Raw genomic sequence first — 56,438 nt, 5'->3', positions numbered from 1 at the left:
GCAGGAAGCAGTTGCCCTCGCCCAGCTGCAGGTACTTGTAGCCGCCGCCGAGCACCCAGGCGTTGGTCAGGCCCAGGTCGTGCAGCGGGAACGGCACCACGCCGAGCGCGTGGTAGGCGTCCACGACCAGCTCGATCGACCGGTCGCGGCAGGCGTCGGCCAGGTGCGCGAGGCCCGGGACCAGCCGGGACGTCTCGAACAGCACGGCCGACACGAGCACCGCGGCCGTGTGGTCGTCGACCTCGGCGGCGACCCGCTCGGCCAGCGTCGTCACCGGCTCGACCGGCACCCGCACGACCTCGACGCCCTCCTCTTCGAGGCGCGCGAGCTGCCGCCGCAGCGTGTGGAACTCGCCTTCGGTGGTGACGAGCCGTGGTCTTCGCGGCAGCTCCATCGCGGACAGGAAGCGCAGCACGAGGTCGTGCGTGCTCGCGCCGAGCGCGTACTCGCCGTGCGGGTCGCCGAGCAGCAGGCGGAAGCCCGCGCGCAGCTCGTCGGCCTTCGCGAAGGCGCGCTCCCACTTCAGGTCGACGTCCCGGGCGGCGTCCGCGAAGGACTCGAGGAGCCCTTCCTCGGCGACGTCGGGCCAGGCCTGGTGCGAATGCCCGGAGAGCAGGAGGCGTTCCCGCACCGAGAACCGCGTGTAGTGCGGCGCGAGGGCGTTGTCGTCCGCGCGCAGATCGTCCAAGGTGGTCACAATCGGCTCCGTACTGCCCAGAGATCCGGGAACATCGGCTGGAAAAGCGTGGTACGCAGGTAAGTCGCGCCGGACGATCCTCCTGTCCCGGTCTTGTCGCCGATGGTGCGTTCGACCATCTTCACGTGCCGGTAGCGCCACTCCTGCATCCCTTCGTCGAGATCCACCAGACATTCGGCGACGACCGACGGGCCGCCGTCGTCGCGGTACATGTCCAGCAATATCGCCTGCAGGGCCGGGGAGGGCTCCACCGGTCGAGTGACGTCTCGATCACACTCGACCGGGTAGCCAGAAGCCTTGAGGTACGCGAGAAAAGAGTCGAACAACGACGGCCGCGCCATCGCCTCGGAGATCCGTTTCCGCTGCTCGCCGCCTTCGGGGTAGTGCGCGAACACCCGCTCGTCACGGCGGCCGAGCACCGCTTCCAGCTCGCGGAACTGGGCCGATTGGAAGCCGCTGGACGCGTCCAGGCGGGTGCGGAAGCTGGTGAACTGGCTGGGCGTCATGGTCTCCAGCACGTCGATCTGCGCGACGGCGACCTTGAGGATCGACAGGATCCGCCGCACGGTCCGGATCGCGTGCGCGGTCGTGCCCGCTTCGAGGCACTCCTGCAGGTACGTCGCTTCGTGCAGCATCTGCTTGAACCACAGCTCGTACACCTGGTGGATCACGATGAACAGCAGCTCGTCGTGCTCCTCCGAACGCGGGCGCTGGGCACCCAGCACCTCGTCCAGCGCCAGGTACGAGGTGTAGCTCAGGGCTTCCTGCGTGGCGGAGTCGATGTCGGTCATCCTCGGGTCACCTCGTCGAAATGGCGCTGGGCAGCGGGAGCCAGCTCGGTGTACAGATCGTGGAACAGCTCGACCGCGGCCGCCCGGCGATCCGGTGCGGGCACCAGGTCGGCGGGCAGCTCGGGGTCGAGCGACGGGAACGCGCGGAAGGTGTGCACCAGCCGCGTCCGGACGTCGAACGCGGTCTTGTCGGTCAGGTCCTCGCCGCGGTGGCCGCCGAACTGCTCGACGAACGCCGTGTAGCGCGCGGCCAGCTCGTCGAGGTCCCAGGCCCGGCCGGCGAACCGGCGGACGTCGAGCGCGGCCGAAGGACGGCCCAGCAGCAGCCCGGCGTGCTCGGTGACGTCCAGCTCGCCGAGCAGCGCGAGCACCTCGGCTTCACGGTCGTGCGGGGCGATCCAGGTGCCGTCCTGGTACGGCCCGAACCCGAGGAACCGCAGCCGCCGGACCAGGCGTTCGCGGGCCTGGCGGCGGGTCTCGGGGATGCTCTGCCACAGCACGGTCCACTCGCCGGCGGCGCGCTCGCGGCGGCCGAGGGAGAAGATCCGGTGGTCACCGTCGGCGAGCAGGGCGACCGTGCGGCGGGTCAGCGAGTAGTGCACCGTGCGGCCCTCGCGGTGGCGCGTGAGCAGGCCGCGCCGCACCAGGCGGGTGAGCGCGATCCGGGCCGCGCCGTCGGAGAAGCCCAGCTCGGCGAGCACCGCGACCAGGCCGCCCGACCACACCCGGCGCGTCTCGCGCGGGTGCACGTAGCTGCCCAGCAGCGTCACGACCAGCTCCTGGGGGCTGGCTTCGAAGGCGTCGGCGGGCACGGGTGCAACTCTATACACCTCAGGCCGCTGCGGTGTAGCTTGATTTGCGTGACGTACTTCGCGGACCTCAGCTCGCGGCAGGTCGGCGCCCTTCCGGACGGCCCGCGTGTCCCGGTGCTGCTGCTCCCGCTGGGCGCGGTCGAGCCGCACGGCCCGCACGCGCCGCTGGCGACCGACCCGCTGATCTCGCGCGGGATGTGCGAGCGCGCGGCGTCCCGGCTGGCCGCCGACGACGACGTCCGGGTGCTGATCCTCCCCGAGATCCCGTACGGCGTGACGCGGTTCGCGGCCGGGTTCGCCGGCGGCATCCACATCGGCGAGGAGACGCTGCACGCACTGCTCGTGGACGTCGGCTCCGCGCTGATCGGCCAGCGACTACCCCGGATCCTGCTGGTGAACAACCACTTCGAGCCCGCGCACCTGGTCACGCTGCGGCGCGCGGTCGAGACGCTCAACTTCGCCTACGACGGGCACGTCGCGCTGCTGGACCTGGTCCGGCGGCGGCACGCCCAGCGACTCACCGAGGAGTTCCGGTCGGGCGAGTGTCACGCCGGGCGGTACGAGACGTCGCTGGTGCTGGCCGACCGGCCGGAGCTTGTCGACCAGGTCGTCATGCGGGAGCTGCCGCACGTGCCGGTCAGCCTGGCGTCGGCCCCCGAGGACGGCGGCTTCCTCGAGATGGGGATGTCCGACGCGTACTGCGGCAAGCCCGCCGAAGCGACGGCCGCGGAAGGCGAGGAGACGTTCTCGGTCCTGACCGACCTGCTGGTGGAAGCGATCCGGGAGCTGGCCCGTGCCTGAGCCGTTCAACCTCGCGTCCTACTTCGTCGACCGGCACGCCGCCACGGACCGGACCGCGTTGGTCGTCGGCTCGCGGGAAGTGAGCTATGCGTCGCTGGCGAAGCTGGTCAACCAGGTCGGGCACGTGCTGCGCGACGCCGGTGTCCGAAGTGGACAGCGGGTGCTGCTCGCGCTGAGCGACGGCGAGGAGTTCGTCGCCACCTGGTACGGCGCGCAGAAGATCGGCGCGGTCACCGCCGAGGTCTACCCGTTCCTGCAGCCCAAGGACTACGCGTACTACCTCGGCTACACCGAGGCCGTCGCGGTGGTCGCGGACGCCGTCACGCTGCCCGCCCTTCGCGAGGCGGGGGCCCGGAACCTGCTCGTCACCGGGGTGCCGGAGAGCGAGCTGCTCCCGGGTGAGCGTCCCTTTCGGACACTTGTCGACGCCGCGCCCGATGAGCTGGAAGCCGCGCCGACCACCCTGGACGACGTCGGGATCTGGAAGTTCACCACCGGCAGCACCGGCGCACCCAAGGCGTGCGTGCACACCCTGCGCAGCCCGTTCGAGAGCTTCGAGCGGTACGCCGTCCAGGTGCTCGGGCTGCGTGAGGACGACCGGATTCTCGCCGTGCCCAAGCTGTTCTTCGGGTACGCGCGTGACCTGGTGGCGCTGTTCCCGTTCGGCGTCGGCGCGGCCGGGATCGCGTTCCCCGAGCGCAGCACGGCCGACCTGATCTTCGAGCTGATCGCCCGCCACCGGCCGACGGTGCTGGTGAACGTGCCGACCATGATGAGCGCGATGATCGCGCACCCGGCCGCGGCGGAGCAGGACCTGAGCTGCCTGCGGATGACGACGTCGGCGGGTGAGGCGCTGCCCGCGGAGCTGCACCGCAGGTGGGACGCGGCGTTCGGGGTGCCGGTGGTCGACGGCATCGGGTCGTCCGAGGCGTACCACATCTACCTGTCGAACCGGCCGGGCGCGGCTCAGGTCGGGACGCTCGGCACCGAGGTGCCCGGCTACACCGCGCAGGTCGTCGACGAACTCGGGAATCCGTTGCCCGACGGCGAAATCGGGCCGCTGCGGGTGACCGGGCCGACGATCGCGCTGGAGTACCACGGCGACGCCGAGAAGTCCGCGAAGACGTTCGACGGCGACACGCTGACGTCCGGTGACCTGTTCAGCCGGTCCGAAGGGTTCTTCAGGCACCACGGGCGGGCCGACGCGCTGCTCAAGGTCGGCGGCGTGTTCGTCGCGCCCGGCGAGATCGAGGACTGCCTGCTCGTCCACGTAGCCGTGCTGGACTGCGCGGTCGTCGGCCACGAGGTCGACGGATTGGTGCTGCCGCGCGCGTACGTCGTGCTGCGGCCCGGCGCGTCGGTGGGCGCGGATGAGCTGAAGGACCACGCGAAAGCCCACCTGGCCAAGCACAAATACCCCCGTGAGGTGGTCTTCGTGACCGAACTCCCCCGCACCGCCAACGGCAAGCTCGACCGGCGCGCGCTGGCGGCCCGCCCGTGAGCCGCCTGGTCGTGGTCACCGGCGGCACGCGCGGCATCGGCGCGGCGATCGCCGCGCGGTTCCGCGACGCGGGTGACGAGGTGCTCGCGCCGGGGCGCGCCGAATGCGACGTCACCGACGAGAACGCCGTCTCGGAGTACTTCGCGGCGGCGGGACCGGTGGACGTGCTGGTCAACAACGCCGGGATCTCGTCCAGCGCACCGGTTTCCCGGACCACTTTGGACGAGTGGCGACAGCAGATCGACGTCAACGCGACCGGGGCTTTCCTGTGCACCCGCGCTGTGCTGCCGGGGATGCGCTCGCGGGACAGCGGCCGGATCGTCACGGTGGCGTCGACCGCCTCGCACGTCGGCTACCGCTACACCGCCGGCTACACGGCGTCGAAGCACGCGGCGGCCGGGCTGATGCGGGCGGTCGCGGCGGAGCTGGCCGGCACCGGCGTCACGGCGAACGCGGTGTGCCCGGCGTTCGTCCGCACCGACATGACCGCGACGTCAGTCGCGCGGATCCAGGAGCGCACCGGACGTGCCTCTTCGGAGGCAGAAGCCGCTTTGGCGTCGGCGTCCCCGCTCGGCAGACTGCTGGAACCGGGCGAAGTGGCGTTCGCGGTGTCCTTCCTGGCGGCCCCCGAGGCCGCCGCGATCAACGGCCAGACCCTCGTACTCGACGGCGGAGGAATCCAGCTATGAGCCCGTTCCGCGCGACCGCACCGCTCACGAAGGAGTGGGAGCACTTCGAGTTCACCGTGGACGACGGCGTCGCCACCGTGACCCTCGACCGGCCCGAGAAGCTGAACGCGCTGACGTTCGACGTCTACGCCGACCTGCGCGACCTGATCACCGAGCTGCCGCAGCACGAGGACGTGCGGGTGCTGGTGATCACCGGGCGCGGGCGCGGGTTCTGCTCCGGCGGCGACGTCGAGGAGATCATCGGCGAGCTGCAGAAGTTCGAGACGGCGGAGCTGCTGGAGTTCACCCGCATGACGGGCGCGGTGGTGAAGGCGCTGCGCGAGTGCCCGCTGCCGGTGATCGCGGCGGTCAACGGCGTCGCGGCGGGCGCGGGTTCGGTGATCGCCCTGGCGAGCGACTTCCGGCTGCTGGCGGAGTCGGCGAAGTTCGCGTTCCTGTTCACGAAGGTGGGCTTGGCGGGCGCGGACATGGGCTCGGCGTACCTCCTGCCGCGCCTGGTCGGCCTGGGCCGCGCGACGGAGCTGCTGATCCTGGGCGACAAGGTGTCCTCGGCACGGGCGTCGGAAATCGGCCTGGCCACGCAGGTGGTTCCCGACTCCGAACTCCCCGCCGCGGCCACCGCCTTGGCCCGCCGCCTGGCGGACGGACCGGCCCTGGCGTACGCGACGACCAAGGTGCTGCTGACCCGCGAACTGGACATGGACCTGGGCAGCGCGATCGAGCTGGAAGCGATGACCCAGGCGTTGCTGATGACGGCGAAGGACCACAAGGAGTTCTACGCGGCCTGGTCCGCCGGGCGCGAACCCCGGTGGACCGGCCGCTGACGGTGACTCAGGTCCAGTCGGGACCCCGGGCGCCGTCGATGGTGCCTTGCGAAGCCCAGCCGATCATCGCCGCGCTGAAGCGGTACCGGTTGGCGAAGGTGTCCCAGTTCACGATGTGCCGGAACCCTTCGTTGCCGTCCCAGATGAAGACGGCTTCGGTGCCGATGACCCGGGTGAGGTACGCGCCGGACAACGAATAGCTGCGGCTCCAGCAGTTCAGCACGTTCGGCAGGGTCACGATCCCCTCCCATCCGTCGCCCCACAGCGCGCGGTAGGTGGCCGGGTCCGGGATCACGTACAGGCGGGAGACGGACGGATCATGGCTCGGGCCGACCAGGTAGACCGTGGGTCCGGTGCCCGTCACGAACCGGGTCCCCTTCGCCGGGCAGGCGGCGGCCGAAGCCGGGCCGGCGTCGGCCACGGGAACGGCGACGGCGGCGGTGGTCAGGGCCAGGCCCAGTACGAGACAAACGCGGCTGAACAGACGCTTCATGAGAGTTCCCCTCGGGTCGGTTTTCGACTACCCGAGTGACTCTGCTCGCGCGTTCCGGTGCTGTCGTTGCGCGTGCATGCACAGCCCTTCAGCCAGAGCGCACTAAACCCGGGTCACCGCGACCTTCGACCCCTCCAGCGAGCCGAAGTACAGCTGACCGCGCCACTCGCGGACGCCCACCAGCATGTGGAAGCCGTCGATCGTGCCGCGCAGCTCGCGCTCCACCTTGCCGTCCGCCGCGACGCCCAGCACGCCCACCTCGCGGCCCGGGCGGGGCTGCAGCCACGTCGGCAGCGCGCGGACGCCCGCGCGCGCGAAAGCCGGGAGGCGGCGCACCACGTCCAACGCCGCCACGCGCGGGGACGCCTGCGTGATCCAGATCAGGCCGTCCGTGCCGGTCGAGATGTTGTCCGGGAAGCCCGGCAGGGCGTCGACCAGGACGTCGGAGCGGCCGTCTCCCAGCCAGACGCGCGTCACCCGGCAGGCGCCCGTCTCCGCGACCGCCACGAACGACTCGTCCGGGGCCAGCGCGACGCCGTTGGCGAACTGGAGGCCGTCGAGGACCAGGTCGATCGCGCCGTCCGGGGTGCGGCGCAGCAGGCGGCCGCCCGCGGTCTGCTCGATCAGGTCGTCACGCCAGTTGTCGATGCCGAAGCGGCGTGACGAGTCCGTGAAGTAGACCGTCCCGTCCGCGGCCACCGCGGCGTTGTTGCAGAACACGAAGTCCAGGCCCAGCGCCGACGTCGCCAGGGTCTTCGGCGTGCCGCCGGCCAGCGGCACCACCAGCAGCCCGGTCTTCGCGTCGCAGATCAGCAGCTCGTCGTCGCCGTACAGCTCCAGGCCCAGCGGACGGCCGCCCGTGTCGGCGATGGTCTCGGCGCCGCGGCCGTCCGCGGTGTGCCGCAGGATGCGGCCGTCGTCAACGCCGGTGTAGATCCGGCCCTCGCCGTCGAGGACGACGTCCTCCGGGCCGTGGCCGCCGATCTCGATGAGCGTGACTGGACCGAACCGCATCGGACGTCTCCTACCGGTAGGTGAGCAGCGGGGCCGCGTCGGCCTCGAAGTGCGGGTGCTCGTTGAACGACAGCATCGTGACACCACCGCGCCCGGACACCAGCTTGGTGATCCCGCCGTTGACCGTGACGCGGTTGAGCTTGAGCAGGCCGGCTTCCGGCGTCCCCAGCAACGCACCGCAGACGGTGGCGATGACACCGCCGGAGGTGAACACGACCGCGTGCTCCCCCTTGCCCAGCGCCGCCACCAGGTCCGCCAGCGCGCCGCGGCAGCGCGCGAGGAACGCCGGCCACGTCTCGGCGCACGGCCCCGCGGAGCCGGCCTCGATCCACGACGTCAGCGCGCGGTCCAGCACCCCCTGGTAGGCGCGCGAATCCTCCTGCGGCGCGCCGCCCGCGTGGTGCAGGCCGATGTCGACGTGGTCGTACTCGTTCCAGCGCGGGTCCTCGACCACCGGGACGTCGGTGCCGAGCGCCTTCAACGCCGTCGCCGCGGTGTCCCGCTGCCGGGCGAGCGTGCCCGACCGGACCTGGCTGAAGGAGACGTTGCGCCGCAGCAGTTCCGCACCGACCACAGTGGACTGTTCGAAGCCACGCGGGGACAGGGCGTCGTAGTCCGCCGCGCCGAACGACGCCTGCCCGTGCCGGACCAGGTAGATCGCGCCCACCTACACCCTCCCCTTCGCGATGATCTCGCGGCAGCGCCAGTCGAGGTAGCCGACGAACTGCCAGAAGTCCTTGAACGCCGGGTTGCGCGTGGCGCCGTCGTGGTAGCGCCGGTAGAGCTGCTGCAGCACCGCGGCGAGCCGGAACAGGCCGTAGACCTCGTAGAACCGCCAGTCGCCGATCGCGAGCCCGGTCTTCTCGGCGTAGCGCGCGACGAACTCCTCGCGGGTGAAGACGCCCGGCAGGTGCGTCGGCTGGCGGCGGCTGGCCTGCATGACGTCGTCGTCGCCGGCCTCCACCCAGTAGGCCAGCATGCTGCCCAGCTCCATCAGCGGGTCGCCGAGCGTCGCCATCTCCCAGTCGAGGACACCGATGATGTTCAACGTCGACGGCCCGTCGAGCACCAGGTTGTCGAGCCGGTAGTCGTTGTGGATCAGGCAGATCTTGACCTCGGGAGGCTGGTTCGCAGCGAGCCATTCGCGCACCTCGGCGAAGTCGCCGACGTTGTCCGTGCGCGCCGCGGTGAACCGGTCCGACCAGCCGCGGATCTGCCGCTCGACGTACCCCGCGCCCTTGCCGAGGTCGCTCAGCCCGGCGCGTTCGACGTCGACGGCGTGCAGGTCGACCAGCCGGTCGACGACCTTGCCGGACAGCTCGCGCGCCTGCTCCGGCGCCAGCGTCATGCCGTCGGGGAGGTTGCCGCGCAGGATCAGGCCGTCGAGCTTCTCCATGACGTAGAAGTCGCCGCCGAGCACCGCCGGGTCGTCGCCGAAGGCGAGCATCTTCGGCACGTACGGGAACACCGGCCTGAGGGCGTGCTGCACGCGGTACTCGCGCCGCATGTCGTGCGCCGACGCGGCTTTGTGCCCGGCCGGCGGGCGGCGCAGGATCAGCTCGCGGTCGGGGTAGGTCAGCAGGTACGTCAGGTTCGACGCGCCACCGGGGAACTGCCGGACCCGCGGCGGCTCGGTGCCGAGGCCTTCGACGCGGGCCGCCAGCCACTCGTGCACCGCGGCGGCGTCGAAGGCGTCCTCGGCGCGGACGTCGACCGTGCCGTCGGCGTTGTTGATGCTCATGCGAACTTCCGCAGGATCCAGACCGGCACCACGCGCATGGCGAGGCTCAGGGGCACCCACGGCCACGCCGGGACGTAGGCCCGCGCGCCTTCCTTCTCGACCGCCTTGACCAGTGCGCGGGCCCCGCTCTCGGCCTTGGCCAGCAACGGGTTCCGGCCGATCCGGTCGTTCATCTCGGACTCGATGTAGCCCGGCCGGATGTCGGTGACCTTGATGCCCTTGCGGCTCAGCTCGGCGCGGGTGCCGTCGACGAACGCCGAGATGCCCGCCTTCGAGGCGGCGTACGCGGTGAGGTTGCCCGGCAGGCCGCGGATCGCGCTGAACGACGAGACGACGGCGATGTGCCCGGAGCCCTGCTCGCGGAAGATCCCGGCGGCCGCCTCGATCTGCGCGGCGGCCGCGACGAAGTTGACTTCGAGGGTCTGGCGGTTGGCGTCGAACCGGCCCTTGCCGACCGGCTGCCCCTTCCCGAGCCCGGCGTTCACAATCACCCGGTCGAGGGACCCCAGCTCGGCGCGGAACTCCTCGAAGACGGTGAACACGCTGTCGTGGTCGGTGACGTCGAGCTTGCGGGTGACGACCTTGATCCCGGGGTGGGCCGCGGTGAGCTCGGCGGCCAGCGTCTCGAGCCGCTCCGTGCGCCGGGCGCACAGCGCCAGGTTGCGTCCCTTCGCCGCGAACTGCCTGGCCATGCCTTCGCCCAAGCCGCTGCTCGCGCCCGTGATCAGGATGTTCTTGCGGAGCGTCATGACGGGGATGCTACCCGTAGGTAATAAGACCGGTGGCCCGGCGCTGGGGGCGTCGCCGGGCCACCGGTCATCGCGCGGCCATCCCGGCCGGTCGCACAACGCGGCCGGGCAGACCGGAGCCGGAACCGCTCTCGCGGCCGGTTTCCCGCACCCGGACGGCCCGTGAGGGGGAGGCCGGACCGTCGGCGCAGGCAAGGTCATACAAGCGCGTCCGTCCAGGCCGGGGCAATGGTTCACAGTTGCCAGTACTAGCCCGTTCGCCCGAGTGGACGCGCGTGCGGAGAGATCGGCACCCTCGGTGAAGAGGGGCACGACGAGAGGGCGGAGCGGGCCGGGAATCCTGCTAACGTGCTCCGTGTCGGGGAGCGTCGGGAGACGGCGGGGGCGGGTCGGATCGGCAATGGCGGGCAGTACGGCGGACCACGTGGTGAGTGGCGACCAGGAGGGTGAACGCACCGCGTTCGCCACCCAGCTGCGCGCCGCCATCGCCACCAGCGGGCTGTCGCTCGACCGGATCCAGGCCCGGCTGCGGGCCCGCGGCGTCGTCGTCAGCGTCACCGCCCTGAGTTATTGGCAGTCCGGCAAGCGGCAGCCGGAGCGGCAGAGCTCCCTGTCGGCCGTCCGCACCCTCGAAGAGATCCTCGACGTCCCCGCCGGGTCCCTGCTCGGCCTCCTGCCCCCGCCCCGCCCCCGTGGTGGCGCCGGGAAGCGACAGGCCGGCGGCGAGCCGATGTCGTTCCCCCGCGAGGTGCTGCAGCCGCTGCTCGACAAGGTGGGCGCGCCGAACGCCCTCGAGCGCCAGCACCCGCTGAAGCTGGTGGGGCTGCACGACCTGTGCGAGATCGCCGAGGACGGCGGCCAGCGCTCGGTGACCGCCCGCGCGGTGTTCCAGGCCGGTTCCGACGGCCAGGACCGGTGGCTGCTCGTCTACACCCAGGACGACCCCGCCGCCGGCCCGCCGGAGCTGCACGCGGTGCGCAACTGCCGGATCGGCCGGGCCGAGGTCGACGAGGCGCACGGCCTCGTCGTCGCCGAACTCGTCTTCGACCAGCCGATCAACCGCGGTGAGACGCACCTGATCGAGTACACGCTGACCAACAGCGGGCCGCCGTACCCGGAGTGCCGCAACACCCACTACCGCGAGTTCCGCCGCCCGGTGCGCGAATACCTGCTGGAGGTCCGGTTCGCGCCGGGCACCGCGCCGGACCGCTGCTGGCAGTACGCGCACCACGGCAGCGGCGGCACGCTCACCCGCCGCCGTCTCAAGCTCGACGGCGGCGACGGCGTCCACGCCGTGGCCCTGGACTTCGGGCCCGGCGTCTTCGGGATCGACTGGGACTGAGCCTCAGGACAGCTTGGTGCGCAACACCTTCCCGGTCGCGTTGCGGGGCAGCTCGTCCAGGAACTCGACGTCGCGGGGCACCTTGTAGCGCGCCAGGTTCGCCTTGACGTAGTCGCGGACGGCGTCGACGTCGAGGTCCGCGCCGTCGGCCAGGACGACGAACGCCTTGAGCCGCTGGCCGAACTCCGGGTCCTCGACGCCGATCACCGCGGCCTCCAGGACGTCCTCGCGCTCGACCAGGAGGTTCTCCACCTCGATCGGGAACACGTTCTCGCCGCCGGAGACGATCATCTCGTCGTCGCGGCCGTCGATGAACAGCAGGCCGTCCTCGTCGAAGTGGCCGACGTCGCCGCTGGAGAGCAGGCCGTCGATGATCTCCTTGTGGCGGCCGTCGGTGTAGCCGCCGAAGCTGAGCCCGCTGCCGACGAACACCCGGCCGGTCACGTGCGGCTCGGTGATCCGGCCGCCCTTTGCGTCGTACAGCGCGACTTTGCAGCCGACCGGCGCGCGGCCGACCGTGCCGGGCGCCCGCACCCAGTCCTCGGGCGTCGCGACGGTGGCCACGGCGACCTCGGTCGAGCCGTACAGGTTGTGCACGACCGGCCCGAACGCCTCGTTGGCGCGGTTGCCGAGGTCCGGCGACAGCGCCGAGCCGGCGACGAAGATGATCCGCAGCGACGACGTGTCGTACTTGCCGAGGACGTCCTTCGGCAGGTCGACGATGCGCTGCAGCATGGTCGGCACGAGCACCAGCGCGGTGCACTTGTGCTCGGCCACCCCGCGCAGCGTCTCCTCGGGGCTGAACTTGCGGCGCATCACGACCGTCGAGCCGAGCGCGAAGGACAGGATGAACTGCGACAGCCCGGTGCCGTGGAACAGCGGCGCGCCCATGTACGTGGCTTCGTTGGCGCGCAACGGGATCCGGTCGAGGAACTGCGCGGACGCCAGCGCGGAGGTGTGCGGCCGCGGCGCGCCCTTCGGCGTGCCGGTGGTGCCGCTGGTCAGCAGTACGAACCCGCCCGGCTTGGCCGGCGCGGGCCACGGCCGGTCGTCGGTGCTGGCGATGATCTCGGCGAGCACCGGGACGTCCCGGTCGGACAGGTCGCTGTCGTCGTCGACCCAGGCGAGGTAGCGGTCGACGTTTTCGGGGATGGCGTCGAGCAGGCCGGTGAACTCCTGGTCGTACACGAGCGCGGTGACGTTCTCGCGCTTCGCGACGTCGGCCAGCTGCGGCTTCGCGAAGCCGGTGTTCATCAGCAGCAGGCGGACGCCGAGCTTGCCGGCCGCGGCCATCGTCAGCACCAGGCCGCGGTGGTCGCGGCACAGCGCGGCGACGACCTGGCCGGGCTTGACCCCGCGCTCCGACCAGGCCCGGGCCAGCGCGTTCGACTGGTCGTCGAGCTGCTTGTAGGTGAGCGGGCCGACCTCGTCGACGATGCCGACGGCGGTCGGGTCGCGGCGCGCGGAGATGTGGTTGGCGCCGGCGAACGGCCCGTACTTGCGGATCGCGACCAGCGACCGGAGGCCTTCGTCGACGCGGGGGAAGGGCACCAGCCCGGCCCGCCTCATCACGTCGACACTGCGCGCCGTCTCGGCCACCTTGTCCGCCACTTGCGTGGCGAGCGCGACCAGGCTCATCCAGGCACCTCCGTTGCTGCGGGAAGAGCGCCCCCTCCGTACCGGCGGTATGGGGGCTACTCGACAGTAAACCAAGCCCGCCGCCGCCGCACCAGACGTGCTCCCGCGGAAACTGTCGGTGGTGGACGGCACACTGTGTTCGTGCAGGTGATCGCCGGGCGGGAGGAGGACGGGAGCTTCACCGTGCGTGCGCCGTCCTCGACCGTGACCGGTCTCGACGAGGCGGGATTCGCGAAGCTGGCCCGGGAGCTGGAGGGCTCGCTCGGGCCGCGGTGGGTGTTCCCGTCGGTCGAGGGCACCTACCCGGTGCTGGTGGCGGCCGGGGTGCGGGTGCGGCGCTGTCACGACCTCGCGCTGGCGGAGGGGCTGCTGCTGGCGCACGCGGGGCAGGAGGGGCAGTCGCGGAGCCTGCGCGCGGCCTGGGCCAGGGCGAACGGGGAGGAACCGCCGTCGGATTCGGCGGACGTCGAGCTGGCGCAGCCGACGCTGTTCGACACGCGGACGCCGACGTTGCCCGACGGAGTGACGGTCGTCACGGCGGTGCAGCGCGTGCTCGCCGAGCAGGAGCGGCGGACCGCGGCGACCGAGTACCCGGACCGGTTCCGGCTGCTGCTGGCCGCGGAGTCGGCGAGCGCGCTGGCCGCCGCGGAGATGTCGGCCGACGGCTTGCCCTGGCGTGCGGACCTGCACGAGGAGCTGCTGACCGCGCGGCTCGGGCCGCGGGTGCGGGCCGGCGAGCGGCCGAAGGTGCTGGTGGAGCTGGCGGCGAAGATCACCGAGGCGTTCGGCGGGCGGGCGGTGAACCCGGACTCGCCGCCGAGCGTCGTCCGGGCGCTGGCCCGTGTGGGGATCGAGGTGCCGTCGGCGCGGAAGTACTTCCTCAAGGGCATCGACCACCCGGCGGTCGGACCGCTGCTGGAGTACAAGGAGCTGTCGCGGCTGTACACGGCGAACGGCTGGACGTGGCTCGACGAGTGGGTCGCCGACGGCCGGTTCCGCCCGCACTACGTCGTCGGCGGCGTCGTGTCCGGGCGGTGGGCCAGCCGCGGCGGCGGAGCGTTGCAGATTCCGAAGGTGCTGCGCACGTGCGTGCGCGCGGACCCGGGCTGGAAGCTGGTGGTGGCCGACGCCGCCCAGCTGGAGCCCCGGGTGCTGACGGCGTTGTCGGGCGACCGCCGGCTGGCCGACGTCGCGGCGGCGACGGACCTGTACGCGCGTCTCGGCGAAGCGCTGTTCTCGGGCGCCCGCTGGGTCCCGTTGTCCCCGGACGACGACCGTGACGACCGGGCGCGCGCGAAGATCGCGATGCTGTCGGCGATGTACGGCGGCACGTCCGGCGAAGCGGGGCCGCTGCTGGCGTTGCTGCGCCAGCGGTTCCCGGACGCGGTGTCCTATGTGGAGCACGCGGCCCAGGCGGGCGAGCGCGGCGAGCGCGTCCGGTCCCGTCTCGGCCGCACGTCCCCCGCCCCTTCCGCGGCCTGGCGGGCCCTGACGGGTGGCTTGGCGTCGGACGAGGCGGCGGAGCTGAAGGCCCGCCGCGCGTCACGCGGCTGGGGCCGTTTCACGCGCAACTTCGTCGTCCAGGCGAGCGCGGCGGACATGACGGCGGTGATGCTCGCGACGCTGCGCCGCCGCCTGCCGTCCCCCGCCCACCTGGTCTTCTTCCAGCACGACGAGGTGATCGTCCACACGCCGGCCGAGCTGGCCTCGGTGGTCTCGTCGGCGATCATGGACAGCATCACGGAGGCGGCAACAATGCTGTTCGGCGAGGCTTGCCCAGTCCGCTTCCCGATGCACATCGCCCCGGTCGACAACTACGCCGACGCCAAGTAACGCACCTTCAGCCACACGAGATGCCTCAGAAATCAGAGACCACAAGGAGTACGGCGAAACCCTCCGGTCGGCGCAGCGAAATGCGCAGCCAGTGAACGCGCGACTCCCACCGGGTGGTCATACATCAACCAGCCAGCCCTATCGCGCACCGAACTCCCCTGACTACGTTCGGTGCATATGGCGAAGAAATCAACCAGAAGGCTGCTGGGAAGTTTGTGGGGGTATCTGCTCCTGGCCGCGGTGATCTGGCTGTGGTTCCTGCCGTCGATCGGCCCCGGCGTGATCGCCGCACTTTCCGGTTTCGTGGTGCTCTACAGCCTGTTTCAGGCGCCGATGTGGTGTTGCGCCGAAAACCGCGACGGTGGACTGTGCCGCAACAACGCCTACGGCCTCCTCCTCGGCTGCCACTTCCGGCAACACAAGTGGCAGAAACTCAAGATGGCTGTCCGGCAGCAGTATTGGGGCAAGCTGGGACGACGGGTGTTCAGCGGTGTCGGCGGGCAGGCGGCAACCTTCTCCGCCTTCGCCGGAATGCTTTCCGCCTGTGTGGCCACGGCGACCTTGATCGCCAAATGACGTAGCCAGAGACCGATCTCGCGCGGCTGGAGGCGCATCCCGCGTGATCAGAAACGTATCTCGCGTGATTGAAGGGGCATCACGTGTGATTGGGGAGGCATCACTCGTGATTGGAGGGACGACACGCGTACCCGAGTGGACGACACGCATACCTGGGTGGACGACACGGGGTTAGGCGAGGGCGTCGTCCAGGGCTTTGGTTATGCGTTTCAGCGAGACTGGGTGGGCTGTGCCCAGGGTCTGGGCGAAGAACGAAACCCGTAGCTCCTCGATCATCCAGCGGACCTCGTCCAACGCCGGGGACGACGTGCCGGGTGGGAGCGAAGCGACGGCCTCGCGGTACTCGCCCGTGATCCAGGCGATGTCCGCTGTGCGCTGGAGGTCGCGGGTCGGCTCGGTGGTCAGCTTCTCCAGGCGACGCGAGATGCCCTGCAGGTAGCGGACGACGTTGCGGAGGCGGGAAGCGCCCGTCGCTGTGACGAAGCCTGGGTAGACCAGGCCGGACAGCTGGGACCGCATGTCCGCGAGGGACTCTGCTGGGCCGCGCGTCGCTGGCAAGGCCACCTCGACGTCGTTGGCCGCGCGGAGGATCTTTTCCACGTCGGTCAGGACGTCCAGCACCGCCGGGTGCAGGCCTGCCCGGACCTTCTCCAGCAGCACCTTGAAGCCCGTCTCGTCGAACGCCGGGCCGCCGCCCGCGGCCATCAGGGAGTCCACCGCGCAGTCGACGCAGTCCTCCAGCAGCGCCGCGACACTTCCGTGCGGGTTGCGGTTCAGCACCAGCTTCGACGAGTTGGTCAGCGACCGCGTGATGAACTTCATCGGCGAACTCAGGTTCAGCCGCAGCATCCGCCGCGTGCCCGCCCACATCGCGTGCTCCTGCTGGGCCGGCGTGTCCAGCATCCGCACCGCCACCGACGCGCCCTCGTCGACCAGCGCCGGGTACGCCTTGACGTCGTGGCCGCGCTGCGTCGAAGCGAAAACCTTGGGCAGGGAACCGAACGACGGCTTCGTCAGGCCCGCCTTCTCCAGGCTGTTGGCCGCCTTCGAGATGGTCTCGCGGACCTTCGGCGCCAGCTTGAGCTGCAGCAGCGAGATGTCCTTGCCCTCGGCCACGCGCTTACCGCGCTCGTCGACGACCCGGAACGTCACCTTCAGGTGCTCCGGAATCGACGCGAGATCCCAGTCGGAGAACGGAATCGTGATACCGCGCAACGCCCGCAGCTCGCGGCCGAGCACCTCCAGCAGCGGACCGTCCGAAGGCGACACTCGCGAAAGGACATACTTCGCGGTGTCCGGCGCCGGGACGAAGTTGCGGCGCAACGCCTTCGGCAGCGACTTGATCAGCTGCGTCACCAGCTCCGACCGCAAGCCGGGCACCTGCCAGTCGAAACCGTCCTCGGTGACCTGGTTCAGCACCGGCAGCGGGATGTGCACGGTGACGCCGTCCGCGTCCGCGCCCGGCTCGAACTGGTAGGTCAGCTTGAAGACCTGCGTGCCCTGCGTCCACGAGTCGGGGTAGTCGCCCTCGCGGACGCCACCCACGGACTCGTTGATGAGCATGGACTTCTCGAACGACAGCAGATCGGGGTCGGAGTGGCGCGTCTTCTTCCACCACGTGTCGAAGTGCCGCACCGACACCACGTCCGCCGGGACCCGCGCGTCGTAGAACTCGTACAGCGTCTGGTCGTCGACCAGGATGTCGCGGCGCCGCGCGCGGTTCTCGAGGTCTTCGACCTCCTCCAGCAGCGCCCGGTTCTCGGCGAAGAAGTGGTGCCGCGTCTGCCAGTCGCCCTCGACCAGCGCGTGCCGGATGAACAGCGCCCGCGACATTTCGGGGTCGATCCGGCCGTAGTTGACGCGGCGGTCGGCGATCAGCGGGACGCCGTAGAGCGTCACCTTCTCGATCGCGATCACCGCGCCCTGCTTGCGTTCCCAGTGCGGCTCGGAGTAGTTGCGCTTGACGACGTGCTGCGCCAGCGGCTCGACCCACTCCGGCTCGATGCGCGCGTTGACCCGCGCCCACAGCCGGGACGTCTCGACCAGCTCGGCCGACATCACCCAGCGCGGCTGCTTCTTGAACAACGCCGAACCCGGGAAGACGCCGAACCGCGCCCCGCGCGCGCCGAGGTAGTCGCCCTTCGCCGGGTCCTTGAGCCCGATGTGCGAGAGCAGCCCGGCGATCAGCGACGTGTGCACCTTCTGCGGGTCGACGGCGTCCGTGTTCGTGTTCAGCGAGATGCCGAGCGGCTTGGCCAGCTGGCGCAGCTGGCTGAAGATGTCCTGCCACTCGCGCACGCGCAGGTGGTTGAGGTACTCGTTGCGGCAGAGACGGCGGAACTGGTTGCTGGACAACGCCTTCTGCTGCTCGGAGACGTACTCCCACAGGTTCAGGTAGGCCAGGAAGTCCGACGTCGGGTCCGCGAACCGCGCGTGCTGCTGGTCGGCCTGCTGCTGCTTCTCCGACGGCCGCTCGCGCGGGTCCTGGATGGACAGTGCGGCCGCGATGATCATCACCTCGCGGACGCACCCGTTCTGCGCGGCCTCCAGCACCATCCGGCCCATCCGCGGGTCGACCGGCAGCTGCGCGAGCTTGCGGCCGATGTCGGTGAGCCGGCGGTCGCTGTTGCCGGCGGCCGCGCTGTCGAACGCGCCCAGCTCCTGCAGCAGGCCGACGCCGTCGGTGACCTGGCGGCGGTCCGGCGGCTCGACGAACGGGAACGCCGCGATGTCGCCCAGTCCCAGCGACGTCATCTGCAGGATGACCGAGGCCAGGTTGGTCCGCAGGATCTCCGGGTCGGTGAACTCGGGCCGCGCCTCGAAGTCCTCTTCGGAGTAGAGCCGGATGCAGATGCCGTCGGACGTCCGGCCGCAGCGGCCCTTGCGCTGGTTCGCCGACGCCTGCGAGACCGGCTCGATCGGCAGCCGCTGCACCTTCGTGCGGTGGCTGTAGCGCGAGATGCGCGCGGTGCCCGGGTCGACGACGTACTTGATGCCCGGCACGGTCAGCGACGTCTCGGCGACGTTGGTCGCGAGCACGACGCGGCGTCCGGTGTGCTGCTGGAACACCCGGTGCTGGTCGGCCGCCGACAGCCGCGCGTACAGCGGCAGGACCTCGGTGTTGCGCAGGTCGGCACGGTTGAGCACGTCGGCGGTGTCGCGGATCTCGCGCTCGCCGGAGAGGAACACGAGGACGTCGCCCGGGCCCTCGGCGCACAGCTCTTCGACGGCTTCGAGGATGCCTTGGGTCTGGTCGCGCTCGTCGTCGCCTTCGGGGTCCTCCGGGTCGACCAGCGGCCGGTAGCGCACCTCGACCGGGTACGTCCGGCCGGAGACCTCGACGATCGGCGCGTTGTCGAAGTGCTTCGAGAAGCGCTCCGGGTCGATGGTCGCCGAGGTGATGATCACCTTGAGGTCGGGACGCCGCGGGAGCAGCTGCTTGAGGTAGCCGAGGATGAAGTCGATGTTGAGGCTGCGCTCGTGGGCCTCGTCGATGATCAGCGTGTCGTACTGGCGCAGCGAGCGGTCAGTCTGGATCTCGGCCAGCAGGATGCCGTCGGTCATCAGCTTGACCAGGGTGTCCTGCCCGGACTGGTCGGTGAACCGCACCTTGTAGCCGACGGTGTCGCCCAGCTCGGTCTTCAGCTCGCTCGCGATCCGGTCGGCGACCGTGCGCGCGGCCAGCCGCCGCGGCTGCGTGTGCCCGATCTGCCCGCGGACGCCGCGGCCCAGCTCGAGGCAGATCTTCGGCAGCTGCGTGGTCTTGCCGGAGCCGGTCTCCCCCGCGACGATCACGACCTGGTGCGCGGCGATGGCCGCGCCGATCTCGTCCTTGAGCCTGCTGACCGGCAGCTCTTCGGGGTATTCGATCTTGGGCACGCACTCGCGGCGCGACAGCAGCCGCAGCTCGGCGGCGTCGACGTCGGCGGCGATCCGGGCGAGGGCGGAGTCACGGTCGCGGGCCTTGCGGGCACCGTCGAGCCGCCTGCGCAGCCGGTGCTCGTCGCGCGGCATCAGCTCGGGCAGGCGCGCACGCAGCGCTTCGAAAGGGGATGGTGTGGACATACTCTGCCCAAGAATAGCCGTGCGTGACGAGCCGGGCTCCCGAATATCCCCGCCACGTGACCGGCGGCACCCCGAAACGCCGTGAAGGCCACCTTGAGGGACTCAGAGTCCCTCAAGGTGGCCTTCACGGACCAGGAGCGTCAGCGGGGCTGGCCGGGCTGGCCGGGCTGCTGCGGGTACTGCTGCTGGGCGTACGGCTGCTGCTGCGGGGCCTGGCCCGGGTACTGCTGCTGCGGCTGGCCGGGGTAGCCCGGCGCCGGCGGCTGCTGCGCGAACTGCTGCTGCGGCTGCGGCGTGGCCTTGGACCGGCCGAGCACCAGCGCGCCGATGATCAGCGCGACGCCGACCAGGCCCAGCACGATCCCGAACGTCGGCTGCATGTCGTCGGCCCACGAAAGCAGGCGGAACTCCATGTCGAACTGCTCGAGGACGAAGGTGCCGAAGCCGAGGACGGCAAAGAGGATGCCGATCCGCATCATGATGGAAGACATGGAAAACCCCAACGGGCAAGGAAAACGGGAGCCGGCCGCCCCCGACGGCCCGCAATGGGACTCGAACGATAACGACCGGTCCGAGCCCTGTCCCCGGAATTCCCGATTTGTTATCTCACGTCCGCTGGAGCGAGTCCGGGCCCAGGTCGGCCAGCGTGCGGTGGCCGGAAAGTCCCATCGTCAGGTCGAAGTCGGCCAACAGGCTCCGCAGTACGTGGCGCACGCCGTCCTCGCCCGCGTGCGCCAGTCCGTAGACCCACGGGCGGCCCAGCAGCACCGCGCGGGCGCCCAGCGCGAGCGCCTTGAGGACGTCGGCGCCGGTGCGGACGCCCGAGTCGAACAGCACCTCCAGCCGGTCGCCGACCGCCGCGACGATGCCCGGCAACGCCTCCAGCGCGCCGATCGCGCCGTCGACCTGGCGGCCGCCGTGGTTGGACACGACGATGCCGTCCATCCCGGCCTCGGCCGCGCGGCGCGCGTCGCCGACGTGCTGGATGCCCTTGAGCACGATCGGGCCGTCCCAGTGCTCGCGCAGGAACGGCAGCTGGTCCCAGGTCCGGTCGGAGCCGGTGATCAGGCCGATCCAGCGCAGGATCGCGGCGGGCGGGTCCTCTTCCGGTGTCTTCTCCAGCAGGCCGCGGAACACCGGGTCGGTGAACCCGACGGCCAGCCCCTCGCCCTTGAGGAACGGCAGGTACGCCTGGTCCAGATCGGACGGCCGCCAGGCCAGCGTCCACGTGTCGAGCGTGACGACCAGCGCCGTGTAACCGGCCGCCTTCGCCCGGGCCAGCAGGCTCGCGCAGACGTCCGGGTCGCCCGGCCAGTACAGCTGGAACCAGCGCGGGCCGTCGCCGCTGGCCTCGGCGACGTCCTCGATGCCGGTCGACGACGCCGTGGACAGGATGAACGGCAGGCCGACCGAGGCGGCGGCGCGGGCCGTGGCCGACTCGGCGTCCGGGTGCACGATCGACTGGACACCCACCGGGGCGACGGCCACCGGCGCGGGCAGCCGCGTGCCGAGCACCGTGGTCGAGAGGTCGCGGTCGGTGGCGCCGGTCAGCATCCGCGGCACGACGCGCCAGCGGTCGAACGCCTCGCGGTTGGCCAGCGCGGTCGCGCCGGAGCCGGCCGCGCCCGCGACGTAGGAGAACGGGCCGGGCGCCATGACCTCGCGGGCCGACGCTTCGAGCTTCGTCGCGTCGGTCGAGCACGGCGGCAGCTGACCACCGAGTCCCTGCAGGTAGAGCTCGTTCTGGTAGCTGCCGAAGCGTTCGGTCACGGTCTGCCTCCTCGCGTTCGAACGCGCACTGTACTCGCCGGTACGGCTCAGCCGGGGAGACGCCGCATCGGCTGCATCGGCGGTCCGCCGGGCGGGGCGAACGCGGGCCCGTGGTCGGTGAACCCGAGGCGCCGGTAGAGCCGCGCGCTGTCCGGCGAGCTGGCTTCGAGGTAGGTCCACGCGCCCTCGGCGTCGTAGCGGTCGAGGCCGTGCCGGAGCAGCCGCTCGCCGAGGCCTTCCCGTTGCCGGCCGGGCAGGACGCCGATGAACTGCGCGTGCCAGTGCGGTTCGCGCGGCTCGCGCGCGGCCATCAGGCCGAGCAGGGCACCCAGCCGGTGCAGCTCGTCGTCGTCGAGGCCCGGGATCAGGAAGTCGCCCTCGGCGTCACCGCCGGCGGGGGTCCAGATCACCGCGGCCGCGTGGTCGGCGGTCACGTCGACGCTCCCGGTCGCGATGCCGAGCTCGGCGAGCGCGCGGAAGAACGCCGGGTGGGCGCGGGTGCGGCGGCGGTCGTCGCCCGGGAAGATCCAGCGGCTCATCGGGTCGTCCTGGAACGCCGCGACGAGGACGCCGACGACGGCGTCCACTTCGGACGGACCAACGGACCGGACGTCGCTCATCGGCTCACCAGCTCCTCGGCTTCGCGGACCGGACCGCCGATCCCGGCGTAGACGTCCGGGCGCCGGGTGCGCAGGGACTCGGCGCGCAGGAAGCCGACCAGCCCCGCCAGCACCAGCAGCCCCGGCAGGCCCCAGCGCAGCAGCGGGTTCGCGCCCTCCGGGCCGAGCAGGACGTCGAAGTGGGCGACGACGAGCACCAGGACCACGCTCAGCGCCAGCGCGGCCAGCAGCGGCGCGAACCGGCTCCGCCAGGGCGTTTCCGCGCCCGGGTGCCGCCGGAAGAAGCCGACCACGGACAGCGAAACCGCGATCATGATGATCGTGACGCCGGTCGAGGCGGTGACGCCGGTCCAGGTGAACAGGTCCGTGAACGGGTCGCGGCCGGCCAGCGCGAACACCGCCACGACGACGAACGCGATCGTGGTCTGGACCAGGGAGCCGCCGATCGGCGCGCCGGTGCGCTTGCTCGTGCGGCTGAACCCGACGGGCAGCAGCCCTTCCCGGCCGAGCGCGAAGAAGTAGCGGGAGACCGCGTTGTGGAAACTCAGCATCGCGGCGCACTGGCTGGTCAGGAACAACGCGTAGGCCACGTGGGAAAACACCGGACCGAGCTGTTCCGCGGCGAGACCGAATAACAGTGACGGCCCTTCGGCGGCGGCCCGTTCCACGATGTGGTCCGGGCCGGTCGCGACCGCCATCCCGAGTGCGGAAACGACGAACAGCACCGCGGTCAGGCCGATCGCGGTGTACGTCGCGCGGCCGACCGTCCGGCTCGGGTCGCGGCATTCCTCGCCGTAGGTCGCGGCGCCTTCGAAACCGAGGAAAACCGCGATGGAAAAGGCGAAGACGGCGCCGACACCGGTGGTGAACAGGCTCGACGGCGAAAGCGGGGTCAGCGAAACGTGGCCGCCCGCCGGGTGCGTGAACATCCCGGCGTCGGCCACCACCAGCACCCCGACTTCCAAGGCCAGCGCGACACCGAGCACCTTCGCGTTGAGGTCGATGCGCAGCACTCCGGCCGCGCCGGCGACCAGCACCGTGACCAGCGCGATCAGCCACCACGGCACGCTCACGCCGAACAGCATGCCGAGCCACGTGGATACGGAAAGGCCGAAGATGCCGTAGATCCCGAGCTGGATCGAGCTGTAGGCGACCACCGTGACGTACGCGACGCCGGTGCCCGCCGATTTCCCGATCCCGTGCGCGACGTACGGGTAGAACGCGCCGGCGTTCGTGATGTAGCGGCTCATCGCGGCGTAACCGACGGCGAACAACGCGAGCACCGGAGCCAGCACCACGAACGAAAGTGGCACGCCGATGCTGCCTGTCACAGCGTAAGTCGCCGAAACCCCGCCGGCGACCGCGTACAGCGGACCCGCCGCCGCGACGATGAAGAACACGATCTGGGCGGCACCGAGCCGCCGGGTGCCGAGGCCGCGCCGTTCCGGCGTGTGCGTGCGCATGAACCTTTCCCCGCATCGAAAAACCGCTGGCCGCCGGGCGGTCGCATTCCCCACGCCCGTTGGTGATCTTGGCGGCGGTCCACAGCGTAGGGGCAGTGGGCCCGGCGGCGGTACGGCCGATCGGGGTAAAACACCGATGGCGCCGGAAACCGCTTCAGGACGTACCGCTATCTTCGGCATCCTTCCCGCCGACAGCCCAGGGGGCCCATTTCCGTCATGCGCCGGCTCACCTTGGTCGATTCGTTCTTCTTCCTCGGGCACGACGAGTTCACCGGGCGCGCGGTGCTCGGCCGGACGTCGCTCGGCATCGGGCTGGCCGGCGCGGTGTTGTGCGACCTGCTGTTCACCGACCGGATCACCGTCGAAGACCGGAAGGTCCGCCCGATCACCCGGCGGTTACCGGGAATTCCGACCATGGACCGGGCCTTTTCCGAAATCCTTTCCGAAACGGCGGCCCACGGCGTCCGCGACTGGATCGACCACCTGCGCGCGACGCTGCCGTCGATCACCGCCGACAACCTGATCTCGCTCGGGCTCGTGCGCCGGGCACCCGATCGGGTGCTGTTGCGCCGCACGCACCGCTACCCGCCCGCGGACCTGCTCGTCTCGACGGCCGCGCGGAGCAGGGCCCGCTCGGCGGTGTTCGGCGTCGACCGGCCCGACCCGCATTCGGCGTGCCTGGCGCTGCTCGCGTGGACCGCGGGCGTCTCCGACCTGTGCGAACCGGAGCTCGGCCGGGCGCAGGTGCGGGCGTGGATGGCCGACACGCACGAGGCGCTCCCGCGCCGCATCGCCGACGTGATCACCGGGGTGGAGGCCGTCGCGGCGGCCGTCGTCTACACCGGCGACCGGAAGTGACCGGCGGGTAACCTGGGCGCGTCCGCCGACGACGTCCCCTGGAGGAGACATGCGCGCGCACGACGTGGTCCTGTTCGGCGCCACCGGCTTCACCGGCGGCTTGACCGCCGAGTACCTGGCCCGGCACGCGCCCGCGGACCTGCGCTGGGCGCTGGCCGGGCGCAACCGCGGCAAGCTCGAGGCCGTGCGGGCGAAGCTCGCGGAGATCGACGACCGGTTCGCGACGCTCGACCTGCTCGTCGCGGACTCCGGCGACCCGGCGTCCTTGCGCGCGGTCGCCGAGGCGACGAAGGTCGTGATCACGACGGTCGGGCCGTACCTGGACCACGGTGAGCCGCTGGTGGCGGCGTGCGCCGAGGCGGGCACCGACTACGTCGACCTGACCGGCGAGCCCGAGTTCGTCGACCTGATGTACCTCAAGCACGACCACCGCGCCCGCGAGACCGGCGCGCGGCTGGTGCACTCGTGCGGGTTCGACTCGATCCCGCACGACCTCGGCGCGTGGTTCACCGTGCGGCAGCTGCCCGAAGGCGTGCCGCTGCGGGTCGACGGTTACGTCCGGGCGAGCGGGATGCCGTCGGGTGGCACGTTCCTCAGCGCACTGACCGTCATGGGACGGCTGCCGGCCGGGGCCCGCGTCGCTCGCGAACGCGCCGCCGCCGAGCCGCGACCGGCGGGCCGGTTCTCCCGCGCCCCGCTCGGCCGCCCGCACCGGCTGGCCGGCCCCGGCTGGTGGGCGGTGCCGCTGCCGACGATCGACCCCGAGGTCGTCCGCCGGTCGGCGACGGCCGTCGAGCGCTACGGCCCGGACTTCACCTACCGGCACTTCGCCGCGGTCAAGCACCTGCCGGTGCTGGCGGGCGGCGCCGTCGGCGTCGGCGCGCTGTTCGCGGCCGCGCAGGTCCCGCCGGCCCGGCGAGCGCTTTCCCGGCTGCTGGCGCCGGGCAACGGGCCGAGCCCGCAGCGCCGGGCCCGGTCGTGGTTCTCGGTGCGGTTCGTCGGCGAGGGTGGCGGCAAGCGCGTGGTGACCGAGGTGTCCGGCGGCGACCCCGGGTACGACGAGACGGCGAAGATGCTGGCGGAGTCGGCGTTGTGCCTGGCGACCGACGACCTTCCGGAGACGGCCGGCCAGGTGACCACCGCGGCCGCGATGGGCGACGCGCTGCTCGACCGGCTCACCAAGGCGGGGATCCGCTTCGAGACGCTCTGACCATCCTCAGTGGACTGCCGGGGCGGGCAGTCCACTGAGGACACGGTCAGCCCACCAGCAGGTGGACCAGGTGGCCGACGTTGTGGATCGCGAAGTAGGCGATGTCGGCGGCCGCGTAGACGATGTCCGAGATACCCATGGTGAATCCTTTCGCCAGTGTGCTCAACGGAGAGTTACTGCGCGGTAACACCTTGAGCATTGGTCCGAATGGCCCAATTGACCAGGCTTGAAGATCGTTTTGCCCCGTGCGGGGGATGAATGAGACAAATCACCTCGCACCGGGGATGAACTGGGTCACACGAGGGGTGCGACCGGCCGCGATCTGTGCCGCGGCCGGAGTTTTCACGCGGTTTCACACGCCTGTGGCGTGAAATTCCGGCGGTGTGATGGAGCTTCTGCCGCTCCCGGCCCGCGATTAGCGTCGAGCGGGTTCTGCGCGGAACCTCCCTTTTCCCCAGTTTTCCCCAGTTTCCCAAGGAGCGTCATGAGACTGCCCCAACGGTTCGCCGCGCTCGGCGGGGCGACGGCGGCGGGCATGGTCGTGGTCGGCATCGCCGTCGCCGCGCCCGCGCAGCCCGTCCCCACGCCACCGCCCGCCGTGTCCGCCGCGCAGGCCCAGGCCAACGCCACCAACGCGGCGGCGGGCCTGGTCGCGGCCCGCCCGGCCGCGCTGTTCGCCGGGTCGCACGACAAGTTCGTCCAGCGGGACGTGCGGTCCGCGTCCGGCCTGTCCTACGTCGTCTACGACCGGACCTACGACGGCCTGCCCGTGATCGGCGGCGACCTGGTCATCGCCACCGACTCGGCGGGCACGGTGAAGACCACGTCCGTCGCCCAGCAGCAGGCCCTCGGCGACCTCGACGTCCACGGCGCCAAGCTGTCGGCCCGGCAGGCGGACGCCGTCGCGGCCCAGCAGGTCCGCGGGCCGAAGGGCCTGCCCGGCGGGAAGCTGGTCGTCGTCGCCGACGGCAGTGGCCGGCTCGCCTACGAGAGCAACGTCGAAGGCACCGACGAGCACGGTGAGCCGAGCAGCCTGAGCGTCTACGTCGACGCGGTGGACGGCCGGGTGCTGCGGACCGTGCAGCACGTCGCCGCGGGCACCGGCACCGGCAAGTGGAACGGGCCGTCCCCGCTGCCGCTGAACACGACGAAGTCCGGCAGCACGTACTCGATGGCCGACCCGGACACGGCCAACCTGGACTGCCGCAACTACAGCAGCGACACCGTCCTCACCGGACCGGACGACAGCTGGGGCAACGGCACCGGCACGAACATCGAGACCGGCTGCGCGGACGCGCTGTTCGTCGCGCAGACCGAGAAGAAGATGCTCTCGGCGTGGGTGGGCCGCAACGGCTTCACCGGCAACGGCGGCGCGTGGAAGATCCGCGTCGGCCTCGACGACGAAAACGCTTACTACTACAACTCGCGCCCGGCCTACGTGAACCTCGGGCACAACCCGAGCGGCGAATGGGTCGGCTCGCTCGACATCCTGGGCCACGAGATGGGCCACGGCGTCGACGACTACTCCGGCTCCGGCGGCTTCTCCGGCGGCGGCACGCAGGAGTTCATCGCCGACACCTTCGGCACCGCGACGGAGTTCTACGCGAACGAGCCGTCGCAGTACGACCCGCCGGACTACGCGATCGGCGAAGAGGTCAACCTGGTCGGCACCGGCGCGATCCGCTACATGTACGACCCGTCGAAGGTCGGCGACCCGAACTGCTACTCCAGCTCCACCCCGAACGCGGAGGTGCACAAGGCGGCCGGGCCCGGCGACCACTGGTTCTACCTGCTGGCCGAGGGCACCAACCCGACCGACGGGCAGCCGAGCAGCCCCACCTGCAACAGCAGCACCGTGACCGGGCTGGGCATCCAGAAGGCGATCAACATCATGCACGGCGCCGTCCAGCTCAAGACGTCCGGCAGCAGCTACCTGCGCTACCGGACGTGGACGCTGCAGGCCGCGAAGAACCTGTACCCCAACAGCTGCACCGAGTTCAACACCGTGAAGGCGGCGTGGAACGCGGTGAGCGTGCCGGCGCAGTCGGGCGACCCGACGTGCACCGACACGCCGCCGACGACCACGACCACCCCGCCGACGACGACCACCACCCCGCCCACGGGTGACTGCACCGGCCAGAAGCTGCTGAACCCGGGCTTCGAGTCGGGCAAGACGTCGTGGACCGACCCGAACACCACCATCGGCCGATGGGGCACCCAGGCGCCGGCGCGCTCGGGCACCTACGCGTCGTGGCTCGGCGGCCAGGGCGTGACGCACACCGACACGCTGTCGCAGTCGGTGGCGATTCCCGCGGGCTGCCACGCGAGCCTGACCTTCTGGCTGCGCGTGACGACCGCCGAGACCGAGAACGTCGTCTACGACAAGCTCGTCGTGTCCGCCGGCTCGACGGCGGTGGCGACGTACTCGAACCTCGACCGCAACGCGGCCTACGCGCAGAAGACGATCGACCTGTCGTCCTACGCCGGCCAGACGGTGACGCTCAAGTTCGCCGGGATCGAGGACCAGTCGCTGCAGACGTCGTTCGTCGTGGACGACACCGCTGTCACGCTCAGCTGATCCCGCCGGGGCCTGCCACCTACTTTGGTGGCAGGCCTCGTTGCGCCGGCTGCGCCGAGTACTCATGCTTACCCGATCGGAGGTGAGCATGGAGGCGAGTGCGCTCGAGCCGGCCGACGCGGACCTGCCCGCCGAGGTGGCCGCGGCCGTCCGGGAAGGACCGTTCGACATGGCCTTCGACCTGGTGATCCGCCACCGCGGGCTGAGCTTGGAGGGCCTGCAGCGGCGGATGGCGATCCGCGGCGCCCAGGTCAGCCTGGCGACGCTGAGCTACTGGCGGCGCGGCCGACGTCACCCCGAAGGGGGACGTTCGCTGCACGCCGTGCGGGTCGCGGAAGGCTGCCTCGGCCTGCCCGCCGACGCTCTCACCACGCTGGTGGCACCGGCCCGGCCGCGCGCCCGCCGGACCGAGCCGTGGCCGAGCGGCGTCAGCCTGGCCAGCGCGCTCGGCGCCGAGCCGACCGAGCTGGGCTCGTGCGACGGCATCGACCTGGACGGCAACGCGCGGCTCGCGATCGCCTCGGTGCACCAGCGGGCGACGCTGACCGCGGACCGCACGGAGGCGTCGGTGCGCACGGAGATGGTGGTGACGAGCCGCGAAGACGGCGTCGACCGCTGGGTGTCGTTCTTCCGCCCCCAGACCGGCGGCGCCCACCACCCGGCGTTGCGCTCGGCGCACGGCTGCCGCCCGGGCCGGATCCGCCGCGACCCGTCGTCGGAGCTGCTGGCCGTGGAGCTGCGGTTCGACTACCCGCTGCGCGCGGGCGACACGTACGTCTTCGACTTCGACTTCGGCTACGACGGCGAGCCCCCGGAGACGAGCTACCTGCAGTTCGGCATCCGCGCCCCGGCCCGGCAACTGGTGCTGCAGGCGCACTTCGACCCGGCGGCGGTACCGGTGCGGTGCTACCGCTACCACCGTCCCCGAGACGGTTCGCCGGACGTCGTGGGCGAGCCGGAGCTGCCGGTGGGGCCGAGTTTGACCAGCCACATCGCGGTACTGGACGCGCAGCCGGGGGTCTACGGCATGGTCTGGGAGTGGGACTGACCGGTCGTGAGTGAGAAACCGTGTTCTAACACTGTTTCTCACTCACGACCGTTTACCTGCGCCGATATCCGCTGGCTGTAGGCCGCGCGGCCGGCGGGGTCGAGGGAGGTCAGTGCTCGGTCGTCGCCTATCAGGGTGCGGAGCCGGGACATCAGTGGCTCTGGGGTCAGTGCTGCCAGGAGGTCCCAGCCGGCCACCCAGCGCGGGACCGCTGTCTCCGCTCGGCGCGTGCGCAGGGTGCCGGTGATCGCGCGGGCCACGGCTTTGGCGTCCACTGTGGGCAGTGCGCCGCCCAGGCGGACGCCGGATGCCAGTTCCGTGCGGACCGCGCTCGGCAGTACCGCGCTCACGCTCACCCCCGTGCCCGCGTACTCGCGGCGGACCGCCGCGGTCAGGCCGACCGCCGCGAACTTGCTCGCGTTGTAGACCGCCATGCCCGGCAGCGGGATCTTCCCGGCCATCGACGCGACGTTGACGACGTGCCCCCGCCCGCGGGCGATCATGCCCGGCAGCACCGACCGCAGGCCGTGGACCAGGCCCTGCACGTTGACGTCCATGGTGGTGCGGCCGACCGCGTCCGGCTCCTCCAGGAAGTCGCCCAGCGGCATCACCCCGGCGTTGTTGACCAGGACGTCGATCCGGCCGAACCGGCTGGTCACGGCCTCGGTGAAGGCGGTGAAGGACTCGCGGACGGTGACGTCCAGGGGAAAGCCGTGTGCGCCCGGGACCGCCTCGGCCAAGGCCGTGTCGAGGTCGCCGACGCACACCGTCGCACCGAGGGCGGCGAACTCCGCGGCGGTCGCGCGGCCGATGCCGCGCGCCCCGCCCGTGATGGCGACGACCGCACCGCGCGGGTCGATCGCCGGGTAGCGGTCAGCGAACAGCATGGATCTCGTAGTCCTCTTCGTCGAAGGAACCCACCTGCGTCCGCAGCCGGGCGGTCGAGAACGGCCAGCTGAAACTGTTGCGGCCGTTCACATCCGTGTAGTAGCTCGAACAGCCGCCGGACTGGTAGACGGTGCCCGGCAGCGCCGCCTGGACCTCGGCGTTGAACGCTTCCTGCGCCTCCGGCCGTACCGAAACCGACGACCAGCCCGAACGCAGCGTGCGGGTCACGGCGGCGACCGTGTGCCGCAGCTGGGCCTCCAAGATCATGAACGCCGACGTGTGCCCGGTGCCGAGGCTCGGGCCGAGCAGCAGGTACAGGTTGGGGAACCCGGCGACCGTCGTGCCGAGGAACGCCTGCGGGCTGCCCTTCCAGTGGTCGTCGAGGCTGCGGCCGTCGCCGTCGAACACGCGGGCCGACACCGGCATGTCGAGGATGTGGAAGCCCGTGCCGAAGATGATCGTGTCGACCTCGGCGGCCGAGCCGTCCGCACCCAGCACCCGGTTACCGGAAACCGAAGAGACGGCCGTCGCATGGACGTCCACTGTAGACTTCGTGAGCGCGCGGTAGTACGTGTTCGACATCAGCAGCCGTTTGCAGCCGAGGGTGTAGTCCGGCGTGAGTTTCCTGCGCAGCAACGGATCGCGCACGGTCAGCCGCAGATGAGCCAAGCCGAGTTTCTGGACCTGCCGCAGCAGCCACGGGTGCCGGAAGCCGAGCCCGAGCGTTTCCATCGCGCCGTACTCCACGCGGCGCAACGCCCGCTGCAACGCCGGGAACCGCCGCAAGAGGAACCGTTCGACGCCCGGGACGTGGTGGTCCGGCTTGGGCAGCACCCACTGCGCGGTCCGCTGGAACAGGTGCAGGCGCTCGACGACGGGAACGATCTCCGGGACGAACTGCACCGCCGACGCGCCGGTGCCGATCACCGCGACCCGCTTCCCCGCGAGGTCGTGGTCGTGGTTCCAGCGCGCGGAGTGGAAGACCTCGCCGGGGAAGCCGTCGAGGCCGGGCAGGTCCGGGACCAGCGGCTCGTGCCACGGCCCAGTGCCCGCGACCAGGATCCTTGCCGTGTAAGGCCCGCGGGACGTCTCCAGCTCCCACCGCCCCTCAAGGGCGTTCCACTGCGCGCGCGTCACCTCGACGCCGAAGTGGATGCGGTCGGTGATCCCGAACCGCGAGGCGGTGTCACGCAGGTAGGAGCGGATCTCCGCCTGCCCGGCGAACGCGCGTGTCCACTCGGGATTGGGGGCGAACGAGTACGAGTAGAGCGCGGACGGCACGTCGCAGGCGCAGCCGGGATAGGTGTTGTCGCGCCAGGTCCCGCCGAGCGAGTCGGCCTTCTCCAGCACGGCGAGGTCGTCGACGCCGGCCTGGCCGAGCCGGACGGCGGCACCCAGCCCCGACGCCCCGGCGCCGACGACGAGGACCGCGAAATCGCGTTGCTCCATTTTCGGAGACTAGCAGTATCTCGATACTGACGGTACCCCGATTCCGGCCTGACTAGAGTGGGCGCATGGCCCGACTCACCCGCGCGGAAAGCCAGGCGCGCACCCGCGAGCAGCTCATCGAGACCGCCAAGCAGCTCTTCCTGCACGACGGCTACTCGGTGACGTCGCTGGAGAAGGTCGCCGACGAGGCCGGGTACTCGAAGGGCGCGGTCTACTCGAACTTCCGCAACAAGGACGAGCTCTGCCTCGCGGTGCTCGACCGGATCCACGACGAGCAGGTCGCGGCGGTCGCCGAGGCCCTGGTCGGCGCGGACGGGATGGAAGGGCTGCTGGCGGCGTTCCAGTCCTGGGCCGAGCGCAGCATCGGCGACGAGGCGTGGACGGCCCTGGAGGTCGAGTTCGCCACCAACGCCCGGCGCAACCCGCACGTCCGCGCCGAGCTGGCCGCGCGCGACAAGTCCATCCGGGACACGATCGCGGGACTGCTCTCAGGGTACGCCGAGCGGTTCGGGATCACGCTCCCGATGTCGGCCGACGACGCCGCGACGGCGTTGCTCAGCCTGGGCATCGGCCTGGGCGTCCAGCGCGCGATCGACCCGACGATCCCGGTGAACGTGCTGCCGGACGTCATCCGCATTTTCGCCGGCGCTCGCTGACCTGACTGAAATCGTCTACTTTCCCCGGTCTTTTTTCCCTATTTGCCAACAACTTCCTCCCCCCTTGTGGCGGTGCTGACCCTTCGCTACCGTGGCGCTACGCCGCAGCACCACCAGCAACCCGTTTCCGGCAGCCGAAGGGCCACCGAATTCCGGGTGCTGTCAGTCATGCCCAGAAAGCCGTGCTCCCCCACGGCACGTCCCCCGCGGAAAGGGTTTTTCCCCCATGAGCAAGAAGTTGCGGCCGGTCCTGATCGGCGCGCTCGGCGCGGCCTCCGTCGCGGCCCTCGTGATCACCACGCCCGCGCTCTCCTCGGCCGCCCCCGCGCCGCTGGCCGCGCAAAGCGCCTCGGTGCAGGCGACCGGCGACCTTTCGGTGGCGGCGAAGAAGGAGATCGCGATGAAGCTGGTCTCCAGCGCGGAAAACTCCTCCCTGGACTGGAAAGCGCAGTACAAGTACATCGAGGACATCGGCGACGGCCGCGGGTACACCGCGGGCATCATCGGTTTCTGTTCCGGCACCGGCGACATGCTGGAACTCGTCCAGGCCTACACCGACGCCGTGCCGAACAACCCGCTCGCGAAGTACCTTCCCGCGCTGAAGAAGGTGAACGGTACCGACTCGCACAGCGGGCTCGGCTCGGCGTTCGAAAGCGCGTGGAAGCAGGCCGCGGCCACCACGGCGTTCCAGACCGCGCAGAACAACGAGCGCGACCGCGTCTACTTCAACCCCGCGGTGAGCCAGGGGAAGACGGACGGCCTCAGCAACCTCGGCCAGTTCGCCTACTACGACGCCATCGTGATGCACGGCCCCGGCACCGACCACAGCAGCTTCGGCGGCATCCGGTCGGCCGCGCTGAAGAAGGCGAAGACCCCGGCGCAGGGTGGCGACGAGGCGACGTACCTCAAGGCGTTCTTCGCCGCCCGCAAGGTCGTCATGAACGAGGAAGAGGCCCACTCCGACACCTCGCGCATCGACACCGAGCAGGTGACGTTCCTCAACGCGGGCAACTTCGACCTGCACACCCCGCTGAAGTGGAAGGTGTACGGCGACTCGTACACCATCAACTGACGGCGAGTGCGCGACCGGCGTGGCGCCGCTAGGGTCTCGGCCCATGGGCAGGAGATTCCTCGGCGCCACGCTGGCCGCGGCCGCGTTGCTGGCCACCGCGGCGAGCCCGGCCGGCGCCGTCCCGCCGTCCTTCCACGGGAAGGCCGGCCAGGTCGTGACGGTCGTCGCGGGCTCGGCGAGCGCGACCACCGCCGTCCTGACGGCGTGGCAGCGCACCGGCACCGGCTGGACCAGGGCACACGGCCCGGTCAGCGCGTTCGTCGGCCAAGACGGCATCGGCCGGGCCAGCGAATCGACGTCGCACACCCCGGCCGGGGTCTGGACGCTGACCGAGGCCTTCGGGATCCGGCCGTCCAACGGGACCCGGCTGCCGTACCGGCAGGTCACCACCTCGGACTGGTGGGTGTCCGATGTGAAGTCCCCGTACTACAACACGCACTTCTCCTGCGTTCCCGGCAAATGCCCGTTCAACGAGGCCGCCGGTGAAGACCTCGGCAAGGCGGGCCCGGTCTACGACCACGCCGTGGTGCTCGACTACAACCGTTCGCCCGTCGTGCCCGGCTCCGGGTCGGCGTTCTTCCTGCACGTCAGCAACGGGAAGCCGACCGCGGGCTGCGTCTCGATCCCGGGTGCGGACCTGGACGCGGTGATGCGCTGGCTCGACCCGGCGCGCCATCCGGTCATCGACATCTCGGTCAGCGGCTGAGCAGCTCGTCCGCGGTGCGGGTGTTGATGATCCGCTCGGGCCCGATCCCGGCCTTGATCGCCCGCTCGCAGCCGTAACCCTGCCAGTCGAGCTGGCCGGGCGCGTGCGCGTCGCTGTCGATGGCGAACTCGCAGCCGAGCTCCGCGGCCAGGCGCAGCAGCTTCATCGGCGGGTCGAGGCGTTCGGGCCGCGAGTTGATCTCGACCGCGACGCCGTTCTCGCGGCACGCGGTGAACACGGCCTTGGCGTCGAACTCCGACTCGGGACGGCCGCGGCCGGTGACCAGCCGCCCGGTGCAGTGCCCCAGCACCCGGACGTGCGGGTTCCGCACCGCGGCGAGCATCCGCCGGGTCATGTCCCGTGACGGCATCCGCAGCTTCGAGTGCACGCTCGCGACGACGAAGTCGAGCTGCGCCAGCAACTCCTCTTCCTGGTCGAGCGCGCCGTCGTCGAGGATGTCGACCTCGATGCCGTGCAGCAGCCGGAACGGCGCCATCAGCTCGTTGGCCTTGGCGACGATCTGCATCTGCGTCCGCAGCCGGTCGGGCGACAGCCCGTTCGCGACGGTCAGCCGCGGCGAGTGGTCGGTCAGCACCATCCAGTCGTGCCCGAGCTCCCGGCCCGCGACGGCCATCTCCCCGATCGAGCTGCCGCCGTCCGACCAGTCGGAATGGGTGTGGCAGTCGCCCTTCAGCGCGGACCGCAGCGGTTCGCCGTCGGGCAGCTTCGCCTCGACGATCTTCTGGCGGTACGCCGGATCCCGGCCGGCCAGCGCGTCCTCGATGACGCCGGCGGTGGCCTTCCCGATCCCGGGCAACGACGTGAGCGTGCCGTTCCCGGCCATCGACGCCAGCTTGTCGGCGCCCGTCTTGTCGACGGTCGCGGCGGCGTTGCGGAACGCGCGCACCCGGTAGCTCGGCTCCCCCGCGCGTTCCAGCTGGAACGCGATCTCCCGCAAGGCCCACGCCGGATCCATGGGACCTTCCTACCCCCTCGGGGGCAGTTCGTGCAGCTCGACGTCCGTCAGCGCACCTTCCGAGATCCGCGCCGTCTGGTAGGTGCAGAACGGCTGGCGGCGGCGGTCGGTGGGCGAACCCGGGTTGAGCAGACGCAGGCCGGCCGGGGTGGTGGTGTCCCACGGGATGTGGCTGTGGCCGAACACGAGCACGTCGGTGTCCGGGAACTGCGCGTCGCACCGCTGCTCGCGGCCCTGTTTCGCGCCCGTCTCGTGGATGACGGCCAGGCGGACGCCGCCGAGGTCGGCCCGGGCGATCTCCGGCAGCCTCGTGCGGAGTTCCGGGCCGTCGTTGTTGCCGTAGACGCCGATCAGGCGCTTGCTGCGCGCTTCCAGCTCGTCGAGCAGGGTGACGTCCACCCAGTCACCCGCGTGCACGACGACGTCCGCGGCTTCGACCTCCTGCCAGACCTGCTCGGGCAGCACGCGGGCGCGGCCGGGGAGGTGGGTGTCGGAGACGATCAGGAGCTTCACTCGATGGCCTTGAGCACGCGCTCCAGGAAGCCGCCGATGTGGTCGCGCAGCAGGGTGGCCGCGCCGTCGGCGTCCCCCTTCTTGGCCGCCGCGAGCACCGCCTTGTGCTCGGCCCACTCCTTCTTCCAGCTGGGGTTGGCCTCCCAGCCGACGACGGTGATCAGCGCGGCGCGGTCCTTGAGGTCGTCGAGGATCGAGACCATCAGCGGGTTGCCGCAGCCGCGGTAGAGCGCGCGGTGGAACCGGCGATTGAGCAGGCTGAGCGCGACCTGGTCCTTGTCCGCGATCGCCGCCGACGCCTCCTTCAGCGCGTCCGCGGCGTCTTCCAGCAGGTCCGCGTCGCGCCGCTCGACGGTGCGCCGGACGGCCTCGGGCTCGAGCACCGTCCGCACGTCGTAGACGGACCGGGCCAGGTCGGCGTCGACCACGCAGACCGACGCGCCCTTGTACGGGCTGAACGTCACCAGGCCCGAGTTGGAGAGCACCTTGAGCGCCTCGCGCACCGGCGTCTTCGACACGCCCAGCCGCGCGGCCAGCTCGGCTTCGACCAGGGGCTGACCGGGGAGCAGCTCGCGGGTGAGGATGCCGCGGCGGATCTCCTCCAGGACCACTTCGGTCCGGGATGCGGGCAGGCTGAACGTCCCGGTCATGGTGCGCTCCCTCGGTCGTGTCGGAGCTCATTCAACCAGCCCCGGTGAATCATATATCAGATGCCATACTGGGTGACATGAAGCGACCCGAGGAGCTCCGCAGCCACCGGTGGTACGGCGGCGACGACCTGCGCGACTTCAGCCACCGCGCCCGCAGCCGCCAGCTCGGCTACAACCCGGAAGAGCACCTCGGGAAACCGGTGATCGGCATCCTCAACACGTGGTCGGACATCAACCCGTGCCACATGCACCTGCGGGAACGCGCCGAGCAGGTCAAGCGCGGGGTGTGGCAGGCCGGCGGCTTCCCGCTGGAGTTCCCGGTGGCGACGCTGTCGGAGACCTACCAGAAGCCGACGCCGATGCTCTACCGCAATCTTCTGGCGATGGAGACCGAGGAGATCCTGCGGTCCTACCCGATCGACGGCGCGGTCCTGATGGGCGGCTGCGACAAGACCACGCCGGCGCTGCTGATGGGCGCGGCCAGCGCGGGCCTGCCCGCCATCTTCGTGCCGGCCGGGCCGATGCTGCGCGGGCACTGGCGCGACGAGGTGCTCGGCAGCGGCACCGACATGTGGAAGTACTGGGACGAGAAGCGCGCGGGCCGGATCGGCGACGCCGAAATGTCCGAACTGGAGCGCGGGCTCGCCCGGTCGCCCGGCCACTGCATGACGATGGGGACGGCGTCGACCATGACGTCGGCCGCGGAGGTGCTGGGCGTGACGCTGCCGGGTGCGGCGTCAATCCCGGCCGTCGACTCGGCCCACCACCGGATGGCCGCGGCGAGCGGGGCCCGGATCGTCGGCATGGTCTGGGAGGACCTGACCATCACGCAGGTGCTGGACAAGCGCGCGTACGCGGACGCGATCACGACCGTGCTCGCCCTCGGCGGTTCGACCAACGCCCTGATCCACCTGATCGCGATGGCCGGGCGCAGCGGGATTCCCCTGAGCCTGGCCGATTTCGACACGATCGCGCGGCGCGTCCCGGTGCTGGCGAACATCCGGCCGGGCGGCGACTGGCTGATGGAGGACTTCTACTACGCGGGCGGCCTGCCGGGGCTGCTGTCCCGGCTGACCGACCTGCTGCACCTCGACCGGCCGACGGTCACCGGCCGCACGCTGGGTTCCGATCTCTCGGCGGCCCGGGTGCACAACGACGACGTCATCCGGCCGCGCGGCAACCCGGTCGCCGCCGAGGGCGGGGTCGCGGTGCTGCACGGCAACCTGGCGCCGTCGGGCGCGGTGATCAAGCACATCGCGGCCGAGCCGCACCTGCTGACCCACACCGGCCCGGCCGTGGTCTTCGAGAACTACCGCGACCTGAAGAAGAGGATCGACGACCCGGCCATCACCGCGGACTCGGTACTGGTGCTGCGCGGTTCCGGCCCGCTCGGTGGCCCGGGCATGCCGGAGTACGGGATGCTGCCGATCCCGGCGCACCTGCTGGCGGCCGGGGTCCGCGACATGGTCCGGATCTCGGACGCCCGGATGAGCGGCACGAGCTACGGGGCGTGCGTGCTGCACGTGGCCCCGGAGTCCCACGTGGGCGGGCCGCTGGCGCTGGTCCGCGACGGCGACCTGATCACGCTGGACGTCCCGTCGCGGGTGCTGCGGCTGGAGGTGTCCGACGAGGAATTGGCCCGTCGCCGTGCTCAGTGGACGCCTCCGGCACCGCCGTTCGAGCGGGGTTACGGAGCGCTCTACGCCGAGCACATCACCCAGGCCGACGAGGGCTGCGACTTCGACTTCCTGGCCAGGGCGGGCCACAACCCGGAGCCCGACGCGCGCTGAGCGTCCGGTTCATCCCCCGTTAGGGCGAGTCGTACGGCTTGTCCGGGTGCCACGTACGCTGACCCCATCACCGGCGCGATCGGGCGCCGCGTTGAAGGGGTGGAGAGTTGCCGTACGAACCGCGCTGGCCCGAGTCACACGGTGAGCAGACGGACGTCCTGCCGGTCGTCCGCCCCGGCACCGAACCCGAGCCGGCCACGAAGAAACGGGACTTCCGCAAGGCCGGCTGGATCGCCGGCGGCGCCTTCGGGCTGCTCGTCGTGGTCTACGGCGTCGACCTGATGGTCAGCCAGGGCAGCGTCCCGCGCGGGGTGACCGTCGCGGGGGTCGACGTCGGCGGCATGGACCGCGCCGCCGCCGAGCAGGAGCTGCGCGGGCAGATCGAGCCGCGGCTCACCCGTCCGCTGGCCGTGACGGCCGGCGACGTCCAGGGCACGCTGTCCCCCACCCTCGCCGGGCTGACCCTCGACTGGCCGCGGACGCTGGACCAGGCCGGCGAGCAGCCGCTGAACCCGTTCACGCGCCTCTCCTCGCTGTTCTCCAGCCGCGAAGTCGGTGTCGTCAGCCACGCCGACGACACCAAGCTCGCCGCCGCGCTCGACAGCCTCCGCGGCCAGGTCGACCGCGAAGCCGCCGAGGGCACCGTGACGTTCGAGGGCACGAACCCGGTCGCCGTCGCGCCGAAGCCCGGGCAGAAGCTCGACGTCGAGGCCGCGAAGGCCGCCGTCGTCGAGAAGTGGGCCCGCGGCGAGACCCTTGCCCTACCGGTGACGAGCACGCCGGTCCGCACCACGCCCGAAGGCGTCCAGGCCGCGCTGGACCAGTTCGCGAAGCCCGCCGTCTCGGGCCCGCTGGTGGTCAAGGGCGACGGCAAGAACGCCACCGTCAAGCCGGACGCGATCGCCGCGGCGCTGAGCTTCGAACCCGCCGAGGGCGGCGGGCTGACGCCGAAGATCGACAACGCCAAGATCGCCGACGCCGCCAAGCCGCAGCTGAAGTCCACCGAGAAGGAGGGCAAGGAGGCGACCATCGTCTTCGAAGGCGGCAAGCCCACGGTGGACCCGTCGACCGACGGCCGGACGATCGACTGGGACCCGAGCCTCAAGCCGCTGCCCGACGTGCTCAAGAAGACCGACGGCCGCGAGGTCGCCGCGATCTACAAGGACAGCCCGGCGAAGGTGACGACCGACCAGGCGAACCAGCTGGGCGTCAAGGAGGTGGTCGGCGAGTTCACGACCGGCGGCTTCGCGGCCGACTCCGGCACGAACATCCGCGTGGTCGCCCAGAAGGTGAACGGCGCCATCGTCAAACCCGGGGAAACCTTCAGCCTCAACGGGTTCACCGGCCCGCGCGGCAAGCCGCAGGGGTACGTCGAGGCCGGCGTGATCGAGAACGGCGCCCCGGCGCGCGAGGTCGGCGGCGGCATCTCGCAGTTCGCGACGACGCTGTACAACGCGTCGTACTTCGCGGGCATGAAGGACGCGGGCCACAAGGAACACAGCTACTACATCAGCCGCTACCCCGCCGCGCGCGAGGCGACGGTGTTCCAGAACCCCAACGGCGCCAGCGTCATCGACATCAAGTTCACCAACGACTCGCCGACCGGGATCGCGATCCAGACGATCTGGACGCCGTCGTCCCTCACCGTGAAGCTGTGGGGCACCAAGCGCTACACCGTCGAGTCGATCCCGGGCACCCGGGTCAACCCGAGCGACCCGCCGACCAAGCCGGGGCCGGCGGAGAACTGCCACGCCTCCAACGGCGCGCCCGGCTTCACCACCACCGACACCCGCGTGCTCAAGGACGCCGCCTCCGGCCGTGAGGTCAGCCGCTCGACCCGGACCGTCCGCTACAACCCGCAACCGAAAATCACCTGCGGCCCCTCCTAACGGCCGTTCACCGGCTGCTGCCACGCCGGTACGCTGAGTGCTTCCGCGAGTACCCCGGGGGCGCCATGACGGCACGTGCGGCAGGGTTCCGGGACGTCCTCGCGGTGCCGGAGTTCCGGGCGCTGTTCGGGGCCCAGCTGGTCTCCGTCACCGGTGACCAGCTCGCGCGCGTCGCGCTGTCGATCCTGGTGTACGACCGGACGAACTCGCCCGGCTGGGCCGCGCTGACCTACGCGCTGACGTTCCTGCCCGACCTCGTCGGCGGACCGCTGCTGTCCGGCCTCGCCGACCGCTACCCGCCGCGGCGCGTGATGGTCGTGGCCGACGTCGTCCGCGCGGTCGCGGTGACGGCGATGGCGCTGCCCGGGCTGCCGCTGCCCGCGGTGGCCGCGTTGCTCGTCGGCGTCCAGCTGTTCAACCCGGTGTGGAACTCCGCGCGAGCCGCACTGATGCCGCAGGTGCTGCCGGAGGAGACGTTCGTGCCCGGCATGGGCCTGCTGATGATCCTGGTGCAGGCCGGGCAGGTCGCGGGGTTCGCGCTCGGCGGGCTGCTCGTCGCCTGGCTCGGTACCGCCGGTGCCCTGCTGGTGGACGCGGCCAGCTTCGCGGTGTCGGCTCTCCTGCTGGCCGCGGGCGTGCGAGTGCGGCCGCCTCGGGCCGAACCCGGTGTCCGCTGGTGGCGGCACGTCCGCGCGGGCTGGACGGTGGTCGTCGGCGACCGCCGCCGCCTCGCCCTGGTGGCGCTGGGGTGCGTGTCCGGGATCTACATCGCGGGCGAGGCGATCGCGGCGCCGTACGCGGCCGAGCTCGGCGGCGGCGCGGTGGCCGTCGGGCTGCTGCTCGGGGCGTACGCGCTGGGCAACGTCGTGGGCATGGCCGGGCTGTCCCGCGTCCCGCCCGAGCGGCGCGGCAGGCTGCTCGGGCCGCTCGCGGTGCTGGCGTGCGCGGCCCTGCTGGGCTGCGCGCTGCGGCCGGACCTCGGGGCGACGCTCGCGCTGCTCACGCTGTCCGGGATCGCGGCCTCGTACAACCTCATCGCCAACACGACGTTCGTCCAGCTGACGCCGGAAGCCCAGCGCGCACAGGCGTTCGGCTTCGCGCTGACGGCGTTGCGGGTCTCACAGGGGCTGGGCGTGGTGCTCGCCGGGCTCGCGGCCGAGCGGGCGGCCCCGCACGGCGTGGTGGCCGCGGCGGGCGCGGTGGGCGTCGTCGCCGCGGCCGGGGCCGGGTGGCTCTGGCGCCGGGCCCAGCCGGCCGCCGAGCCGTCCTGAGCCATCCGGAGCCGTTTTGCGCCGTTTTGCGCCGTCCCGGACCCCGGTGACCGGTCCCCTTCTCGGGTCCCGGTCACCGGGATGCCGGTTCTCAGAACCGCGTCCAGTCGGTGGGGCGCTGACCGGTGCGGGTCGTCCAGTCGGTCGGGCATTCGGGCAGTGGTGCGACGCCGGTGCCGGTCTCGGTGCCGGCCCAGTCGGTCGGCAGCTGGTGCGCGGTCCAGTCGGTCGGCAGTTCGCGCGGGGTCCAGTCGGTCGGGATCTGGCGGGTGGTCCAGTCCGTCGGGATCGAGCGGGTCCAGTCGGTCGGCAGCTGCCGCGTCCAGTCGGTGGGCCGCTGCGCGCGACGGCGGGACGGGACGATGTTGGCGTTGGGCAGGAAGTGCGACATGATTTCTCCTTGTGGTGTGCGATGTGAGGCGATCTTGCACGGTGCGTAACCGGACGGTAGCCCGACCAGCCTAGTGACACACCGCGTTCATTCGATTACAGTGACGATTTCCGCGACCAGTTCCTGTCCTGGAAAGAGGGGCGTTCCGTGGGATTCTCCGGGTCCCAAGGGCGTAAGCCCAGCTCAGAACGTCCACGATCGGGTATCCGTGCGTGGGCCATGTGGAAGCTGCCCACTCCGGTGTTCGGTTATGTCCTCGCGGTCGACGTACTGGCACTGGTCGCCGTGGCCGCGACCGCCGGGCTGGTGCCGATCACGAGCCAGTCGACGCTGTGGTGCGGCCTGATCCTGGCCGGCGAGATCGTGCATCTCGAAGCGGCGCAACGCATCGAGCGCATCCGGGAGCTCGCCGCGGACGGCCGGCCGCACATGCACCTGCAGTCGATCTGGATCTTCGCCGGGCTCCTGCTGCTGCCGCCGCCACTGGCCACTTTGGTGATCGTGGTCAGCTACGCCCATTCGTGGTATCGCGTCTACAAACGACGGGGCGTGGTTCACCGGAAAGTGTTTTCCGGGGCGACCGTGATCCTGGCCTGCACCGCAGCGGGCGGCGTGCTGAGCGCCGGCACCGGCGGGCACGTGGCGCCGTACGTACCCTACCTCGACGGGTTCGGCGGGATGACCGCCCTGCTGATGTCCGGGATCGTCTACTTCGGACTCAACTACGTGCTGGTGATCCTCGCGATCGTGCTGAGCAACCCGGGAAAGCCGCCGCGGCAGGCGTTCGGCAACCCGTCCGACGTGCTGATCGTGCTCGCCGCGGTCGGCGTCGGCTGCGGCATCGCGCTGGTCATGACGGTCCGGCCGTGGCTGCTCCCGGTCCTCATGGTGACGCCGGTGGCCCTGCACATCGGGTTGCTGCTGCCGCAGTTCCAGGCCGCCGCGCGCACCGATTCGAAGACTTCGCTGCTGGCGCCCGAGTTCTGGGTGCAGCTGGCCCGCGCCGAACTGGCGCGCGCGGCCGAGCTGTCGTCGACCGCGGGTGTGCTGATGATCGACATCGACCACTTCAAGACCATCGACGACAGCAACGGCCACCTGGCCGGTGACGAGGTGCTGCGCGCGATCGCGGCGGTCGTCCAGGGTTCGGTGCGCGGCGGAGACTACGTCGGCCGCTTCGGCGGTGACGAGTTCGTGGTCCTGCTCCCCGGCGCGACGAGCGTGGAGATCGTGGCCATCGCCGACCGCATCCGCACCGCGATCGCCGGCATCGAGGTGCCGGTCCCGGTGGTCCGCCCGGGCAAACCCGAGGTGATCACCGGCCTGACGGCGTCGATCGGCGCGGCGGTGTACCCGGAAACGGCCAAGGAGTACACGATCCTGCTGCAGGCAGCCGACGACGCGGTGTTCGCGGCGAAGGAAGCGGGCCGCGACCGGGTCGTCCTGGCCGGCAGCCACACCGAGCTGATCCGCCCCGAAATCCCCGACGTGCTCTGAGCCCGCCCCGGAAACCGGTGGAACGGCACCGCTGTGCGCCGCTACCGTCCTGGGTGACCCGTCGTCCAGGACAGGACGTGCCCTTGCACATCCGTTGAGACCTCCCCGAGCACTGATTTCTGTCGCGCGTCGCGCTCCTTGCGCCGCGCCGCCTTTTGCTGCGGACTTCTCACCGGAACGGTGTCTTTCTCATGCTCGAAAACTGGGCCGTCGTGGCCACCCGCCTGCCCCTCGTCCGACGGCGTTGCCACGTATGCGCGTCGCAACGGTTCCGCGCGAGCGGCAAGTTCCGCGTCAACGCCCACCACAAGCTCGTCGACGCCTGGCTCCTCGTGCGCTGCACGGGGTGCGGAGACACCGTGAAGCTCTCGTTCCTGGAACGGGTGCCCGTGCGTTCCGTACGGCCCGAGCTGCTGGATCGCTTGCACGGCAACGATCCCGGCCTGACGGCCGAGCTGCTCCAGGATCCGGCCGTGCAGCACCGCAATCGCGTCGCTCTCGACTGGGACGGCGCCTGGCAGCTCGACACGGGCGGCCCGGATCTCCGGGACCGCGAGGTGATCGACGTCGCGGTCCGCTTCGCGGCGCGGATCCCCGTCCGGCCGGTCCGGCTGATCGCCGAGGGGTGCGGGCTGCCGCGCGCCGAGGTCGAAAGGCGTTACGCGGAAGGAAAACTGGTCTCGACGGTCCGGCTGAGCGGCACGCTGTCCGGTGACTTCACCTTCACGCTGAAGTGCTGAGCCCACCTTGAGCGTCGAGCGCGTCGAGGACCGCGTCGCCGTTCGCCTTCGCCCACTCCGTCAGCACGTGGATCGGCTCGATCAGTGTCGCTCCGAGCGGGGTCAGCTCGTACTCGACCCGGGGCGGTACCTCGGCGTAGGCATGGCGGCGGACGAGCCCGTGCGCCTCCAGCCGGCGCAGGGTCTGGGTGAGCACCTTGCGGGAGATGCCGCCGATCAGCTCGACCAGGTCGCCGTGGCGCACCGGGCCCCGGCTGAGGCCGTAGAGCACGACCGCCGTCCACTTGTCGGCGATCAGCTCGAGCGCCAGGCGTGCCGGGCAGTCGGCGAGGAAATCGCTCATGGCACCCAAGGTACCTGCGGGTTCCTATCGGGTGCCTAGCGTGGGCGTCATGCGAACCATCACCCAGCACACGCTCGGCGGCCCCGAAGTGCTCACCATCGAGGACGCGCCCGAGCCGCGCCCCCTGCCGACCGAGGTGCTCGTCCGCGTCGCGGCGATCGGGCTGAACCCGCTGGAAGCGCGCCTGCGCGCCGGCGAGTTCCCGCTGCTCGGCCCGCTGCCGTTCGTCCTCGGCTGGGACATCAGCGGCGTGGTCGAAGACGCGCAGACGTGGCGTTTCCGGCCGGGCGACGAGGTGTTCGGCATGCCGCTGTTCCCCCGGGCGGCCAACGCGTACGCCGAGCTCGTCGCGGCGCCGGCGTTGCACCTGGTGCGCAAGCCGGCGTCGCTCTCGCACGTCGAGGCGGCGGCGCTGCCGGTCGTCGGGCTGACGGCGTGGCAGGGCCTCGTCGACCTCGGCGGCGTCCGCGAGGGCAGCCGCGTCCTGGTCCACGGCGGCGGTGGCGGGGTCGGCCACGTCGCGATCCAGCTCGCGAAAGCGCTCGGCGCGCACGTGATCGCGACCGCGAGCGGCAGCAAGCGGGCGTTCGTCGAGGGGCTCGGCGCCGACGAGGTGATCGACTACACGAAGACCGACTTCGCCGAGGTCGTCCGCGATGTCGACGTCGTGCTCGACACCCTCGGCGGCGACACCGCCGAGCGGTCGCTGGGCGTGCTCCGCCCGGGCGGTCACCTGGTGACGGCGGTCGCCGAGGACGATGCGGCGCTCATCGCCAAGTACGAGGCGGCCGGACTGCGGTTCAGCGGCATCGCGGTCGACCCGGATCCGGTCGCCCTGCGCGGTCTCGTCGACCTCGTCGAACGAGGCGAGTTGCGGGTCCACGTGCAGGAGGCGTTCCCGTTCGACCGGGTCGCCGACGCGCACCGGCTGCTCGACGGCGGGCACCTCCAGGGCAAGGTCGTCCTCACCGTCTGATCCCGGCAGGGCCGCGAGACCCTGCCGGGACGTCCGCTACGGCAGCGTGGCCAGGGCCTCCTCGAGGGCGGCGTCGGACAGCTCGTTGTCGACCATGTCGCCCGCGAGGTAGGCGCCGTAGGCCGGCAGGTCCAGGTGGGCGTGGCCGCACAGCGCCGTGAGGATCACCTTCTCCTCACCGGTTTCCTTGCACCGCAACGCTTCCTGGATGCACGCGGCGAGCGCGTGCGTCGGCTCCGGTGCCGGGATGATGCCCTCGGAACGGGCGAAGCGCACGCCCGCGGCGAAGCACTCCTGCTGCCCGATGGCGATCGCCTCGATCAGGCCGAGCTCGTAGATGTGCGAGATCAGCGGCGACATCCCGTGGTAGCGCAGGCCACCCGCGTGGATCGGGTCCGGGATGAAGTCGTGGCCGAGCGTGTGCATCTTGAGCAGCGGCGTGAGCCCGGCGGTGTCACCGAAGTCGTAGGCGTACTTCCCGCGGGTCAGCGACGGGCAGGCGGCCGGCTCGACCGCGCGGATCACCGGGTCCATCCGGCCGGCCAGCTTCTCCCGCAGGAACGGGAACGCCAGCCCGCCGAAGTTCGAGCCGCCGCCGGTGCAGCCGACGAGGACGTCCGGGGTGTCGCCGGCCAGCTCGAACTGGCGCAGCGCCTCCTCGCCGATGATCGTCTGGTGCAGCAGCACGTGGTTGAGGACGCTGCCCAGCGCGTAACGCGTGTCCGGGTCCTGCGCCGCCTGCTCGACGGCCTCGCTGATGGCGATGCCGAGGCTGCCGGTCGAGTCGGGGTGTTCGGCGAGAATGGCCTTGCCGGACTCCGTCAGCTCGGACGGGCTGGGGTGCACGGTCGCGCCAAACGTCTCCATCATCAGCTTGCGGTACGGCTTCTGGTCGTAGGACGCGCGGACCTGCCAGACCTCGCACTCCAGCCCGTACTGCGCGCAGGCGAAGGCGAGCGCGCTGCCCCACTGGCCGGCGCCGGTCTCGGTGGTGAGCCGGGTGACGCCCTCCTGCGCGTTGTAGTACGCCTGCGGGACCGCGGTGTTGGGCTTGTGGGAGCCGACCGGGCTGACGCCTTCGTACTTGTAGTAGATCCGAGCAGGCGTCCCGAGCGCCTTCTCGAGCCGGCGCGCGCGGTACAGCGGCGACGGCCGCCAGAGCCGGTAGACCTCCCGGACCTCCTCCGGAATGTCGACATAGCGCTCTGTCGTCACCTCCTGCTCGATCAGCGCCTGCGGGAACAGTGGAGCCAGATCAGCCGGCCCGACCGGCTCCCGGGTGCCGGGATGCAGCGGCGGAGGCGGCGGCTCGGGCAGATCGGGGACGACGTTGTACCACTGCGTCGGCAGGTCGGCTTCGTCCAGGACGTACTTGGTGCGTTCGGCCATCACGCCTCCTTGGGTCGGCGAAGAATCAACTTAGGACGGGTCCGGCCCGGAAGCCAGTCGTGATCCCGGCGGACGGCGCTGTGCACGCTGGTACTGCAGAACCGTGAAGTTGTAGAGCCGGCTCTCGTCGATCCGCACCACCCGGTGGCCGGCCACGCGGTGCCGCAGCTCCGATGGCTCCCAGTCGAGTTCTTCGCTGTACCGCTCCTCGACCGGCGCGCCTCTGCGGGGTGTCCACACACGAATCACGGTGAGCGGGTCGTCCACCGGACGGCCTTCGCCCGTGATCGCGTAGTACTCGTAAACGCGTGACTGCTTCTCGAAGTGCGGGCGGAGCCGGGCCACGAGACTTTCCTGGAGGCGTTTGGCCTCCTTCTCGGAGATCTCGGTGGTGTCGGCCCAGTTGCTCCCGCGGTCGATGTCCTCCAGGGTGAAGCCCCTACGCCAACGCCCGTCACGAGGATGGAAGTCCTCCTCCCGCCGGTAACCGCCGCCGCTGGTCCACCAGCGGACCAGGCCGCGCACTTCGTCCCGGTTCACGGAACTGGCAATCGCCGTGTAATTGAACCTGCCGCCGGGCGGCAATGCGCTGCGGTACCGCTTGGCCTGGATCTTCTCGAAGCGCCGGGCGGCGGCCGCGTCGATCTCCACACATTCGTTGCGCTCGGACCATCCCGTGTTACGCACCCATTCGCAGTCGAGACTGTACAACTCTTCCAGCACATTGCCGTTGCCGTCGTCCCACTTGCGGCCGACGCACGCCGGGTCGGCCACGTGCGGGTGGAAAGGGCGCAGCATGGCGTAGTACCGATACCGAGGGCCACCTCGTTCGGTGCGGGCGCGGCGAGCCTGGATCGTCTCGAAACGACGGGCGGCTTCCTCGCTGATCCGCACGGCCTCGCCTTCACTCGGCTCGCTCGGCCTTTCGGTGTGGACCCACTCGAGATCGCGGTTGAGGTTCTCTTCGAGGAATCGCCCGGGCAGGAACTCCCACACACGGACCACAGTGGACGGATCGTCGACGTCCGGATAGAACCGGTTGACGACAGCCCAGTACTCGTAATCCGATGGCGGGACGGAATTGACCGGCACGAGACCGAAGGTGTGGTCGAGTTCGCCCATCTGCTCCCCCAGAACAATCGGCTGTAATCACCGATTATCACGCCACTGCGCTGCTTCAGTGTATGAAACCGGTCACTTCGCGGTCTGGGCTCATGGCGCGATGAGTGGTTCTGTCGACGGGCGATGCGGTGACCTCGCTCAGAACAGGGTCGCGGGCTCGATCGGCTCCGGTTCCGGCAGGGGGTCCAGGTCGGGCACCAGCGCCCGGACGTCGTCGTGGAAGTGGCGGGCCAGTGCTGGGGCGTCGTTGTTGTCCGGGGTGTGCAGGAAGACCGTCGGCGAGCGGCCCTCGCGCAGCCAGGCGGCGACCACCTCGGTCCACGGCTGCCAGCCTTCGACCGTCTCTTCCACCGAGTCGCGGCCCAGGTAGCGGACGATCGGCTGGTCGGTCAGGGCGCGCGTCCGGCGCGGCAGCCGTGGTTTCTTGACCCAGGCTTCCTGCTCGGCCTCGCCGGCCGGCGGGCGCCCGAAGAAGACCGTGGTGTCGAACGGCACCCACTCGGCGTCCGCGGCGGCTAGCGTCCCCTCCAGCAGCGACGTCGAGGCGGCGTCGGTGAAGAACCCGGGATGGCGCACCTCCACGGCGCGCCGGAGGCCGGCGGGGAGCCGCCGGAGGAAGCGGCCGAGGTCGTCGACGTCCGGCGGGCCGAACGAGCCGGGCAGCTGCGTCCACAGGACCGCCCGTTCGCCGAGGGGCTCGAGCGCGTCCAGGAACGCCCGCATCTCGACCTCGACCCCGGCGAACCGGCGCTCGTGCGTGACGACCTTGGGCACCTTGAGCACGAACCGGAAGCCGGGACCGGTCTGCTCCGCCCAGCTCACGACGGTGTCGCGGGCGGGAGTCGCGTAGAAGGTCGTGTTGCCCTCGACCGCGTTGCACCACCCGGCGTACGCCCGCAGGCGCTCCTTGGCCGGCAGCGACGGCGGCAGGAACCGCCCGGGCCACGCCTTGTGCGTCCACATCGCGCAGCCGACATGAAGACTCGCCACTCCGTCAGCTCCCCTCGATCCCGGGTGAAACTACTACCCTGGCCACTTGTGACGTCCGGAAGAGGGACTCGCGCCTGAGTTTCACCCGGCAGCTCGCCGAAGCCGAGCCCGCCCTACGTCCGGTTCGCGGCCTGCTTGACGGTCCTGATCACCGGCGCCGTCTCGATGTGCGTGATGGCGGGCAGCTTGGCCACCCTCGTCGTCAGGTACCGGTACAGCTCCTGCTGGTCCGCGCACACCACGCTCGCGTACAGGTTCGTCGGGCCGGTCGTGGCGGCGGCGAACGCGATCTCCGGGTGCCCGGCCAGCGCGGTGCCGGCCTCCTCCAGGTACGCGGGCGCGACCGAAAGCCACAGCAGCGTCCGCGGGCCGATGCCGAACAGGCTCACGTCGACGTCGATGTCCAGGTAGAGCACCCCGCGCTCGCGCAGCTCGGTCATCCGGCGGCGGACCGTTGTCGGTGACCAGCCGGTCAGCGTGGCCAGCTGCTCGAGCTCGGTCCGGCCGTCGGTGGCCAGGGCGGCGAGGAGCTTGCGGTCCCCGTCGTCGAGCCGCACCGGTCCCGGGCGGTGCGGCACCGGGGGCGGGCGCAGCCGCTCGACCGCCTGCTCGTCCAGCGACCCGAGCTTGGCGACCAGGTTGTCCGGACCGCCGTAGAACGCGTGCAGCACCGAGTGCGCGCTCACCCCCTCCACGCGTGCGGTGCGGGGCAGCTTGGCCAGCAGCAGCGCCTCGCTGTCGGCCACGCTCTCGGTGCGGACCGTACAGGTGATCTCGGTGCCGCCGGAGGTGATGCTCACCCAGGACGTGTCGGGACGCCGGGCCAGCGCCTCGGCCACCGGGACCGACGCTGCCGGCGCGCACCGCACCCGCAGGAACCACAGCACCGCGCCCAGCGCCGTCGGGTCGACCCCGCCGAGCACCCGCACGACCCCGGCCGCCCGCAACCGGGCGTACCGGCGGGCGATGGTGCGATCCGACACGCCGAGCACCTCGGCGATCGTGCTGAACGGGGCCCGGCCGTTGACCTGCAGGGCGTGCACGAGCCGGCGATCCAGCTCGTCGTAGTCGGATTCCACTGCTCGAAACCTAATCGACGTCGGATATCGACGCAATGAAGGTGGTTTCTGGCGCCTCTACGTCGGCTGGCGGAGCGTTGCTCTCGTCCTGATCAACAGACCAAGGGGAGAATCCATGGACACCGAGGTGCTCGTCGTCGGCGCCGGCCCGACCGGCCTGACGCTGGCCAACGAACTGCGGGTGGCGGGGGTGCCGGCCGTGCTGGTCGACAGGCTGGCGCAGCGCAGCACGTTGTCGAAGGCAGGCGGCGTGCAATCCCGCACGCAGGAGGCGTTCGACCAGCGTGGCCTGCTGGAACCGTTGCTGGCCACCGGAAACCACCCGGACGGCATCGCCCACTTCGCCGGTATCACGCTCCCGCTCACCCGCGGCCGGCACCGCCATCCGTGGCGGTCCATCCCGCAGGTGGTGATCGAGGGCTTTCTCGAAGAACACCTTGCCGCACAAGGCATCCGCGTGCGACGCGACCACGAGCTGACCGGCCTCGCCCAGGACGAGGACGGCGTCACCGCGACCTTCGCCGGCGGCGGCGTCATCCGCTCCCGGTACCTGGTCGCCGCCGACGGCGGCCGCAGCACGGTGCGGTCGCTGCTGCGGGCCGAGTTCCCCGGCCGGCCGGGGACGGTGACCACGGTCGCCGCCGACGTGCGGCTGAGCGGCGACGTCCCGGCGATGACGCACGTCCAGGGCGACGACGGGCACTGGGCGGCGCTGTTCCCGCTCGGCACCGACCCGCAGGGCCGGCCGCTGCGCCGGCTCTCGATGGGCGGGCCGGGCCGGTCGTTGCCTCGGGAGACCCCCGTCACGGAGGACGAAATCCGTGACGGGCTGCGCGCCGTCTTCGGCTCGCGCGTGGAACTGCTCGAACTGCGTTACGCCCGCCGCATCACCAACGCGGCCCGGCAGGCCGCACAGTACCGGCACGGGCGGGTGTTCCTGGCCGGCGACGCCGCCCATGTCCACCTCCCGATCGGCGCGCAGGGCATGAACACCGGCATCCAGGACGCGCTCAACCTCGGGTGGAAGCTCGGTGCCGCGGTGCACGGCTGGGCGCCGGAGCACCTGCTCGGCACCTACCACGCCGAACGCCATCCGGTCGCGGCCGCCGTGCTGCGCAACGTCCAGGCGCAGAGCCTCCTGATGGACCAGCAGGGCACCCGCGACCCGGACCTGCTGGCCGCCAAGGACCTGTTCGCGGCGCTGACCCACCTGCGGGACGTCCAGTACCACCTGGACGACACGCTGTCCGGGATGGGCATCCGCTACCCGATGCCGGGTGACGACCAGCCGCTCGTCGGCCTCCCCGCGCCGGACCTGGACCTCGGCCCGGTCCGGTCGCACGCCCTGCTGCGTTCCGGACGCGGCCTCCTGATCGACCCGGCCGACCGGTTCGCCAAGGTCGCCGGACTCTGGCCGGACCGCGTCGACCGCGCGGGCCAGGGCACCGGCGCCGAGCCGATGCTCGTCCGCCCGGACGGTTACGTCTGCTGGGCGGGCGACCCGGACACCCTGGAACCGGCACTCGGGCACTGGTTCGGCGAGCCGCGCTGATCACCACCGTCGACGCCCGGCCCTCACGACGTGGGGGCGAGATTCCGGCAGAGGGACGTGGGGAACTTCGGCTCGACGGCCAGGATTTCCCCGCAGCCGCCGCCGCTCGCCGAGGCGAAACTCGACCAGCCGTCGCCCGCCCAGCGGTAGGCGACCCGGTTCGGCGCCTGGCCGCCGTGCCGCTGCAGGTCGTGGATCAGCCAGTTCTGGTCGCACGCCCGGGTGGTGCCCGGGTACTCGGCCTCCGCGCTGAACTCCGCCTGCGCGACCCACGCTTTGTCGCAGTGGTCCGCGGGCGGGTCGCAGCCGAGGATCTTGTCGCACTTCTTCCAGCCGCTTGCCGCCAGTCCCCAGGTGTCTTCGGCGTTGACGATCACCGGGCGCTTCCCGATCGGTGCCGCCGTCTTCATCGGGAAGTCGACCGGGGCCTGCTCACAGTCCGGGACGGCCTTCGGCTGGAACATGACGGCAGCGTCGATCCGGTTGGCGGCCTCGGTGACCTGGACGTGCGGTCCGACGGCACAGTCAGGCAGGTTGACGTGCAGCACCGCACTGTGGTCATCCGGGCCCGGCCGGACGTCGATGACCCACGCCGACATGTCCGCCGGAGGAGCCGCCACGGGCGGCGAGTACGGAGTGGTCGCCGAGGCGGTGGGCGGCGCGGTTTCCTGTGTGGTTTCCGGGGTGGCGGAGGTCCGGTACGGGATGTTCAGCGCGAGCACCAGCCAGAACCCGAGCCCACCTACGACGAGCAACCCGAAGGTCCACAGCGCGGGCCTGACGAATCTCGACATCGAAGTCCCCCCCCTCAACGTTCGCCGCGGCAGCCTACCCGACGCTCGTGGGTGGTGATTCGGGTCAGAATCCTCATCCCCACTCACGACAAGCCGCGGCCGATTCTGTGAGACACCTTGACTCACAGCTCGCCGAGCGGGCATCATCCAACTATGAGACAAGATGTACCACAGATGACCGTGGCCGTCCTCGGGGCCAGTGGTGCCACCGGCCGTCACGTGGTGTCCACCGCGCTTCAGCGGGGGCACCACGTGGTCGCGCTGACCCGCCGGGCCGGGACGTTCGCGCCGGAGGAGGGGCTCGACGAGGTGACCTGGCCCGAGGTCACGGACGTCCCGGCCCTCACGCGCGCGCTGCCGGGCACGAACGTGGTGATCAGCGCGCTGGGCGGCGCGGACAAGGGGCCGACGACGGTCTGCACCGAAGGCATCCGCTCCGCGGTCACGGCGATGAAGGCGGCGGGAGTGACCCGCCTGGTCGCCGTCAGCGCGCACGGCGTGCTGGAGACCCACGACAGGTCGCTGTACTCCTTGGCGGTGTGGGCGAACGTGGCCGAGCGCATGCACGACAAGGAAACGATGGAGCGGCTCATCACCGCTTCCGGTCTGCAATGGACGATCGCGCGGCCGCCGAAGCTGTCGGACCACCAGCGGATCGGGAAGTACCGGGCCGGCACCGACCTGCCGATCCGGATGTGGACTTCGGTCGGGCGCGCCGATCTCGCCGCGTTCCTGGTCGACGAGGCCGAAACCCCGCAGTACACCCACGCCTGCCCGCGGGTCGTCCGATGACCGACCTGACCGGGAAGGTCGCCGTCGTCACCGGCGCGACCGGCGGCATGGGCCGGATCATCGCCGCCGACCTCGCCCGCGCCGGTGCGCACGTGCTCACCGTCGCCCGCGATCCCGCTCGTGCCGACGCCCTTCGCGCCCTCATCGGCGAACAGGCAGCGAGCCGGCTCGAGGTCATCACGGGAGACCTCTCGCGGCGCGCGGACGTCGTGACCGCGGCGAAGTCCATTTCGGACCGTCACGACCGGATCCACATCCTCGTCAACAACGCCGGCGCGCACTACTCCGAACACGGCGTCTCGGCCGACGGCGTCGAGCGGCACATCGCCCTCGACTACCTCGCCGCCTACGGCCTCACCACCCTGCTCGACGAACCGCTGCGACGCGGCCGGGCCCGCGTGGTGAACGTCGCCAGCGACACCCTCAACGACACCCGGCAGCTCAAGCTCGCTGGCAGGCCCCGCCCGGCGACCCTCGACCTGACCGGTGTCGACGAGCTCGCGGACCTCAACCCCGCCAAGGGTTTCGTCCCGTTCGAGGCCTACGCACGCGCCAAGCTCATGACCGTCACCGCGGGCTACGCCCTCGCCCGCGGCCTCGCCGCCGACGGCGTGACCGTCAACGCCCTGCACCCGGGGATCGTCGCCACCGACATCATCGACGACCTCGTGCCCACCGTTCTCCGCCCGATGCGCGGACTGATCCGCCGGGGCATGCTCACCCCCGCCGAAGGAGCGGAAAGCGCAATCCGCATCGCGACCGACCCCGCACTGGCCGGAGTCACCGGCCGTTACTTCTGCCGTGACACGGAATCCAGCACTCCCCCGGTGTCCCACGACCCCGCCACCCAGCGGAAACTCCTCGCACTGAGCCAGAATCATTTCACCGGCTGATGGAAGCGCAAAGCCGCTCCCAGTTCCCCGAGGCGATCTTCAGCCGATCCTCGTCGCTTATCGGGGCCTGCTCGAGAAAGGCGTGCACCCCGCCCGCCGGTGGGGTGACGAACGGGTAGTCCGTCGAGAACAGGATGCGGTCGACACCGACCAGTTCGATCGCCCAGCGCAGGTAGCGCTGACTGAGGATGCCGCTGGGTGCCAGGTAGACGTTCGTGCGGAAGTAGTCGGAGACCGGTCGCCGCAGGCCGGCGACGCCGTTCAGGGAATCGATGCGGTCCAGGTAGAACAGGACCATCTCGCCCCAGTGACCGGCGATCACCTGCAGGCCGGGGAAGCGGTCGAACACGCCACTCAGGACGAGCCGGAGCAGCTGGACGCCGCTGTCGTAGTGCCAGCCGATGCCGTGCGTGGCCAGGGCGGCGTCGACCCGAGGGCCGAATCCGCTGTAGTACGCGCCGCGCACCGCCGGCGGCGGGGACTGCGGGTGCAGGTGCAGCGGCGCCCCGAGCGCGGCCGCCGCCTCGTAGATCGGCCAGAACGCCGGCTCGTCCATGGTGTGGTCCCTGGTGCGCCCGAAGACCATCGCGCCGTGGAGGCCCAGCTCGGTCACCGCCCGTTCCAGTTCGGCGGCGGCCGCGTCGGGGCGCGGAGTGGCCAGGGTCGCCAAGCCCTGGAAGCGGCCGGGACGGGCGCGGGTCACCTCCGCGAGCAGGTCGTTGGTGGCGGTCTGCAGGGCGACGGCGTCGGCCGGGGCCAGGTTCTGCACGCCCGGGGTGCTCAACGACAGCACCTGGACGTCGAGCCCCGCCTTCGCCATCTCGGCGAGACGCTCGTCGCCGAAATCGGCCAGGCGGCGCGCGGAATCCCCCTGCGTGGACGGCGTCAGCGACAGATCCCGCCACTCGGGGTCCAGCGCGCGCCAGGCGTCGACGACGTCGCGGGTCACGAAATGCTCTTCCAGGCCGATGACCTTCACGAGTTCTCCTTCACGTGTCGAGGAATTCGGGGGCGAACAGCTCTTCGCAGGTCAAGCGCCGGGCCGACAGGCCCTGCTCGAAGTGGTACCGGAGGAAGGTGTCGAGCGCCGTGCGGTTCGCCGCCAGCCCGTACGGCCACCAGTCGTCCGGGAACAGCTCGGCGTTGCGCTCGAACAACGCGTTCGCCCAGGGGAGCATGGTGCGGACCTGATAGACCTTGCGGCCTGAGCGATACCTTTCCAGGCCGGCGTTCTTGGCGGCCAGGTATCCGTTGTAGACGGTCCGCGCGAGATCGGGGCGCAACGCCACCGCCGACTTGGCGAGCACGACGGTGTGCATGATCGGGAAGATTCCGGTGCGGCGGAAGTAGTCCCGTTCCACGGTCTCGTGGTCGGGGAACAGCCGGGCGACGGCGGGCGATCCGTCCAGAAAGGACTGCGGGGCGTTGGACGAGACGAGCGCGTCGATCTCGCCCGCCTCGAGCATCGCGCCGAGGGAGCGTCCGGGAGGCGCTTCCTCCACGTGGACGCCCGCCGGGCGGGTCTGGGGCACGAAGTCGAACGGCGGCATCGGGCGGTCCAGGCCGCCGATCACCCAGCGGCACTGGTCCGGCGTGACGCCGTAGTCGTCCGACAGGATGCCCTTGATCCAGATTCCCGAGTCCTGGCCGTACATCCCGAACTCCCCCACGGTCTTCCCGGCGAGGTCCTGCGGACGGGAGATCCCGCTGGCGGTGTTGACGAAGACGCAGGAGTGCCGGAAGACGCGGGCGGGAAACGCCGGTATCGCGACGAACGGCGATTCGCCGCCGTCGAACGTGCGGAGGTACACGGTCAGGCCGAGCTCCGCCGCGTCGAACTCCCGGCCGCGGACCATCCGGCGGAAGACGTCGGACGCGATGTCGGCGGTTTCGACCGTCGCCGGGGTTCCGTCGAAGGTGACGCTGCCGTCGATGAGCGCCTGCGTGGTGTCATAAGGCATCGTGCCCACGCGCACGTTCATCGGCCGACCCCGGGGACGAAGATGTCGTCGGACGTGAGCAGCCGCTGCGACAGGCCCTGCTCGTGGTGGTAGCGCAGGAAAGTGTCGACGGCCTTGCGGTTGGCGTCGAGGCCGTAGGGCCACCAGTCCTCGCCCAGCAGCGCGCGGTTCTCCGCGAACAGCTCGCTGAACCACGGCGTGATCACGGCCATGTGCTGCTTCGCGGCGTTGGCCCGGTAGTGCTCCTGCACGATCTCCTTGGCCTGACTGAACGCCCGGTAGACCGACTCGGCCAGGCCGGGCTCTTCGGCCAGTTCCCGGCGGATCGCGACGACGTGCATCATCGGGAAGATGCCGGTACGGCGGTAGTAATCCCGTTCGACCGCTTCGTAGTCGACGAACAGCCGTCGGATCTTCTTGGTCGAGCCGTCGAGCACGCTCTGCGGGACGTCGACCGACAGCAGGGCGTCGATCTCCCCCGCTTCGAGCAGGGCGGCCAGCGTCTGGTCGTCGCCGGCGTGGCGGACGCGGACGCCGTCCGGAACCGGCTGCGGGATCCAGCCGAACGACGGGATCGGGTGGTCGGTGCCGCCGATCACCCAGTCGATCCGCTCGGGTTTCACGCCGTACTCGTCGGCCAGGACGCCCTTCACCCAGACACCGGGGTCGGAGCCGTACAGCGCGAACTCCCCGACGGTCTTGCCCGCGAGGTCCTCCGGCCGCTCGATCCCGCTGTCGGTGTTCACGAACAGCGACGAGTGCCGGAAGTTGCGGTTCGGGAAGATCGGCAGGGCCAGGAAGGGCGAGTCCGCCAGGTCGAACGAGCGCAGGAAGTAGGTCAGCCCGTACTCGGCGATGTCCAGCTCACCCTGGGCCATGCGCTGGAAGACGTCGGAGATCAGCGGCGACGTCTCCAGGTCCGCGTCGATCTCCACCCGCCCGTCGA

General features: G+C 71.0%; 52 protein-coding genes (2 of these 52 cut by a window edge). 23 read left to right on the top strand and 29 right to left on the bottom strand.

Annotated elements, in window-relative coordinates; translation table 11 throughout:
• The 3 genes in view from VA596_RS38970 to VA596_RS38960 are tightly spaced (each overlapping or abutting the next) and all read right to left on the bottom strand, a layout consistent with a single transcriptional unit that may run on beyond the window.
• Positions 1-697, bottom strand: the 5' portion of a protein-coding gene (locus VA596_RS38970) for a kynureninase (protein WP_323334177.1). It extends 497 nt beyond the left edge of the window; only the first 697 of its 1,194 coding nucleotides appear in the window; the start codon lies at positions 695-697; its stop codon lies beyond the left edge, outside the window.
• Positions 694-1,488 carry a tryptophan 2,3-dioxygenase gene (locus VA596_RS38965; RefSeq protein WP_323334175.1) on the bottom strand — a complete coding sequence of 265 codons (795 nt, stop codon included), beginning with the start codon at positions 1,486-1,488 and terminating at the stop codon, positions 694-696. The genes VA596_RS38970 and VA596_RS38965 overlap by 4 nt, the downstream gene beginning before the upstream one ends.
• On the bottom strand, positions 1,485-2,300 hold the full coding sequence (locus VA596_RS38960; RefSeq protein WP_323334174.1) for a PaaX family transcriptional regulator: 816 nt from the start codon (positions 2,298-2,300) through the stop codon (positions 1,485-1,487). Before VA596_RS38960 ends, VA596_RS38965 begins: the two co-directional genes overlap by 4 nt.
• Before the next feature lie 48 nt (positions 2,301-2,348).
• On the opposite strand from VA596_RS38960, the gene VA596_RS38955 reads away from it, so the two are divergent.
• From VA596_RS38955 to VA596_RS38940, 4 genes are read left to right on the top strand one after another with little or no spacing between them, the layout of a single operon-like run.
• On the top strand, positions 2,349-3,101 hold the full coding sequence (locus tag VA596_RS38955) for a creatininase family protein (RefSeq protein ID WP_323334172.1): 753 nt from the start codon (positions 2,349-2,351) through the stop codon (positions 3,099-3,101).
• Complete coding sequence (locus tag VA596_RS38950) at positions 3,094-4,602, top strand: benzoate-CoA ligase family protein (protein ID WP_323334171.1); 1,509 nt, start codon at positions 3,094-3,096, stop codon at positions 4,600-4,602. The genes VA596_RS38955 and VA596_RS38950 overlap by 8 nt, the downstream gene beginning before the upstream one ends.
• Positions 4,599-5,291, top strand: a complete 693-nt coding sequence (locus VA596_RS38945) for an SDR family NAD(P)-dependent oxidoreductase (protein ID WP_323334169.1) — start codon at positions 4,599-4,601, stop codon at positions 5,289-5,291. Before VA596_RS38950 ends, VA596_RS38945 begins: the two co-directional genes overlap by 4 nt.
• Positions 5,288-6,115 carry an enoyl-CoA hydratase family protein gene (locus VA596_RS38940; RefSeq protein ID WP_323334168.1) on the top strand — a complete coding sequence of 276 codons (828 nt, stop codon included), beginning with the start codon at positions 5,288-5,290 and terminating at the stop codon, positions 6,113-6,115. The genes VA596_RS38945 and VA596_RS38940 overlap by 4 nt, the downstream gene beginning before the upstream one ends.
• Before the next feature lie 7 nt (positions 6,116-6,122).
• Here the strand turns inward: VA596_RS38940 and VA596_RS38935 are convergent, their stop codons facing one another.
• From VA596_RS38935 to VA596_RS38915, 5 genes are all read right to left on the bottom strand, one after another.
• Positions 6,123-6,608, bottom strand: a complete 486-nt coding sequence (locus tag VA596_RS38935) for a hypothetical protein (RefSeq protein ID WP_323334166.1) — start codon at positions 6,606-6,608, stop codon at positions 6,123-6,125.
• Between the two features lie 102 nt (positions 6,609-6,710).
• Complete coding sequence (locus VA596_RS38930; RefSeq protein WP_323334165.1) at positions 6,711-7,622, bottom strand: SMP-30/gluconolactonase/LRE family protein; 912 nt, start codon at positions 7,620-7,622, stop codon at positions 6,711-6,713.
• A gap of 10 nt (positions 7,623-7,632) precedes the next feature.
• Entirely contained in the window at positions 7,633-8,289 is a 657-nt protein-coding gene (locus VA596_RS38925) for a histidine phosphatase family protein (RefSeq protein WP_323334163.1), read from the bottom strand.
• Positions 8,290-9,363, bottom strand: coding sequence for a phosphotransferase family protein (locus VA596_RS38920; RefSeq protein ID WP_323334162.1), 1,074 nt, complete (start codon positions 9,361-9,363; stop codon positions 8,290-8,292).
• Positions 9,360-10,112: an SDR family oxidoreductase gene (locus tag VA596_RS38915; protein ID WP_323334161.1), complete on the bottom strand. Its 753-nt coding sequence runs from the start codon at positions 10,110-10,112 to the stop codon at positions 9,360-9,362. Before VA596_RS38915 ends, VA596_RS38920 begins: the two co-directional genes overlap by 4 nt.
• 400 nt (positions 10,113-10,512) lie before the next feature.
• Between VA596_RS38915 and VA596_RS38910 the strand changes: the two genes are divergently transcribed.
• Complete coding sequence (locus tag VA596_RS38910) at positions 10,513-11,454, top strand: hypothetical protein (protein WP_323334159.1); 942 nt, start codon at positions 10,513-10,515, stop codon at positions 11,452-11,454.
• 3 nt (positions 11,455-11,457) lie between these two features.
• On the opposite strand, the gene VA596_RS38905 is transcribed toward VA596_RS38910, so the two are convergent.
• Positions 11,458-13,092, bottom strand: coding sequence for an acyl-CoA synthetase (locus VA596_RS38905; protein ID WP_323334157.1), 1,635 nt, complete (start codon positions 13,090-13,092; stop codon positions 11,458-11,460).
• A 141-nt stretch (positions 13,093-13,233) separates the two neighbouring features.
• On the opposite strand from VA596_RS38905, the gene VA596_RS38900 reads away from it, so the two are divergent.
• Both VA596_RS38900 and VA596_RS38895 read left to right on the top strand, forming a co-directional pair.
• Positions 13,234-14,925: a bifunctional 3'-5' exonuclease/DNA polymerase gene (locus tag VA596_RS38900; protein WP_323334155.1), complete on the top strand. Its 1,692-nt coding sequence runs from the start codon at positions 13,234-13,236 to the stop codon at positions 14,923-14,925.
• Positions 14,926-15,102: 177 nt separating this feature from the next.
• A complete protein-coding gene (locus VA596_RS38895; RefSeq protein ID WP_323334154.1) occupies positions 15,103-15,501 on the top strand; it encodes a hypothetical protein in 399 nt (132 codons plus the stop codon).
• Between the two features lie 171 nt (positions 15,502-15,672).
• Here VA596_RS38895 and hrpA read toward each other — a convergent pair whose 3' ends face one another.
• From hrpA to VA596_RS38870, 5 genes are all read right to left on the bottom strand, one after another.
• Positions 15,673-19,566: an ATP-dependent RNA helicase HrpA gene (gene hrpA / locus VA596_RS38890; RefSeq protein ID WP_323334152.1), complete on the bottom strand. Its 3,894-nt coding sequence runs from the start codon at positions 19,564-19,566 to the stop codon at positions 15,673-15,675.
• 140 nt (positions 19,567-19,706) lie between these two features.
• Positions 19,707-20,057: a hypothetical protein gene (locus tag VA596_RS38885; RefSeq protein WP_323334150.1), complete on the bottom strand. Its 351-nt coding sequence runs from the start codon at positions 20,055-20,057 to the stop codon at positions 19,707-19,709.
• Between the two features lie 115 nt (positions 20,058-20,172).
• Positions 20,173-21,336 (bottom strand): lactate 2-monooxygenase, encoded by a 1,164-nt coding sequence (locus VA596_RS38880; protein ID WP_323334148.1) that lies wholly within the window; start codon positions 21,334-21,336, stop codon positions 20,173-20,175.
• Positions 21,337-21,383: 47 nt separating this feature from the next.
• Positions 21,384-21,956 (bottom strand): GNAT family N-acetyltransferase, encoded by a 573-nt coding sequence (locus VA596_RS38875; RefSeq protein WP_323334146.1) that lies wholly within the window; start codon positions 21,954-21,956, stop codon positions 21,384-21,386.
• Positions 21,953-23,419, bottom strand: a complete 1,467-nt coding sequence (locus tag VA596_RS38870; protein WP_323334145.1) for an APC family permease — start codon at positions 23,417-23,419, stop codon at positions 21,953-21,955. The genes VA596_RS38875 and VA596_RS38870 overlap by 4 nt, the downstream gene beginning before the upstream one ends.
• 216 nt (positions 23,420-23,635) lie before the next feature.
• Here VA596_RS38870 and VA596_RS38865 point away from each other — a divergent pair, with 216 nt between their 5' ends.
• The 4 genes from VA596_RS38865 to VA596_RS38850 all read left to right on the top strand — a co-directional run bounded on the left by VA596_RS38865 (position 23,636) and on the right by VA596_RS38850 (position 29,113).
• On the top strand, positions 23,636-24,277 hold the full coding sequence (locus VA596_RS38865; RefSeq protein WP_323334143.1) for a GOLPH3/VPS74 family protein: 642 nt from the start codon (positions 23,636-23,638) through the stop codon (positions 24,275-24,277).
• Positions 24,278-24,326: 49 nt separating this feature from the next.
• Entirely contained in the window at positions 24,327-25,487 is a 1,161-nt protein-coding gene (locus VA596_RS38860; protein WP_323334141.1) for a saccharopine dehydrogenase family protein, read from the top strand.
• 484 nt (positions 25,488-25,971) lie between these two features.
• The gene (locus tag VA596_RS38855) at positions 25,972-28,065 is read left to right on the top strand and encodes a M4 family metallopeptidase (protein WP_323334139.1); all 2,094 of its coding nucleotides are present in this window, start codon (positions 25,972-25,974) and stop codon (positions 28,063-28,065) included.
• Positions 28,066-28,153: 88 nt separating this feature from the next.
• Positions 28,154-29,113: a hypothetical protein gene (locus VA596_RS38850; protein ID WP_323334137.1), complete on the top strand. Its 960-nt coding sequence runs from the start codon at positions 28,154-28,156 to the stop codon at positions 29,111-29,113.
• Positions 29,114-29,151: 38 nt separating this feature from the next.
• Here the strand turns inward: VA596_RS38850 and VA596_RS38845 are convergent, their stop codons facing one another.
• Positions 29,152-30,000, bottom strand: a complete 849-nt coding sequence (locus tag VA596_RS38845; RefSeq protein WP_323334135.1) for an SDR family oxidoreductase — start codon at positions 29,998-30,000, stop codon at positions 29,152-29,154.
• The gene (locus VA596_RS38840) at positions 29,987-31,450 is read right to left on the bottom strand and encodes a flavin-containing monooxygenase (RefSeq protein WP_323334133.1); all 1,464 of its coding nucleotides are present in this window, start codon (positions 31,448-31,450) and stop codon (positions 29,987-29,989) included. The genes VA596_RS38845 and VA596_RS38840 overlap by 14 nt, the downstream gene beginning before the upstream one ends.
• 65 nt (positions 31,451-31,515) lie before the next feature.
• On the opposite strand from VA596_RS38840, the gene VA596_RS38835 reads away from it, so the two are divergent.
• The 3 genes from VA596_RS38835 to VA596_RS38825 all read left to right on the top strand — a co-directional run bounded on the left by VA596_RS38835 (position 31,516) and on the right by VA596_RS38825 (position 33,884).
• Entirely contained in the window at positions 31,516-32,106 is a 591-nt protein-coding gene (locus VA596_RS38835) for a TetR/AcrR family transcriptional regulator (RefSeq protein ID WP_323334131.1), read from the top strand.
• A gap of 226 nt (positions 32,107-32,332) precedes the next feature.
• Positions 32,333-33,178, top strand: coding sequence for a chitosanase (locus tag VA596_RS38830; RefSeq protein WP_323334129.1), 846 nt, complete (start codon positions 32,333-32,335; stop codon positions 33,176-33,178).
• A gap of 43 nt (positions 33,179-33,221) precedes the next feature.
• Complete coding sequence (locus VA596_RS38825) at positions 33,222-33,884, top strand: L,D-transpeptidase family protein (protein WP_323334127.1); 663 nt, start codon at positions 33,222-33,224, stop codon at positions 33,882-33,884.
• Here VA596_RS38825 and VA596_RS38820 read toward each other — a convergent pair.
• Genes VA596_RS38820 through VA596_RS38810 form a run of 3 tightly spaced genes read right to left on the bottom strand, consistent with a single transcriptional unit; the run spans position 33,874 to position 36,023 of the window.
• On the bottom strand, positions 33,874-34,860 hold the full coding sequence (locus tag VA596_RS38820; RefSeq protein WP_323334125.1) for a PHP domain-containing protein: 987 nt from the start codon (positions 34,858-34,860) through the stop codon (positions 33,874-33,876). The two genes, VA596_RS38825 and VA596_RS38820, sit on opposite strands and share 11 nt — an antisense overlap.
• 9 nt (positions 34,861-34,869) lie before the next feature.
• Positions 34,870-35,373: a metallophosphoesterase family protein gene (locus VA596_RS38815; RefSeq protein WP_323334123.1), complete on the bottom strand. Its 504-nt coding sequence runs from the start codon at positions 35,371-35,373 to the stop codon at positions 34,870-34,872.
• On the bottom strand, positions 35,370-36,023 hold the full coding sequence (locus VA596_RS38810) for a GntR family transcriptional regulator (RefSeq protein WP_323334121.1): 654 nt from the start codon (positions 36,021-36,023) through the stop codon (positions 35,370-35,372). The genes VA596_RS38815 and VA596_RS38810 overlap by 4 nt, the downstream gene beginning before the upstream one ends.
• Before the next feature lie 77 nt (positions 36,024-36,100).
• On the opposite strand from VA596_RS38810, the gene araD reads away from it, so the two are divergent.
• The 3 genes from araD to VA596_RS38795 all read left to right on the top strand — a co-directional run bounded on the left by araD (position 36,101) and on the right by VA596_RS38795 (position 40,973).
• Positions 36,101-37,813 (top strand): L-arabinonate dehydratase, encoded by a 1,713-nt coding sequence (gene araD, locus VA596_RS38805; protein ID WP_323334119.1) that lies wholly within the window; start codon positions 36,101-36,103, stop codon positions 37,811-37,813.
• Positions 37,814-37,920: 107 nt separating this feature from the next.
• Complete coding sequence (locus VA596_RS38800; RefSeq protein ID WP_323334118.1) at positions 37,921-39,702, top strand: VanW family protein; 1,782 nt, start codon at positions 37,921-37,923, stop codon at positions 39,700-39,702.
• Between the two features lie 65 nt (positions 39,703-39,767).
• Positions 39,768-40,973, top strand: a complete 1,206-nt coding sequence (locus tag VA596_RS38795; protein ID WP_323334116.1) for an MFS transporter — start codon at positions 39,768-39,770, stop codon at positions 40,971-40,973.
• Positions 40,974-41,064: 91 nt separating this feature from the next.
• Here VA596_RS38795 and VA596_RS38790 read toward each other — a convergent pair whose 3' ends face one another.
• Entirely contained in the window at positions 41,065-41,364 is a 300-nt protein-coding gene (locus VA596_RS38790; protein WP_323334114.1) for a hypothetical protein, read from the bottom strand.
• 219 nt (positions 41,365-41,583) lie between these two features.
• On the opposite strand from VA596_RS38790, the gene VA596_RS38785 reads away from it, so the two are divergent.
• On the top strand, positions 41,584-42,861 hold the full coding sequence (locus VA596_RS38785) for a GGDEF domain-containing protein (RefSeq protein WP_323334112.1): 1,278 nt from the start codon (positions 41,584-41,586) through the stop codon (positions 42,859-42,861).
• A 191-nt stretch (positions 42,862-43,052) separates the two neighbouring features.
• Positions 43,053-43,601: a DUF1062 domain-containing protein gene (locus VA596_RS38780; protein ID WP_323334110.1), complete on the top strand. Its 549-nt coding sequence runs from the start codon at positions 43,053-43,055 to the stop codon at positions 43,599-43,601.
• Here VA596_RS38780 and VA596_RS38775 read toward each other — a convergent pair.
• Complete coding sequence (locus VA596_RS38775) at positions 43,585-43,944, bottom strand: winged helix-turn-helix transcriptional regulator (RefSeq protein WP_323334108.1); 360 nt, start codon at positions 43,942-43,944, stop codon at positions 43,585-43,587. The genes VA596_RS38780 and VA596_RS38775 overlap by 17 nt on opposite strands.
• Positions 43,945-43,993: 49 nt before the next feature.
• Here VA596_RS38775 and VA596_RS38770 point away from each other — a divergent pair, with 49 nt between their 5' ends.
• Positions 43,994-44,920, top strand: coding sequence for an NADP-dependent oxidoreductase (locus VA596_RS38770; protein WP_323334106.1), 927 nt, complete (start codon positions 43,994-43,996; stop codon positions 44,918-44,920).
• Positions 44,921-44,956: 36 nt separating this feature from the next.
• On the opposite strand, the gene VA596_RS38765 is transcribed toward VA596_RS38770, so the two are convergent.
• From VA596_RS38765 to VA596_RS38750, 4 genes are all read right to left on the bottom strand, one after another.
• Positions 44,957-46,309 (bottom strand): TrpB-like pyridoxal phosphate-dependent enzyme, encoded by a 1,353-nt coding sequence (locus VA596_RS38765; protein WP_323334104.1) that lies wholly within the window; start codon positions 46,307-46,309, stop codon positions 44,957-44,959.
• Between the two features lie 30 nt (positions 46,310-46,339).
• Positions 46,340-47,431 (bottom strand): hypothetical protein, encoded by a 1,092-nt coding sequence (locus VA596_RS38760; RefSeq protein ID WP_323334102.1) that lies wholly within the window; start codon positions 47,429-47,431, stop codon positions 46,340-46,342.
• Positions 47,432-47,569: 138 nt separating this feature from the next.
• On the bottom strand, positions 47,570-48,394 hold the full coding sequence (locus VA596_RS38755) for a DUF72 domain-containing protein (RefSeq protein WP_323334306.1): 825 nt from the start codon (positions 48,392-48,394) through the stop codon (positions 47,570-47,572).
• 140 nt (positions 48,395-48,534) lie between these two features.
• On the bottom strand, positions 48,535-49,500 hold the full coding sequence (locus VA596_RS38750; RefSeq protein ID WP_323334100.1) for an Lrp/AsnC family transcriptional regulator: 966 nt from the start codon (positions 49,498-49,500) through the stop codon (positions 48,535-48,537).
• A gap of 115 nt (positions 49,501-49,615) precedes the next feature.
• Between VA596_RS38750 and VA596_RS38745 the strand changes: the two genes are divergently transcribed.
• Positions 49,616-51,052, top strand: coding sequence for an FAD-dependent monooxygenase (locus VA596_RS38745; protein WP_323334099.1), 1,437 nt, complete (start codon positions 49,616-49,618; stop codon positions 51,050-51,052).
• A gap of 23 nt (positions 51,053-51,075) precedes the next feature.
• On the opposite strand, the gene VA596_RS38740 is transcribed toward VA596_RS38745, so the two are convergent.
• Positions 51,076-51,846, bottom strand: coding sequence for a hypothetical protein (locus VA596_RS38740; RefSeq protein WP_323334097.1), 771 nt, complete (start codon positions 51,844-51,846; stop codon positions 51,076-51,078).
• Between the two features lie 174 nt (positions 51,847-52,020).
• On the opposite strand from VA596_RS38740, the gene VA596_RS38735 reads away from it, so the two are divergent.
• Positions 52,021-52,638, top strand: coding sequence for an NAD(P)-dependent oxidoreductase (locus VA596_RS38735; protein ID WP_323334095.1), 618 nt, complete (start codon positions 52,021-52,023; stop codon positions 52,636-52,638).
• Positions 52,635-53,531 (top strand): SDR family NAD(P)-dependent oxidoreductase, encoded by an 897-nt coding sequence (locus VA596_RS38730; protein WP_323334093.1) that lies wholly within the window; start codon positions 52,635-52,637, stop codon positions 53,529-53,531. The genes VA596_RS38735 and VA596_RS38730 overlap by 4 nt, the downstream gene beginning before the upstream one ends.
• Here VA596_RS38730 and VA596_RS38725 read toward each other — a convergent pair.
• The 3 genes in view from VA596_RS38725 to VA596_RS38715 are tightly spaced (at most 10 nt apart) and all read right to left on the bottom strand, a layout consistent with a single transcriptional unit that may run on beyond the window.
• Entirely contained in the window at positions 53,521-54,510 is a 990-nt protein-coding gene (locus tag VA596_RS38725; protein WP_323334091.1) for an amidohydrolase family protein, read from the bottom strand. The two genes, VA596_RS38730 and VA596_RS38725, sit on opposite strands and share 11 nt — an antisense overlap.
• A gap of 10 nt (positions 54,511-54,520) precedes the next feature.
• Positions 54,521-55,513: a substrate-binding domain-containing protein gene (locus VA596_RS38720; protein WP_323334089.1), complete on the bottom strand. Its 993-nt coding sequence runs from the start codon at positions 55,511-55,513 to the stop codon at positions 54,521-54,523.
• Positions 55,510-56,438 carry the 3' portion of a PhnD/SsuA/transferrin family substrate-binding protein gene (locus VA596_RS38715; RefSeq protein WP_323334087.1) on the bottom strand. The gene runs 58 nt beyond the window's last position, so 929 of the gene's 987 nt are visible here — the last part of the coding sequence; its start codon lies off the right edge, out of view; it ends in the stop codon at positions 55,510-55,512. Before VA596_RS38715 ends, VA596_RS38720 begins: the two co-directional genes overlap by 4 nt.

The organism is Amycolatopsis heterodermiae, from assembly GCF_034929455.1.
Taxonomy (GTDB): domain Bacteria; phylum Actinomycetota; class Actinomycetes; order Mycobacteriales; family Pseudonocardiaceae; genus Amycolatopsis; species Amycolatopsis heterodermiae.
The sequence above is the reverse complement of the archived record's forward strand: the minus strand, read 5'-3'. Positions and strand labels throughout refer to the sequence as shown.

Coding starts and splice junctions, on each gene's coding strand:
- VA596_RS38765 (WP_323334104.1), bottom strand. CDS start 46,309: ATGGCCGAACGCACCAAGTACGTCCTGGACGAAGCCGACCTGCCGACG.
- hrpA (WP_323334152.1), bottom strand. CDS start 19,566: ATGTCCACACCATCCCCTTTCGAAGCGCTGCGTGCGCGCCTGCCCGAG.
- VA596_RS38915 (WP_323334161.1), bottom strand. CDS start 10,112: ATGACGCTCCGCAAGAACATCCTGATCACGGGCGCGAGCAGCGGCTTG.
- VA596_RS38810 (WP_323334121.1), bottom strand. CDS start 36,023: ATGACCGGGACGTTCAGCCTGCCCGCATCCCGGACCGAAGTGGTCCTG.
- VA596_RS38845 (WP_323334135.1), bottom strand. CDS start 30,000: ATGCTGTTCGCTGACCGCTACCCGGCGATCGACCCGCGCGGTGCGGTC.
- VA596_RS38835 (WP_323334131.1), top strand. CDS start 31,516: ATGGCCCGACTCACCCGCGCGGAAAGCCAGGCGCGCACCCGCGAGCAG.
- VA596_RS38735 (WP_323334095.1), top strand. CDS start 52,021: ATGACCGTGGCCGTCCTCGGGGCCAGTGGTGCCACCGGCCGTCACGTG.
- araD (WP_323334119.1), top strand. CDS start 36,101: ATGAAGCGACCCGAGGAGCTCCGCAGCCACCGGTGGTACGGCGGCGAC.
- VA596_RS38755 (WP_323334306.1), bottom strand. CDS start 48,394: ATGTGGACGCACAAGGCGTGGCCCGGGCGGTTCCTGCCGCCGTCGCTG.
- VA596_RS38840 (WP_323334133.1), bottom strand. CDS start 31,450: ATGGAGCAACGCGATTTCGCGGTCCTCGTCGTCGGCGCCGGGGCGTCG.
- VA596_RS38745 (WP_323334099.1), top strand. CDS start 49,616: ATGGACACCGAGGTGCTCGTCGTCGGCGCCGGCCCGACCGGCCTGACG.
- VA596_RS38740 (WP_323334097.1), bottom strand. CDS start 51,846: ATGTCGAGATTCGTCAGGCCCGCGCTGTGGACCTTCGGGTTGCTCGTC.
- VA596_RS38850 (WP_323334137.1), top strand. CDS start 28,154: ATGGAGGCGAGTGCGCTCGAGCCGGCCGACGCGGACCTGCCCGCCGAG.
- VA596_RS38790 (WP_323334114.1), bottom strand. CDS start 41,364: ATGTCGCACTTCCTGCCCAACGCCAACATCGTCCCGTCCCGCCGTCGC.
- VA596_RS38865 (WP_323334143.1), top strand. CDS start 23,636: ATGCGCCGGCTCACCTTGGTCGATTCGTTCTTCTTCCTCGGGCACGAC.
- VA596_RS38935 (WP_323334166.1), bottom strand. CDS start 6,608: ATGAAGCGTCTGTTCAGCCGCGTTTGTCTCGTACTGGGCCTGGCCCTG.
- VA596_RS38720 (WP_323334089.1), bottom strand. CDS start 55,513: ATGAACGTGCGCGTGGGCACGATGCCTTATGACACCACGCAGGCGCTC.
- VA596_RS38855 (WP_323334139.1), top strand. CDS start 25,972: ATGAGACTGCCCCAACGGTTCGCCGCGCTCGGCGGGGCGACGGCGGCG.
- VA596_RS38785 (WP_323334112.1), top strand. CDS start 41,584: ATGTGGAAGCTGCCCACTCCGGTGTTCGGTTATGTCCTCGCGGTCGAC.
- VA596_RS38780 (WP_323334110.1), top strand. CDS start 43,053: ATGCTCGAAAACTGGGCCGTCGTGGCCACCCGCCTGCCCCTCGTCCGA.
- VA596_RS38760 (WP_323334102.1), bottom strand. CDS start 47,431: ATGGGCGAACTCGACCACACCTTCGGTCTCGTGCCGGTCAATTCCGTC.
- VA596_RS38860 (WP_323334141.1), top strand. CDS start 24,327: ATGCGCGCGCACGACGTGGTCCTGTTCGGCGCCACCGGCTTCACCGGC.
- VA596_RS38930 (WP_323334165.1), bottom strand. CDS start 7,622: ATGCGGTTCGGTCCAGTCACGCTCATCGAGATCGGCGGCCACGGCCCG.
- VA596_RS38770 (WP_323334106.1), top strand. CDS start 43,994: ATGCGAACCATCACCCAGCACACGCTCGGCGGCCCCGAAGTGCTCACC.
- VA596_RS38730 (WP_323334093.1), top strand. CDS start 52,635: ATGACCGACCTGACCGGGAAGGTCGCCGTCGTCACCGGCGCGACCGGC.
- VA596_RS38875 (WP_323334146.1), bottom strand. CDS start 21,956: ATGAGCGACGTCCGGTCCGTTGGTCCGTCCGAAGTGGACGCCGTCGTC.
- VA596_RS38795 (WP_323334116.1), top strand. CDS start 39,768: ATGACGGCACGTGCGGCAGGGTTCCGGGACGTCCTCGCGGTGCCGGAG.
- VA596_RS38910 (WP_323334159.1), top strand. CDS start 10,513: ATGGCGGGCAGTACGGCGGACCACGTGGTGAGTGGCGACCAGGAGGGT.
- VA596_RS38830 (WP_323334129.1), top strand. CDS start 32,333: ATGAGCAAGAAGTTGCGGCCGGTCCTGATCGGCGCGCTCGGCGCGGCC.
- VA596_RS38825 (WP_323334127.1), top strand. CDS start 33,222: ATGGGCAGGAGATTCCTCGGCGCCACGCTGGCCGCGGCCGCGTTGCTG.
- VA596_RS38920 (WP_323334162.1), bottom strand. CDS start 9,363: ATGAGCATCAACAACGCCGACGGCACGGTCGACGTCCGCGCCGAGGAC.
- VA596_RS38775 (WP_323334108.1), bottom strand. CDS start 43,944: ATGAGCGATTTCCTCGCCGACTGCCCGGCACGCCTGGCGCTCGAGCTG.
- VA596_RS38965 (WP_323334175.1), bottom strand. CDS start 1,488: ATGACCGACATCGACTCCGCCACGCAGGAAGCCCTGAGCTACACCTCG.
- VA596_RS38895 (WP_323334154.1), top strand. CDS start 15,103: ATGGCGAAGAAATCAACCAGAAGGCTGCTGGGAAGTTTGTGGGGGTAT.
- VA596_RS38820 (WP_323334125.1), bottom strand. CDS start 34,860: ATGGATCCGGCGTGGGCCTTGCGGGAGATCGCGTTCCAGCTGGAACGC.
- VA596_RS38885 (WP_323334150.1), bottom strand. CDS start 20,057: ATGTCTTCCATCATGATGCGGATCGGCATCCTCTTTGCCGTCCTCGGC.
- VA596_RS38870 (WP_323334145.1), bottom strand. CDS start 23,419: ATGCGCACGCACACGCCGGAACGGCGCGGCCTCGGCACCCGGCGGCTC.
- VA596_RS38905 (WP_323334157.1), bottom strand. CDS start 13,092: ATGAGCCTGGTCGCGCTCGCCACGCAAGTGGCGGACAAGGTGGCCGAG.
- VA596_RS38940 (WP_323334168.1), top strand. CDS start 5,288: ATGAGCCCGTTCCGCGCGACCGCACCGCTCACGAAGGAGTGGGAGCAC.